Annotated in this window: 55 protein-coding genes and 1 tRNA gene (2 of these 56 running past the window's edge); 27 read left to right on the top strand and 29 right to left on the bottom strand. The window is 61.9% G+C overall.

Features of this window, described 5'->3' with window-relative positions; genetic code table 11:
- On the bottom strand, positions 1 to 503 hold the 5' portion of the coding sequence (locus K3762_RS09110; RefSeq protein WP_132443445.1) for a M20 aminoacylase family protein. The gene continues 667 nt to the left of window position 1, outside the view; the window shows 503 of its 1170 coding nt (coding positions 1–503); the start codon lies at positions 501 to 503; the stop codon falls past the left edge of the window.
- 64 nt (positions 504 to 567) lie between these two features.
- Here K3762_RS09110 and mazG point away from each other — a divergent pair, with 64 nt between their 5' ends.
- The 4 genes from mazG (at position 568) to K3762_RS09090 (ending at position 4266) form a co-directional block, all read left to right on the top strand.
- Positions 568 to 1392 carry a nucleoside triphosphate pyrophosphohydrolase gene (gene mazG / locus K3762_RS09105; RefSeq protein WP_132443446.1) on the top strand — a complete coding sequence of 275 codons (825 nt, stop codon included), beginning with the start codon at positions 568 to 570 and terminating at the stop codon, positions 1390 to 1392.
- Positions 1393 to 1469: 77 nt separating this feature from the next.
- On the top strand, positions 1470 to 2411 hold the full coding sequence (locus K3762_RS09100; protein ID WP_132443447.1) for a nucleoside hydrolase: 942 nt from the start codon (positions 1470 to 1472) through the stop codon (positions 2409 to 2411).
- Positions 2408 to 2857, top strand: coding sequence for an N-acetyltransferase (locus tag K3762_RS09095; RefSeq protein WP_132443448.1), 450 nt, complete (start codon positions 2408 to 2410; stop codon positions 2855 to 2857). The genes K3762_RS09100 and K3762_RS09095 overlap by 4 nt, the downstream gene beginning before the upstream one ends.
- The gene (locus K3762_RS09090) at positions 2857 to 4266 is read left to right on the top strand and encodes a YdiU family protein (protein WP_132443449.1); all 1410 of its coding nucleotides are present in this window, start codon (positions 2857 to 2859) and stop codon (positions 4264 to 4266) included. The genes K3762_RS09095 and K3762_RS09090 overlap by 1 nt, the downstream gene beginning before the upstream one ends.
- A gap of 3 nt (positions 4267 to 4269) precedes the next feature.
- On the opposite strand, the gene K3762_RS09085 is transcribed toward K3762_RS09090, so the two are convergent.
- Together K3762_RS09085 and K3762_RS09080 are read right to left on the bottom strand one after the other, a co-directional pair.
- Positions 4270 to 4464, bottom strand: coding sequence for a hypothetical protein (locus K3762_RS09085; RefSeq protein ID WP_206054258.1), 195 nt, complete (start codon positions 4462 to 4464; stop codon positions 4270 to 4272).
- Positions 4465 to 4477: 13 nt separating this feature from the next.
- On the bottom strand, positions 4478 to 5788 hold the full coding sequence (locus tag K3762_RS09080; RefSeq protein WP_120351011.1) for a DEAD/DEAH box helicase: 1311 nt from the start codon (positions 5786 to 5788) through the stop codon (positions 4478 to 4480).
- A gap of 348 nt (positions 5789 to 6136) precedes the next feature.
- Between K3762_RS09080 and K3762_RS09075 the strand changes: the two genes are divergently transcribed.
- On the top strand, positions 6137 to 6556 hold the full coding sequence (locus K3762_RS09075; RefSeq protein WP_067629018.1) for a Fur family transcriptional regulator: 420 nt from the start codon (positions 6137 to 6139) through the stop codon (positions 6554 to 6556).
- On the top strand, positions 6553 to 7251 hold the full coding sequence (locus K3762_RS09070; protein ID WP_260009013.1) for an NYN domain-containing protein: 699 nt from the start codon (positions 6553 to 6555) through the stop codon (positions 7249 to 7251). The genes K3762_RS09075 and K3762_RS09070 overlap by 4 nt, the downstream gene beginning before the upstream one ends.
- Before the next feature lie 19 nt (positions 7252 to 7270).
- Here K3762_RS09070 and K3762_RS09065 read toward each other — a convergent pair whose 3' ends face one another.
- The gene (locus K3762_RS09065) at positions 7271 to 8332 is read right to left on the bottom strand and encodes an AbrB family transcriptional regulator (RefSeq protein ID WP_120351009.1); all 1062 of its coding nucleotides are present in this window, start codon (positions 8330 to 8332) and stop codon (positions 7271 to 7273) included.
- Between the two features lie 129 nt (positions 8333 to 8461).
- On the opposite strand from K3762_RS09065, the gene K3762_RS09060 reads away from it, so the two are divergent.
- The 3 genes from K3762_RS09060 to K3762_RS09050 are packed head-to-tail and all read left to right on the top strand — an operon-like array spanning position 8462 to position 11211.
- Positions 8462 to 9364 carry a DMT family transporter gene (locus K3762_RS09060; protein ID WP_260009010.1) on the top strand — a complete coding sequence of 301 codons (903 nt, stop codon included), beginning with the start codon at positions 8462 to 8464 and terminating at the stop codon, positions 9362 to 9364.
- Between the two features lie 33 nt (positions 9365 to 9397).
- Entirely contained in the window at positions 9398 to 10675 is a 1278-nt protein-coding gene (gene eno, locus K3762_RS09055) for a phosphopyruvate hydratase (RefSeq protein WP_260009007.1), read from the top strand.
- Positions 10675 to 11211 carry a GNAT family N-acetyltransferase gene (locus K3762_RS09050; RefSeq protein WP_132443453.1) on the top strand — a complete coding sequence of 179 codons (537 nt, stop codon included), beginning with the start codon at positions 10675 to 10677 and terminating at the stop codon, positions 11209 to 11211. The genes eno and K3762_RS09050 overlap by 1 nt, the downstream gene beginning before the upstream one ends.
- A 69-nt stretch (positions 11212 to 11280) precedes the next feature.
- Here the strand turns inward: K3762_RS09050 and K3762_RS09045 are convergent, their stop codons facing one another.
- Together K3762_RS09045 and K3762_RS09040 are read right to left on the bottom strand one after the other, a co-directional pair.
- Positions 11281 to 11928 (bottom strand): hypothetical protein, encoded by a 648-nt coding sequence (locus tag K3762_RS09045; RefSeq protein WP_132443454.1) that lies wholly within the window; start codon positions 11926 to 11928, stop codon positions 11281 to 11283.
- A 283-nt stretch (positions 11929 to 12211) separates the two neighbouring features.
- Entirely contained in the window at positions 12212 to 13339 is a 1128-nt protein-coding gene (locus K3762_RS09040; RefSeq protein ID WP_132443455.1) for an anhydro-N-acetylmuramic acid kinase, read from the bottom strand.
- A 66-nt stretch (positions 13340 to 13405) separates the two neighbouring features.
- On the opposite strand from K3762_RS09040, the gene tyrS reads away from it, so the two are divergent.
- The 3 genes from tyrS (at position 13406) to K3762_RS09025 (ending at position 16156) form a co-directional block, all read left to right on the top strand.
- On the top strand, positions 13406 to 14656 hold the full coding sequence (gene tyrS, locus K3762_RS09035) for a tyrosine--tRNA ligase (protein WP_132443456.1): 1251 nt from the start codon (positions 13406 to 13408) through the stop codon (positions 14654 to 14656).
- 133 nt (positions 14657 to 14789) lie between these two features.
- On the top strand, positions 14790 to 15545 hold the full coding sequence (locus K3762_RS09030) for a 3-hydroxyacyl-CoA dehydrogenase (protein ID WP_132443457.1): 756 nt from the start codon (positions 14790 to 14792) through the stop codon (positions 15543 to 15545).
- Positions 15545 to 16156, top strand: coding sequence for a hypothetical protein (locus tag K3762_RS09025; protein WP_260009002.1), 612 nt, complete (start codon positions 15545 to 15547; stop codon positions 16154 to 16156). Before K3762_RS09030 ends, K3762_RS09025 begins: the two co-directional genes overlap by 1 nt.
- On the opposite strand, the gene K3762_RS09020 is transcribed toward K3762_RS09025, so the two are convergent.
- The 3 genes from K3762_RS09020 to K3762_RS09010 form a co-directional block, all read right to left on the bottom strand.
- Positions 16153 to 17964 carry an ABC-F family ATP-binding cassette domain-containing protein gene (locus K3762_RS09020; RefSeq protein WP_132443459.1) on the bottom strand — a complete coding sequence of 604 codons (1812 nt, stop codon included), beginning with the start codon at positions 17962 to 17964 and terminating at the stop codon, positions 16153 to 16155. The genes K3762_RS09025 and K3762_RS09020 overlap by 4 nt on opposite strands.
- Before the next feature lie 55 nt (positions 17965 to 18019).
- Entirely contained in the window at positions 18020 to 18742 is a 723-nt protein-coding gene (locus K3762_RS09015; RefSeq protein ID WP_132443460.1) for a GNAT family N-acetyltransferase, read from the bottom strand.
- Between the two features lie 65 nt (positions 18743 to 18807).
- On the bottom strand, positions 18808 to 19272 hold the full coding sequence (locus K3762_RS09010) for an outer membrane protein assembly factor BamE (protein WP_120351000.1): 465 nt from the start codon (positions 19270 to 19272) through the stop codon (positions 18808 to 18810).
- Positions 19273 to 19362: 90 nt separating this feature from the next.
- Between K3762_RS09010 and K3762_RS09005 the strand changes: the two genes are divergently transcribed.
- The 8 genes from K3762_RS09005 (at position 19363) to K3762_RS08970 (ending at position 25181) form a co-directional block, all read left to right on the top strand.
- Entirely contained in the window at positions 19363 to 19914 is a 552-nt protein-coding gene (locus K3762_RS09005; protein WP_132443723.1) for a DUF177 domain-containing protein, read from the top strand.
- Positions 19915 to 20115: 201 nt separating this feature from the next.
- Positions 20116 to 20322: a 50S ribosomal protein L32 gene (gene rpmF / locus K3762_RS09000; protein ID WP_067629003.1), complete on the top strand. Its 207-nt coding sequence runs from the start codon at positions 20116 to 20118 to the stop codon at positions 20320 to 20322.
- A gap of 50 nt (positions 20323 to 20372) precedes the next feature.
- On the top strand, positions 20373 to 21449 hold the full coding sequence (gene plsX / locus K3762_RS08995; protein WP_260008996.1) for a phosphate acyltransferase PlsX: 1077 nt from the start codon (positions 20373 to 20375) through the stop codon (positions 21447 to 21449).
- A complete protein-coding gene (locus tag K3762_RS08990; protein WP_067628999.1) occupies positions 21446 to 22417 on the top strand; it encodes a beta-ketoacyl-ACP synthase III in 972 nt (323 codons plus the stop codon). Before plsX ends, K3762_RS08990 begins: the two co-directional genes overlap by 4 nt.
- Positions 22418 to 22526: 109 nt before the next feature.
- Positions 22527 to 22829: an integration host factor subunit alpha gene (gene ihfA, locus K3762_RS08985; RefSeq protein ID WP_067265868.1), complete on the top strand. Its 303-nt coding sequence runs from the start codon at positions 22527 to 22529 to the stop codon at positions 22827 to 22829.
- A 3-nt stretch (positions 22830 to 22832) separates the two neighbouring features.
- Positions 22833 to 23882 carry a MerR family transcriptional regulator gene (locus tag K3762_RS08980; protein WP_132443462.1) on the top strand — a complete coding sequence of 350 codons (1050 nt, stop codon included), beginning with the start codon at positions 22833 to 22835 and terminating at the stop codon, positions 23880 to 23882.
- Between the two features lie 67 nt (positions 23883 to 23949).
- A tRNA-Pro gene (locus K3762_RS08975) sits at positions 23950 to 24026 on the top strand.
- A 78-nt stretch (positions 24027 to 24104) separates the two neighbouring features.
- Positions 24105 to 25181 (top strand): 2'-deoxycytidine 5'-triphosphate deaminase, encoded by a 1077-nt coding sequence (locus tag K3762_RS08970; RefSeq protein WP_120352198.1) that lies wholly within the window; start codon positions 24105 to 24107, stop codon positions 25179 to 25181.
- Between the two features lie 237 nt (positions 25182 to 25418).
- Here the strand turns inward: K3762_RS08970 and scpB are convergent, their stop codons facing one another.
- From scpB to K3762_RS08935, 7 genes are all read right to left on the bottom strand, one after another.
- Positions 25419 to 26075 (bottom strand): SMC-Scp complex subunit ScpB, encoded by a 657-nt coding sequence (gene scpB / locus K3762_RS08965; protein ID WP_132443463.1) that lies wholly within the window; start codon positions 26073 to 26075, stop codon positions 25419 to 25421.
- A 3-nt stretch (positions 26076 to 26078) separates the two neighbouring features.
- A complete protein-coding gene (locus K3762_RS08960; protein ID WP_132443464.1) occupies positions 26079 to 26873 on the bottom strand; it encodes a ScpA family protein in 795 nt (264 codons plus the stop codon).
- On the bottom strand, positions 26866 to 27873 hold the full coding sequence (nagZ, locus tag K3762_RS08955) for a beta-N-acetylhexosaminidase (RefSeq protein ID WP_120350995.1): 1008 nt from the start codon (positions 27871 to 27873) through the stop codon (positions 26866 to 26868). Before nagZ ends, K3762_RS08960 begins: the two co-directional genes overlap by 8 nt.
- The gene (locus tag K3762_RS08950; protein WP_240791524.1) at positions 27873 to 28880 is read right to left on the bottom strand and encodes an SPOR domain-containing protein; all 1008 of its coding nucleotides are present in this window, start codon (positions 28878 to 28880) and stop codon (positions 27873 to 27875) included. The genes nagZ and K3762_RS08950 overlap by 1 nt, the downstream gene beginning before the upstream one ends.
- Before the next feature lie 79 nt (positions 28881 to 28959).
- Positions 28960 to 30705 carry an arginine--tRNA ligase gene (gene argS, locus K3762_RS08945; protein ID WP_132443466.1) on the bottom strand — a complete coding sequence of 582 codons (1746 nt, stop codon included), beginning with the start codon at positions 30703 to 30705 and terminating at the stop codon, positions 28960 to 28962.
- Positions 30706 to 30811: 106 nt separating this feature from the next.
- A complete protein-coding gene (locus tag K3762_RS08940) occupies positions 30812 to 31432 on the bottom strand; it encodes a hypothetical protein (protein WP_260008987.1) in 621 nt (206 codons plus the stop codon).
- Positions 31433 to 31480: 48 nt separating this feature from the next.
- Positions 31481 to 32638: a deoxyguanosinetriphosphate triphosphohydrolase gene (locus tag K3762_RS08935; RefSeq protein WP_260008985.1), complete on the bottom strand. Its 1158-nt coding sequence runs from the start codon at positions 32636 to 32638 to the stop codon at positions 31481 to 31483.
- A 96-nt stretch (positions 32639 to 32734) separates the two neighbouring features.
- On the opposite strand from K3762_RS08935, the gene K3762_RS08930 reads away from it, so the two are divergent.
- Positions 32735 to 33058, top strand: a complete 324-nt coding sequence (locus tag K3762_RS08930; RefSeq protein WP_067627534.1) for an iron-sulfur cluster assembly accessory protein — start codon at positions 32735 to 32737, stop codon at positions 33056 to 33058.
- A gap of 16 nt (positions 33059 to 33074) precedes the next feature.
- Here the strand turns inward: K3762_RS08930 and K3762_RS08925 are convergent, their stop codons facing one another.
- Positions 33075 to 34136, bottom strand: coding sequence for a DUF6902 family protein (locus K3762_RS08925; RefSeq protein WP_240791525.1), 1062 nt, complete (start codon positions 34134 to 34136; stop codon positions 33075 to 33077).
- A gap of 53 nt (positions 34137 to 34189) precedes the next feature.
- Positions 34190 to 34453 carry a DUF6749 family protein gene (locus tag K3762_RS08920; RefSeq protein WP_132443468.1) on the bottom strand — a complete coding sequence of 88 codons (264 nt, stop codon included), beginning with the start codon at positions 34451 to 34453 and terminating at the stop codon, positions 34190 to 34192.
- A gap of 348 nt (positions 34454 to 34801) precedes the next feature.
- Here K3762_RS08920 and xth point away from each other — a divergent pair, with 348 nt between their 5' ends.
- A complete protein-coding gene (gene xth, locus K3762_RS08915; protein WP_120350991.1) occupies positions 34802 to 35584 on the top strand; it encodes an exodeoxyribonuclease III in 783 nt (260 codons plus the stop codon).
- A gap of 3 nt (positions 35585 to 35587) precedes the next feature.
- Here xth and K3762_RS08910 read toward each other — a convergent pair whose 3' ends face one another.
- Positions 35588 to 36172 (bottom strand): HNH endonuclease, encoded by a 585-nt coding sequence (locus K3762_RS08910; RefSeq protein ID WP_067621954.1) that lies wholly within the window; start codon positions 36170 to 36172, stop codon positions 35588 to 35590.
- A 145-nt stretch (positions 36173 to 36317) separates the two neighbouring features.
- On the opposite strand from K3762_RS08910, the gene K3762_RS08905 reads away from it, so the two are divergent.
- Positions 36318 to 36761 carry a VOC family protein gene (locus K3762_RS08905; protein WP_132443469.1) on the top strand — a complete coding sequence of 148 codons (444 nt, stop codon included), beginning with the start codon at positions 36318 to 36320 and terminating at the stop codon, positions 36759 to 36761.
- Here K3762_RS08905 and K3762_RS08900 read toward each other — a convergent pair.
- The 3 genes from K3762_RS08900 to K3762_RS08890 are packed head-to-tail and all read right to left on the bottom strand — an operon-like array spanning position 36758 to position 38795.
- Positions 36758 to 37423, bottom strand: coding sequence for an alpha/beta hydrolase (locus K3762_RS08900; RefSeq protein ID WP_067939390.1), 666 nt, complete (start codon positions 37421 to 37423; stop codon positions 36758 to 36760). The genes K3762_RS08905 and K3762_RS08900 overlap by 4 nt on opposite strands.
- Positions 37420 to 38052 carry a DNA-3-methyladenine glycosylase gene (locus tag K3762_RS08895; protein WP_120350988.1) on the bottom strand — a complete coding sequence of 211 codons (633 nt, stop codon included), beginning with the start codon at positions 38050 to 38052 and terminating at the stop codon, positions 37420 to 37422. The genes K3762_RS08900 and K3762_RS08895 overlap by 4 nt, the downstream gene beginning before the upstream one ends.
- Positions 38049 to 38795, bottom strand: coding sequence for a precorrin-6A/cobalt-precorrin-6A reductase (locus K3762_RS08890; RefSeq protein ID WP_260008979.1), 747 nt, complete (start codon positions 38793 to 38795; stop codon positions 38049 to 38051). Before K3762_RS08890 ends, K3762_RS08895 begins: the two co-directional genes overlap by 4 nt.
- A gap of 123 nt (positions 38796 to 38918) precedes the next feature.
- Between K3762_RS08890 and K3762_RS08885 the strand changes: the two genes are divergently transcribed.
- Positions 38919 to 40130, top strand: a complete 1212-nt coding sequence (locus K3762_RS08885; protein ID WP_260008976.1) for an MFS transporter — start codon at positions 38919 to 38921, stop codon at positions 40128 to 40130.
- A 4-nt stretch (positions 40131 to 40134) separates the two neighbouring features.
- On the opposite strand, the gene K3762_RS08880 is transcribed toward K3762_RS08885, so the two are convergent.
- The 5 genes from K3762_RS08880 to K3762_RS08860 form a co-directional block, all read right to left on the bottom strand.
- The gene (locus K3762_RS08880; protein ID WP_260008972.1) at positions 40135 to 40899 is read right to left on the bottom strand and encodes a squalene/phytoene synthase family protein; all 765 of its coding nucleotides are present in this window, start codon (positions 40897 to 40899) and stop codon (positions 40135 to 40137) included.
- Positions 40896 to 41615, bottom strand: coding sequence for a trans-aconitate 2-methyltransferase (locus tag K3762_RS08875; RefSeq protein ID WP_260008969.1), 720 nt, complete (start codon positions 41613 to 41615; stop codon positions 40896 to 40898). Before K3762_RS08875 ends, K3762_RS08880 begins: the two co-directional genes overlap by 4 nt.
- Complete coding sequence (gene cimA / locus K3762_RS08870) at positions 41612 to 43228, bottom strand: citramalate synthase (RefSeq protein ID WP_260008967.1); 1617 nt, start codon at positions 43226 to 43228, stop codon at positions 41612 to 41614. Before cimA ends, K3762_RS08875 begins: the two co-directional genes overlap by 4 nt.
- Positions 43225 to 44595 (bottom strand): cysteine--tRNA ligase, encoded by a 1371-nt coding sequence (cysS, locus tag K3762_RS08865; protein WP_260008965.1) that lies wholly within the window; start codon positions 44593 to 44595, stop codon positions 43225 to 43227. Before cysS ends, cimA begins: the two co-directional genes overlap by 4 nt.
- Positions 44596 to 44949: 354 nt before the next feature.
- Positions 44950 to 45549 carry an outer membrane protein gene (locus K3762_RS08860; RefSeq protein WP_067621921.1) on the bottom strand — a complete coding sequence of 200 codons (600 nt, stop codon included), beginning with the start codon at positions 45547 to 45549 and terminating at the stop codon, positions 44950 to 44952.
- 457 nt (positions 45550 to 46006) lie between these two features.
- Here K3762_RS08860 and K3762_RS08855 point away from each other — a divergent pair, with 457 nt between their 5' ends.
- Both K3762_RS08855 and K3762_RS08850 read left to right on the top strand, forming a co-directional pair.
- Positions 46007 to 47377: a phosphatidylserine/phosphatidylglycerophosphate/cardiolipin synthase family protein gene (locus tag K3762_RS08855; protein ID WP_132443475.1), complete on the top strand. Its 1371-nt coding sequence runs from the start codon at positions 46007 to 46009 to the stop codon at positions 47375 to 47377.
- Complete coding sequence (locus K3762_RS08850) at positions 47374 to 48084, top strand: endonuclease/exonuclease/phosphatase family protein (protein ID WP_132443476.1); 711 nt, start codon at positions 47374 to 47376, stop codon at positions 48082 to 48084. The genes K3762_RS08855 and K3762_RS08850 overlap by 4 nt, the downstream gene beginning before the upstream one ends.
- Before the next feature lie 6 nt (positions 48085 to 48090).
- On the opposite strand, the gene K3762_RS08845 is transcribed toward K3762_RS08850, so the two are convergent.
- Positions 48091 to 48429, bottom strand: a complete 339-nt coding sequence (locus tag K3762_RS08845; RefSeq protein WP_067622059.1) for a hypothetical protein — start codon at positions 48427 to 48429, stop codon at positions 48091 to 48093.
- 359 nt (positions 48430 to 48788) lie between these two features.
- On the opposite strand from K3762_RS08845, the gene K3762_RS08840 reads away from it, so the two are divergent.
- Positions 48789 to 54641, top strand: a complete 5853-nt coding sequence (locus K3762_RS08840; protein ID WP_260008962.1) for a DUF11 domain-containing protein — start codon at positions 48789 to 48791, stop codon at positions 54639 to 54641.
- 13 nt (positions 54642 to 54654) lie between these two features.
- On the opposite strand, the gene K3762_RS08835 is transcribed toward K3762_RS08840, so the two are convergent.
- Positions 54655 to 55830: the 3' portion of a sensor histidine kinase gene (locus tag K3762_RS08835; RefSeq protein WP_132443478.1), read on the bottom strand. 189 nt of this gene lie beyond the right edge of the window; the window shows 1176 of its 1365 coding nt (coding positions 190–1365); its start codon lies beyond the right edge, outside the window — the gene reads right to left on this strand; it ends in the stop codon at positions 54655 to 54657.

Raw genomic sequence — 55830 nt, 5'->3', positions numbered from 1 at the left:
AACCCGGGCATGTTGTGGATGCCGTAGACCTGCGCGATGTCGAACCGCTCCATGATGCCTTCTTCGACCATAATACCAGCGCCGCCGCTGGCCTCTTCAGCAGGTTGAAAGATTAGCGCCACCCGGCCCGAAAAATTGCGTGTTTCGGCCAAATAACGCGCGGCGCCCAGCAACATCGTGGTATGCCCATCATGCCCGCAGGCGTGCATTTTGCCCATGCGGGTGCTGGCGTAGTCCTTGCCCGTCGCTTCATGTATGGGCAGGGCATCCATATCGGCGCGCAGGCCGATCGTCGGCCCTGCGCCCTGCCCGTTGATGATCGCAACCAGACCGGTTGTCGCGATGCCTTCGTGCAGTTCATCGACGCCAAATTCCCGCAGCCGTTCGGCGACAAAGGCCGCCGTCTCATGACATTCCAGATCCAACTCAGGGATGCTATGCAAATGGCGCCGCCACGCTGTCATATCCTCCGCAAAGGCATTGATCCGGTTTACCACGGGCATGGGCTGGACTCCTTGGGGTTGGTTTGGTCAGGGTGCATCTGACACCAGACATACGGGGCCTGCAATGCCGGACAACACAAAAGCCGATCTCATTCACGATTCCGATGCGGGCATTGAACGGCTGCTTGAAATCATGCGCCGCCTGCGTGATCCCGACACCGGCTGCCCCTGGGATATCGAACAGGATTTCGATAGCATCGCCCCCTATACCATTGAAGAGGCTTATGAAGTTGCCGATGCCATTGCCCGCCGCGATTGGGCGGAACTTGAGGGCGAACTGGGCGATCTGCTGCTGCAATCGGTCTATCACACGGCCATGGGCGAAGAAGCGGGGCATTTCACCTTTCAATCTGTGGTGCGCAACATCAGCGATAAGATGGTGGCGCGCCACCCGCATGTCTTTGGCGACGAATCCCGCGACAAGAGCGCCGAACAGCAAACCGCCGATTGGGAAAAGATCAAAGCCGCAGAGCGCGCTGGCAAAGCACAGGGCGGCACGCTGGACGGGGTGGCGATCGGCCTGCCCGCTTTGTTGCGCGCGATGAAATTGCAAAAACGCGCAGCGCGGGTCGGCTTTGATTGGCCCGAGACGACACAGGTGCTGGACAAAATCACCGAAGAGGCCGCCGAATTGGTCGAGGCGAAAGATACGCTTTCGCAGGCCGAGGTTGAGGAGGAATACGGCGATCTGCTGTTTGTGATGGCCAATCTGGGCCGCCACCTTGGGCTCGACCCCGAAGCCGCCCTGCGCGCTGCAAATGCCAAATTCACCCGCCGGTTTGAAGGGATTGAAGCGCGGCTCGCGGCCATGGGCAAAACCCCGCAAGACAGTGATCTGTCTGAGATGGATGCGCTTTGGGATGCCGTGAAACTGGCGGAACGCGGCTAATCGCCGGGCCTGCGGCTGGACAAAGACATGAGCCTCCGGCAAGGCTCTGCCCCAAGCAATTTGACGAAAGTAAGCCCATGACCCCGCGCAAAATCATCATCGACACCGACCCCGGACAGGACGACGCCGTCGCGATCCTCCTTGCGCTGGCCAGCCCCGAAGAGATCGACGTGCTGGGCATCACCTGTGTCGCGGGCAACGTGCCGCTGGAGCTGACCTCGAAAAATGCGCGCATCGTCTGCGAATTGGCGGGGCACCGGGATGTAAAGGTCCTTGCCGGTTGCGACCGCCCGCTGGGCCGTGACTTGGTGACGGCAGAACATGTGCACGGCAAGACCGGCCTTGATGGCCCCGACCTGCCCGACCCCACCATGCCGCTGGCCGAGGGGCATGGCGTCGATTTCATCATCGAACAGATCCGCGCCCATCCCGCAGGCAGCGTGACCCTCTGCCCCTTGGGCCCGCTCACCAATATTGCGACCGCCCTGCAAAAGGCGCCCGATATCGCCGAAAAGGTGCAAGAGATCGTGCTGATGGGCGGTGGCTATTTCGAAGGGGGCAATATTACCCCCACGGCGGAGTTCAACATCTACGTCGACCCCCATGCCGCTGATATCGTGTTTAAATCAGGTATTCCCATCGTCGTGATGCCGCTGGACGTGACCCATAAGGCGCTGGTCACCAAACCGCGCAACGATGCCTTCCGCGCGATTGGCACGCCGGTGGGTGTCGCCGTGGCCGAAATGACCGATTTCTTCGAGCGGTTCGACAAAGAGAAATACGGCTCCGAAGGCGCGCCGTTGCATGACCCTTGCGTCACCGCCTATCTAATCAACCCCGATCTGTTCAAAGGTCGCCATATCAACGTCGAGATCGAGACTGTGTCTGAACTGACCATGGGCATGACCGTAGCCGATTGGTGGGGCGTGACAGACCGCGCGCCCAACGCGCTTTTCGTGGGCGACCTTGATGCCGATGGGTTCTTTGCGCTGCTCACCGAAAGGCTGGCCCGTCTATGAGCGCACATCTCACCCTCGGCGCGCCTGAGCATCTTGATAAACTGGTAGGGCTGGTCGCGGCCTTTCATGCCGAAGCGGGCATTGAGATGACCGATGAGCAGCGCCGCAACGGATTGGCGCCGCTGCTGGAGGGGATCCCCCATGGGGCCGCCTATCTGATCGGCCCGCCCCGCGCGCCGATTGGCTATGTGGTGATCTGTTTCGGCTGGTCGGTTGAATTCGGCGGGCTGGACGCCATCATTGATGAAATCTACGTCCGTCCCGGCGTGCGGGGGCGCGGCATTGCCTCGGAAGCGCTGATCGCTCTGCCACGGGCGCTTGCCGCAGGCGGGTTGCGCGCCATCCATCTTGAGGTGGACCGCACCAATAAAGCGGCGCTCAAAGTCTATACCCGTGCGGGCTTCCGCCCCCGCGAGGATTACATGCTTATGTCTCGGAAACTGTGATGCGTATTCCCTTTGATAACAGCTATGCCACCCTGCCCGACGGGTTCTTTACCCGGCTCGACCCGACGCCGGTAAAAGAACCCAAGCTCTTGGCATGGAACGACGATCTGGCGGCGTCGCTCGGAATCGAAGGCGGCGATGCAAAGACCCGCGCGCAGGTTTTCGGCGGCAATGCGGTGCCCGCAGGGGCGGCCCCCTTGGCGCAGCTTTACGCCGGGCATCAGTTCGGCAATTTCAACCCGCAGCTTGGCGATGGCCGTGCGATCCTGCTGGGCGAGGTCGTCGACAGCGTCGGCAAGCGCCGTGACATTCAGCTCAAAGGCTCCGGCCCGACGCCCTATTCGCGTATGGGCGATGGCCGCGCCTGGGTTGGGCCGGTGCTGCGCGAATATCTAATCAGCGAGGCGATGCATGCGCTCGGCGTGCCGACCACCCGGGCCCTCGCCGTCGTTGCCACCGGGGAGCCGATCCTGCGCGAAAGCGGCCCTCTGCCCGGCGCCATCGTCACCCGCGTCGCCGCAAGCCATCTGCGCGTCGGCACCTTTCAAGTCTTTGCCCATCGCGGAGAGACGGAGGCGCTCAAAACCCTCACCGACTATGCCATTGCGCGGCATTATCCCGATGCCGAGGGTCCGCTTGACCTTCTGCGCGCGGTCTGTGCCGCGCAGGCAGAGCTGGTGGCGCAGTGGATGTCCTTCGGCTTTATCCACGGGGTGATGAACACCGATAATTGCAGCATCTCAGGCGAGACGATCGACTATGGCCCCTGCGCCTTTATGGATGCCTTTCATCAGGGCCGTGTGTTCAGTTCCATCGACCGGCAGGGCCGTTATGCCTATGGCAATCAACCGCAGATCGTTGTGTGGAACATGGCGCAGCTTGCGACCTCGCTTTTACAGCAGATGGACGACAAAGAGACCGCCGTCGAAGACGCCACCGAAATCGTGCATGACATGCCCGAGTTGGTCGAAGCCGCATGGCTGCGGCGTTTTGCGGCCAAACTCGGGATTTCCAATCCTCGACCCGAGGATGTGGATCTGATCAACGAACTGCTGAGCCTGATGCAAACGGACGGCTCGGATTTCACCAACACGTTCCGCGCCCTTGGGACCGATCAAGCGCGTGATCACTTTACCAACCGCGATGCCTTTGACGCATGGGCCGAAAACTGGCGCAGCCGGATCAAGGATGAGCCGGACCCGCAGGCGGTCATGCAGGCGGCGAACCCCGCCGTGATCCCGCGCAACCACCGGATTGAGCAGATGATCGAAGCCGCCGTTGCGGGCGACATGGCCCCGTTCGAGCGGTTGATGACAGCGCTGGCGACGCCCTTTGAAGAGACCGATCCCGAGCTTCAGCGCCCGCCGACCGAAGATGAGATCGTCCCGGCGACCTTCTGCGGGACCTGAAGCCTAGCGCACTCGGGGTTTGCGGTTGATCAGGTGGATCCCTGTCGCCACCAGCAGCAGGGCGAACCAAACGGTGAGCCCGATGTCTTGCGACAGGATCAGCCAGCCGAAAAGCACCGCTAAGACCGCAGCCACGCGGGTCGGATAAGTCAATGGCGCGCTGTGGTTGTCACAGCACGCCATTGGGTCGTTCAACATTCTAAATGTCGGCTTAGGCTGCCTGCTGGCCGCCCGGCTTCCCGCCGCCGCCACCGCGCCGACGGCGACGACCACCGCTTGGCTTGCCAGCGCCTTCGCCCCCGCCTCCGCCACCGGGACGACCACCGCCGCCACCCGGACGGCCACCGCGCCCACGGCCACGGCCTTTGGGTTTGGACGGCTCATCAATCACTTCCCAAGGACGGCCCGAAGCCACAGGGATCGAGATGCCCATGGTCTTTTGGATCGCTTTCAACTCGCCCATTTCATCCGGTGCGCAGAAGGCCACGGCAGCGCCGTCCTTGCCCGCCCGCGCGGTCCGACCGATCCGGTGCACATAGTTGTCAGGCACGTTCGGCAGCTCGAAGTTATAGACGTGCTTCACATCCGGGATATCCAGACCACGGGCCGCCACATCGGTGGCCACCAGCACAGTGATGTCGCCATTTTTGAAACCCGCAATCGCGCGGTCACGCTGGCCTTGGCTTTTGTTGCCGTGGATCGAAGCGGCGTCGAAACCGGCTTTCACCAGCGTCTTCATCAGCTTTTCCGAGCCATGCTTTGTACGGCCAAAGACCAATGCGCGCTCGCCTTTATGCTTGGCCAAAAGCTCTTTCAGCAGTTCGGTCTTTTCGGCCTTGGCGATGAAGTGCACCTCTTGCGTCACCTTATCCGCCGCCTTGCCCGGAGGCGAGACTTCGATGCGGATCGGGCTGCTAAGATAGCTGTTGGCGATCTCGTTCATCAGCTTGGGCATGGTCGCCGAGAACAGCATCGTCTGACGCTCTTTCGGGATCAGGTTCGAGATTTTTCGCAGGTCATGGATGAACCCCATGTCGAGCATCTGGTCGGCCTCATCCAGCACGAGGAAGGTCGTGGTGTCGAGCTTGACCGCGCGGCGGTCCAGCAGGTCCAGCAGACGGCCCGGCGTGGCGATCAACAGATCGACACCGCGCTCCAGACGCTTGATCTGCGTGTTGATCGACTGACCGCCGACAACCATCGCCACTTTGATCGGCGTGCCTTCGGCATAGCCGCGCAGGTTCACGGCGATCTGTTGGGCCAGCTCGCGTGTCGGGGCCAAGACAAGCCCGCGCACGGAGCGCGGCGCGGGGCGGCCTTCAAGCTCCATCATCTGCGCGATAAGCGGCACACCAAAGGCCGCCGTCTTGCCGGTGCCGGTCTGGGCAAGGCCCATCACGTCGCGGCCATTCATGGCTTGGGGGATTGCTTGTCGTTGGATCGGGGTCGGATCTTTCAGACCCATTTCATTCAACCGGGCCACCAAGTTCTTTGGCAGGCCCATCATGTCAAAATCGCTCATTCGTTCACTTTCCGGCACGCAAGAGCGCGCACCATCCTTAGTCGCCGCGCCCAATTCAGGCGCCACGGGGTCGCGCAAGCCAGATCGCGGGCGCAGGCCACATGCCTCACACCCGTCTGTCGCGCTTGGCCCCACGCGTGATTTTGGGAACATCGGCGGGCCTTGTCGTCAGCGTCCCAGAGGCCCCTTATGGGACTTGGCGCTGATACTGCTCACGCGGCAGAAGGCTTCGCTTGACCCCCACATGGGCGGTGCGCGGGCAAAAGTCAACCGGCGGGGTTCAATTGCGGTGGCGTCTGACCGCGCTAGAATGTTAGGAACGTGGTCCGACGGACGAAGGGCGAAACGATGCGCAACCCGATCATCAAACGGTGCGAGGCCATGGGCCTGCGCATGACAGGTCAACGCCGGGTCATCGCGCAGGTGATTCACGACAGTGACGACCACCCCGATGCCGAGGAATTGCTGGCCCGCGCCACTGAGATCGACAGCGGCATCTCTATCGCCACGGTTTACCGCACGGTGAAACTGTTCGAAGAGGCAGGCATCCTCGACAAGTTAGAATTCGGCGATGGCCGGGCGCGCTATGAAGATGCGCAGCGCGAACATCACGACCACCTGATCGACGTGAATTCCGGCGAGGTGATTGAGTTCGTCGACGCAGAAATCGAAGAGCTTCAGGAACGTATCGCGCGTAAATTGGGTTACAAACTGCAGGGGCACCGGATGGAACTTTACGGTGTGCCAATCAAGAAGGATGACCCATGACCGACCGTGACCGCCCGCTTCTGGCCGTGTTGATCGACGCCGACAATGTCCCGGCCAAACATGCCGCGGCCATCATGCGGGAGGTCACAACCATCGGAGAGCCCGCCCTGCGCCGCGTCTATGGCGATTGGTCGAATGACCACCTCAAGGGATGGAAGACGCCGATCCGCGAGTTGGGCTTGGTGGCCCATCAGGAAACCGCGAACACCAAGGGCAAAAACGCCAGCGACATCGGTCTGGTCATTCAGGCGATGGACATTCTGCACAGCCGCCGCTTCGATATTATTGTGATCGTCTCGTCTGACAGTGACTTCACCGCGCTGGTGAACCGTCTGCGCGAAGATGGGGTGACGGTGATCGGCATCGGCGAAAAGAAGACCCACGATTCGCTGCGCAACGTCTATAACCGCTTCATTCTAATTGAAAACCTCGACGGCGCGGAGCCGGATACAACGTCCCGCGCCAGCGCCAAAGTGGCCGACGCCCTGCCCCTGTTCAAAGCCGCGATGGATAAGATCGACACTGAGGACGATTGGTACAATCTCGGCCAGATCGGCCAGACGATACAGGCTGCGCATCCGGATTTTGACAGCCGGACATACGGCCATGGCAAACTGAGCGCCTTGGCGGCTGATCTGAAGGCATTGGAAACCCGAAAGACAGGCAATCGGCTGATGGTGCGGCTGAAACCTTAACGCCTGCGTATCCTGCGTATCACTCGGCGGGACGCTTTTCTCGGCGGGAGACGCGCGACAGCATGGCGGGCAACAGCACGCTGAGCACCACCAGCCGCATGATGTGGCAGGCGGCGACGAATCCCGGCACCACGGCCAGCACCGCGCCAAGCGCGATCATCGTCTCAAGCCCACCGGGCGCAAAGGCTACCAACACATGGCCCAGCGGCATGCCAAGCGCCCAAGCCACAGGCACAGCACCCAGCCCCGCCAGCCCGACGGCCACGCCGGTAATCGCCAGTCCCGCACCAAGGCCGCTGACAAACCGTGCGGGCGTAATGCCAGAAAATCGCGTGCCGATCAGGCAGCCCAGCACCAGATAGGCGATAAGGGTCAGCCAACCCGGCAGCACCCCGGTCTCCAACTTGGTCAGATGCGCGATGGCAGAGACCACCATCGCCCCCATCAAAAGCGGTGCGGGCACCGAAAGCCGGGCAAAGATCAGCCCTACAACCACGGCCGCAAAGATCATCACGAAGATTGAGAGCACCTCCATCCCCGCGCCCGCCGGGGCGATATTGCCGGTCATATCGACGCCCATCAGCAAAGCGGCAAAAGGCACGACAATGGTCAATGCCAAAAGCCGGACCGACTGGGTGATCGAAATCCGCGGCACGTCAGAGCCTCCGTCGCTGGCAATCGCCATGACGAAACTCAGATGCCCCGGAGCCGAGGCCAGAAGCGCGGAACGCGCGTCGAAACCGAAATACCGCGCCAGCATCCAGCGGCAGACAGCCATAATCCCCCAGATCACCCCCGTCATAAATACAAAGGCCAGCGGCCAGCGCACCATGGCGTTGACAGCATCTTGGTTAAATCCCGCGCCGACAGCGATGCCCAGCACCACGAAACAGGCATCCCGCAGCCGCGGGTCGACTGCCGTGCGCAGACCGGCCAGCCCCAGACCACTCACCGCGATCACCGGCCCCAGCAGCATATAGACAGGCGCGTTGAGCCACCAAAACAGCAGCGCGCCAAGACCCCCTGTGGCAAGGGTCAGCAGGGTGTCACGCGGGGCAAGGGAAAGGCTGGGCCATCTCATGCATGATGGCTAGCACCCTGCCGCAGCGGGCGCCAGAGCCACACGCATGACGCGCATTTTGGGCTCTTGCCCTTTCATCGCAAAAGGTTCATGGGCGATTGGCAATATCCGGTGTGAAAGGGCGATAACATGGACAATCTGCGCGGCGCGATGCTGATGGTGCTGGCCATGGCCGGTTTCGCCATTGAGGATATGTTCGTCAAACTGACGAGCGATGCCCTCCCCGTGGGGCAGATCATCGCGCTGTTGGGCGCGGGCGGCGGGGCGATCTTTGCCGTGATCCTGCGCATTCAGGGGCGGCGGTTGTTCTCTGCGGATATGCTCACCGGGCCGATCCTGCTGCGCGCCGTGGGTGAGGTGCTGGGCACCCTGTGTTTCGTGACTGCCATCGTGCTGACGCCGCTTTCCTCGGCCTCTGCTATTTTGCAGGCGACCCCGCTGGCCGTGACCCTTGGTGCGGCGCTGTTTCTGGGGGAACCCGTCGGCTGGCGGCGTTGGAGCGCGATTGTCGTGGGTTTCCTCGGCGTGCTGCTGATCGTCCGCCCGGGGTTAGAGGGGTTCAACGCGCTGTCGCTCTTTGCCGTGGCAGGTGTCATCGGCCTTGCGCTGCGCGATCTGGCGACCCGTAAAGTCCCCAAAAGCATCAGTTCCATGCAGCTTAGCTTTCTTGCCTTTATCGTGCTGGTTCCGGCAGGGCTGATCCTGATGCTGGCTGCTGGCACCCCCGCCGCCATGCCCGGCGGGGCCGAGGTGGTCTATCTTGCCGCCGCGATGGTGATCGGTGTGATGGCCTATTACGCCATCGTGGCCGCCATGCGCGTGGGCGAAGTCAGCTTCGTCACGCCCTTTCGTTACATGCGGATGCTATTCGCGTTGGTCGCGGGGATCGTGGTCTTTGACGAATCCCCCGACACGCTGTCGCTGGTGGGGGCCGCAATCATCATCGCCTCGGGGGTCTATACCCTGCTGCGCGAACGCAAAATCACCCCCCGGCCCCGCCGCGGTCTTTCCAAGCCGGGCCTGCCGGGGTAAACCGCTGCAAACCCGAACATGAGGACAAAGCCCATGAGCACGATCATCGACATCCACGCCCGCGAAATCCTCGACAGCCGGGGCAACCCGACGGTCGAAGTCGACGTTATCCTCGAAGACGGCACAATGGGCCGCGCCGCTGTCCCCTCCGGTGCCTCCACCGGCGCCTATGAGGCGAACGAGCGTCGCGACGGCGACATATCCCGCTACCTCGGCAAAGGCGTTTTGGAAGCCTGCGCCGCCGTCAACGGCGAGATCGCAGAGGCGTTGGTCGGGATCGACGCGACCGAGCAGGTCGAGATCGACGAGATGATGATCGAACTCGACGGGACCGAGAACAAATCCCGCTTGGGCGCGAATGCGATTCTGGGCGTGTCGATGGCCGCCGCCAAGGCCGCCGCCGACTACTGCGCGCAGCCGCTTTACCGCTATATCGGCGGCACCACTGCCCGCGTTCTGCCCGTGCCGATGATGAACATCATCAACGGTGGCGAACATGCCGACAACCCGATCGACATTCAGGAATTCATGATCATGCCGGTCGCCGCGGGAAACATCCGCGAAGCCGTGCGCATGGGCGCCGAAGTCTTTCACACGCTGAAAAAAGAACTTTCCGCCGCGGGTCTGTCGACCGGGATTGGCGACGAAGGTGGTTTTGCCCCGAACATCAGCTCGTCGCGCGATGCGCTTGATTTCATTTTGAAGTCGATCGAAAAAGCAGGCTACAAACCCGGCGAAGACATGTACCTCGCCCTCGATTGCGCGGCGACGGAATACTACAAAGACGGCAAGTATGTCCTCTCCGGTGAGGGCAAGACCCTGTCGAGCGAAGAGAACGCCGACTATCTGGCAGCCCTCGTGAACGACTATCCGATCATCTCCATCGAAGACGGCATGGCCGAAGACGATTGGGAGGGCTGGAAGGCACTGACAGATGTCTTGGGCGGCAAGGTGCAATTGGTGGGCGACGATCTCTTCGTGACCAATCCCGCGCGTCTGTCCGACGGCATCAAACGCGGCTGCGCCAACTCCATGCTGGTGAAGGTCAACCAGATCGGCACCCTGACCGAGACGCTCAAGGCTGTCGATATCGCGCATCGCGCAGGGTACACCAACGTCATGTCGCACCGCTCGGGCGAGACTGAGGATGCCACCATCGCAGACCTTGCCGTGGCGACAAACTGCGGTCAGATCAAAACCGGCTCGCTCGCGCGTTCCGACAGACTGGCCAAGTACAACCAGTTGATCCGTATCGAGGAAATGCTGGGCGAGACCGCGCAATACGCGGGCCGCTCGATCCTGCGCGGCTGATGTCTAAAGTTGATATTCGTCCTGTCACCACCGCTGCGGATCTCGCGGCGGTGGTTGAACTTTGCTGGGCCTACCGTGACTTTCTGTACAACTTCGCCCCGACCGAGCGGCTGATTGTCGAGACCTTCTATCCGCAAGACAAATACAGCGCTCTGATGGCCCGTCTGGCCGATGAACACGCCCGCCCGCGCGGCATCATTCTGTTGGCCGAGCGGGATGGCATCCCTTTGGGCTGCGGCATGTCCCATGCGCTGAGCGATACCGAGAGCGAGATCAAGCGCGTCTTCGTGACGGATGCCGCCCGTGGTACAGGTGCGGGTCGGGCGATCTGCCAAAGGTTGATAGATCAGGCGCGGGAGGATGGGTTTGAGAAGGTCTATCTCGACACGTCCATCGCCTTTGCCCCTGCCCGCGCGCTCTATGCCTCGCTTGGGTTTATTGAGCGGGGGCCCTATCAGCCAATGCCTGATTTCGCCCGTAAGGCGATCTGCTTTTATGAGCTGCCGCTGACGACTGCCGCCGCTCTGCCCCGGTAGCGCATAATGAGGGGCGGAAGTTCCCCCCGCCCCTCATTCTTCATTCCGCGGCCTTCATCCCACTGCCGATCAGCTGGCGAATAACTGCAGGAACTTCTGTTTCGAATACCCCAGCCGCAATACGCCGCGGTCGGACAAACGCGGCGCAATCCGCATCCGGATGATATCTTTGTCAGTTTTCAGCGCCGCGCTGAGGCGTAGAACGGCATCGACCTTACCGTTGGGTCCGGGGGCGACTTCTTCGATCATACCGACCAAGATGCGGTCTTTGCTCCAGACCGGTGCGCCGATGAGCGTCGCAATGTTGATCGTTTTGGCAGAGATTGCACTGCTGTCGGCCACGCCCGTCGCCCGGCCTGCGGTGGTCCCTGGGACAGGGTCCTGCCCGCCCGTGCCCGCACCGCCGCTGCCTGAGCCGCCATTGCTACCGACCGAGACGCCCGCCCCGGCCCCGACACCATGACTGCCGCCGACTGAGGCGCCGACGTCTGCGTTCACGCCATCACCGCCGCCGACCGACGCGCCGACGCCCGCGTTCACGCCGCTATCCCCGCCGACTGAAGCGCCGACTCCGGCTCCGACGCCATCGCTTCGGCCAACTGAGGCCCCCATGCCGACATCCGCGCCGCCGTGGCCGCCGGCGCTCACGCCGACCCCCAGACCAATTTCCGCCTGGGCCGCGGGCGTGAGCAAAATCGCCGCCGCCGTGATCGCCATGGAGTTTTTAAGTTTCTGGTTTGAAAGATAGTCATTTCGAATCTCCTTCTTTAGATCGGGGCCGGTAAGCTTCAGCTCCTCCGCCAGCCATTGGGCCCCATGCTATATTCACGCTTACAGAAGGATTTTTGTTTCAGATAATTGCGAAAAATATATATTTTTTGAAATTTTGTTAAAGGGATGCCGAAGTTGCCGCCTTGGCCGCGTAAGAGCTGCACCCTGCTGCCCGATTGGGCGCCCTCCGGCAAATTCCCGTCATGATTGAATTTTTAACGCTCGGACTTCAGATTCGACTGACGGTGCCGCCACCCACTGCGGCGCGCACGCCAGTGGTGCCGGGGCATGAGGTCGGCAGGCCACGCGCCACGCGCACGGCGAGATAGGCAAAAGCCTGTGCCTCCAGCATATCGCCATCCAACCCGATCTCTTCCACCGGAGCGACAGGGCAATCAAGGCTGACGTCCAGCATCCGCATCAGCACCGGATTATGGCGCCCGCCCCCCGTGACATAGACCCGCTCGGGCGGGGCTGGGCAGTGCTGCATCGCCTCGGCCACGCCAGCGGCGCACATGGCGGTCAGGGTGGCACAGGCATCGGCGTCTGACAGTTCACCGACCAAGGCGACCATTTCCGCGAAATCATTCCGGTCGAGCGATTTGGGCGGCATGCGTGCAAAGTATGGCTCGGCAAGGAATAGCTCCAACGCGCCATGTTCCACCCTGCCCCGGGCAGCCAGTTTGCCGCCTTCGTCAAAGTCTTGGCCGAGGCGGGCCTGCATCAAATCGTTGATCGGCGCATTTGCCGGGCCGGTATCGAAAGCCAGCAGCGCGCCTTCTTCCTCTGGGCGTGCAACGCGCGGATCGACCCAAGTCAGGTTGCCCACGCCGCCAAGGTTCAAGAAAGCCACCGGGCCCTCCCGCCCAGCAAAACGGGCGCAGGCATGGTGAAAGAACGGGGCCAAAGGTGCGCCCTCTCCGCCCAGTTCCACATCGGCACTGCGGAAATCCCAGACAACGGGCAAGTTGATGGTGCGCGCCAATAGCGCCCCGTCGCCCACTTGCAGCGTGCCCTGCATCCGGGGCGCATGGGCAAGGGTCTGGCCGTGGAAACCGACAAGCTCAACGCCGGGCTCATCTTTCAACAGATCATCCAACAGCGCCAGATGCGCGGCCTCAACCGCTTGCGCTGCCGCCTCAACCTCGGCCCCGTGCCATTTTCCGAATCCGGCGGCGATCACCCGACGCTCTTCGGCCGAATAGCTGCGATAGGCGCTGCGGCCAAAGCTGGTGATGTCCTGCCCATCGGTGCGCAAAATAGCCGCGTCCACCCCATCTAACGAGGTGCCCGACATCATTCCCAATGCCGTTACCACACCGGTTCCGACATGTTGCCTGTGCATGGCCCTATTCATGGCCTTTTCCTTTGCCGCTCGTGCGCATATAGATTGCCCCGCAATACAGTTTTGAGGCAAGTCACCATGACATACCATCCCAAATCGGAGTTCATCCACACGATGATGCAGCGCGGCTTTCTGGCCGATTGCACCGATTATCAAGGGTTGGACGAAGCCCTCATGAAAGGCGCGGCGCCGGCTTATGTAGGGTATGACGCCACGGCCAAGTCACTGCACGTGGGGCATCTGGTCAATATCATGATGCTGCGGTGGTTGCAGAAGTGCGGCGGCAAGCCGATCACCCTAATGGGCGGCGGCACAACCAAGGTGGGCGATCCGTCCTTCCGGTCGGATGAACGCCCCCTGCTGACGCCAGAAGCGATTGACGACAATATCGAAGGCATCCGTCAGGTCTTTGCCCGCTACCTTGATTATGGGGATGGGCCGAGCGACGCGCTGATGCTTAACAACGCTGAATGGCTCGATGAGTTGAACTATCTCGATTTCCTGCGAGACATCGGGCGGCATTTCTCGATCAATCGGATGCTTAGCTTTGAAAGCGTGAAATCGCGGTTGGACCGCGAGCAATCACTGTCGTTCCTCGAATTCAACTACATGATTTTGCAAGCCTATGACTTTATGGAATTGCACCGCCGTTATGGGTGTATCCTGCAGATGGGCGGCTCGGACCAATGGGGCAACATCGTCAACGGCATCGACCTGACGCGCCGCGTGATCGACGGCGAAGTTTACGGCCTCACATCGCCGCTTTTGACCACCAGCGACGGCAAGAAGATGGGCAAATCGGCAGGGGGCGCGGTCTGGCTGAACGGCGACATGCTTTCGCCTTACGAGTTCTGGCAGTTCTGGCGCAATTGCACCGATGCCGACGTGGGCCGGTTCCTCAAGCTCTATACCGAGCTGCCGGTCGACGAATGCGACCGTCTGGGCGGGCTTGCCGGGTCTGAGATCAATGAGGCGAAGGTGCGACTGGCCAATGAGGTCACCGGCCTGCTGCACGGCGAAGAAGCGGCGCGGAACGCCGAAGCCACGGCGCGCGAGGTCTTTGAAAAAGGCGGCGTGGGCGACGATCTGCCTACATTAACTCTTACGGCGGCGGATGTGGGCGATGGGGTCTCGATCGTTCAACTGCTGGTGAAATCCGGCCTTGCGGGCTCCGGTAAAGAGGCCAAGCGCCTGATTGCCGAGAATGGTGCGCGGATTGATGATCAGCCGCTGACAGATGCGGGCTTGATGCTCGATGCGGGCGCGCTCTCGTCTCCTATCAAGCTGAGCGCAGGTAAGAAACGCCACGCGCTGGTGCAGATCGGCTAAAGTCTTAACTTAACGGGGGCTGCCTTACGGCCCCCAGTCTCCTCCTGCTCATCACCTGTTCCAGCAAGCATGGCTTGCATGGGGCCAAACTTCGTGTTGAACTGAACAAGCGTTCATATCGGGGGGAGCCATCATGAAACTAGACAGTACAGCCGCCATCATCACCGGGGGCGCATCGGGGCTTGGCGAAGCCACGGCGCGCTATTTTGCGTCGCAAGGCGCGCAGGTCACCCTGCTGGATCGTGACGCCGCCCGGGGCGAATCTGTGGCCAAGGAAATCGGCGGGCATTTCGTCATGACCGATGTGACGGATGAGACTTCGGTGCAAAAAGCGGTGGACCAAGCTCAGGAAAAGATGGGCTGGATCACGGCGGCGGTGAACTGTGCAGGCATTGCACTTGGGATCAAGACCACAGGCCGCGACGGGCCGCACCCCTTGGACGCCTTTCAACGCACGGTCGACATCAACCTTGTCGGCAGTTTCAACGTGGCACGGCTTGCGGCGGTGGCCATGGCCAAGAACACTCCCGAAGACGATGGGGCGCGGGGGGTGATCATCAACACCGCCTCAATCGCCGCTTTCGACGGTCAAAAGGGCCAAGCCGCCTATGCCGCGTCCAAGGGCGGGATCGTAGGCATGACCCTGCCGATGGCGCGGGATCTGGCCAAAGACGGCATCCGCGTGATGACCATCGCGCCCGGTATCTTCAAAACGCCGATGCTGGCGGGCCTGCCGGAAGAAGTGCAAGCGGATCTGGCCAAGGATGTTCCCAACCCGCCGCGCCTTGGCGATCCTTCGGAATACGGGCGGTTGGCCGGGTTCATCGTTGAAATGGGCTATCTCAACGGCGAGGTTATCCGCCTTGATGGGGCGCTGCGGATGCGCTGATGCCGCTGCAGAACCGCGTCCAGCCTGATGGAGAGATCATCGCCCACCCCGCGCGGGGTGGGTTCATGGGCAATCGCGGTATCCTGCACGATGAAAACGGTCTGCACCCCAAACGCCGTTGGGCGCATCAGAATTGGGTGTGCTGTGTGCTCAGCTTTAAGGGCCGTCGGCGGCAGCTGATGGCCCCGCGTCACTATACCGAGCTTTTCTTTCTGGATGAGGCTGTGGCCTTTGCCGCCGGTCACCGGCCCTGCGCGGAATGCCGCGCCGCGGATTACCGGCGGTTCCGGGCGTGCTGCGATGTGTCGGGGCCTGCTGCGGCCCTTGACCGTCAGTTGCACAGCGAACGCGCCGTGCCGCGCGTCTTTCAACAGCGCCGTCAAACGGGCGTGGAGGTGCACGATCTACCGGACGGGGCCTTCATCTTGGATCACCCAGGCCTAAGGGGGGTGCTGTTCGGCGACGCTTTCCACCCCTATCAGCCTTCAGGCTACGGTCCGGCGCAACCACGCCCTCGGGGCCGTGTCACCCTGCTCACTCCGCCCAGCAGCGTCGCCGCCTTCCGCAATGGATACCGGCCGCAGATCGCCCTGAAAGACGCGGGGGGTTAACCCTGCGCCTTTTCCTCCAGCGTCATCCACTCTTCCTCGGCGTCGGACAGTTTTTCGTGCCGCTGAACAAGCGCATCGGTGGCCTTTTGGAACTTCACCGGCTCACGGGTGAACAACTCCGCGTCGCTGAGCAGTTCTTCGAGTTTGCCGATCTCCGCCTCAAGGCGCTCGATCTCACCCGGCAGCGCTTCGAGCCGGTGCTTTTCGGTAAAGCTGAGACCTGAGACGGATTGTTTCTTCTCTGCTTTCGGCTCGGCCTTGCCGGGCTTGGACTTTACCACGCTGTCGGAAAAATCATCCTGGTCGCGCTGCGCCAGATAGTCGCTCCAGCCGCCGGCATAGACCGTGGCACGCCCGTCGCCTTCCATGGCGATGGTGGTGGCGGCCACGCGGTCAAGGAAGTCACGGTCGTGGCTGACCAGCAGCACGGTGCCGTCGTAGTTGCCCAAGAGTTCTTGCATCAGGTCAAGCGTCTCGACATCCAGATCGTTTGTCGGCTCGTCGAGCACCAAAAGGTTCGAGGACCGTGCCATGATCTTGGCCAGCAGCAGCCGCGCCTTTTCCCCGCCTGAGAGCGAGCGCACAGGCGCGCGGGCCTGCCCCTCGTCAAAGAGGAATTCTTTTAGGTAGCCGACCACATGTTTGGGCTGTCCGCGCACCAGCACCTGATCGGCCTTGCCTGACACGCGCATGTCAGGATCCCCGGTCAGGCTGTCCCAAAGGGTCATGTCCCCGTCAAGCTGCGCACGGGCCTGATCGAAAAGCGCCAGTTCCAGATTGGTGCCGAGCTTGATCTCGCCTGAATCGGGCTGTTCTTTCCCGATCAGCATGTTCAGCAGCGTGGTCTTGCCCACGCCGTTCGGCCCCACCAGCGCGATCCGGTCGCCGCGTTGCACAGTGATCGAGAAATCCCGCAGGATCTGTTTGTCACCGAATTTCTTGGCGATCCCCGCAGCTTCGATCACCTTGCGGCCAGACTTCGGCCCGGCCTCCAAGGCCATGGCCGCCGTGCCTTGCCGTTTGATCTGGGCCGACCGTTCGGCGCGGAGATCCTGAAGCGCCCGCACCCGGCCCTGATTGCGTTTGCGCCGCGCAGAGATGCCTTCGACCGCCCAACGGGCCTCGGCCTTGATCTTGCGGTTCAGCTTGTGACGCTGCATGTCCTCTTCTTCCCAGACCTGATCGCGCCAAGCCTCAAAGCCTTCAAAACCGATGTCCTGTCGGCGCACGGCCCCGCGGTCCACCCAAAGGGTCGCGCGGGTCAATTCGCGCAGAAAAGCGCGGTCGTGGCTGATGATGACAAAGGCCGTGCGGGTGCCCTTCAGCTCGGATTCGAGCCAAGCGATGGCTTCGATGTCGAGGTGGTTGGTCGGTTCGTCCAGCAGCATCAGCTCGGGCTCTTCGGCCATCAGCCGCGCCAGTGCCGCACGGCGGCGTTCGCCGCCCGAAGCCGTGGCGACGGGGCGTGCGGGGTCGAACTTCAGCCCCTCGCCCGCGCGTTCGACCTTGTACATCTCGCCCGGATCAAGACCGTGTGCGGCGAAATCGCCAAGCGTCTCGAACCCCGTAAGATCGGGTTCCTGCTCCATATAGCCGACCGACACGCCGGGCCCGGCAATCACCGCACCGCTGTCAGGCTCGACCAGCCCGGCCATGACCTTCATCAGGGTCGATTTGCCCGAGCCGTTGCGGCCGACCAAAGCCAGCCTGTCGCCGGTCTGAATCACCAGTGAGAGGTCTTCGAAAACAGGATCGCCGCCAAAGGTCAGCGAAATGTCGGTGAGTTGTAAAAGGGGTGCGCGTGCCATGCCCGCCAGCTATCTCTCGGCGCGGGCAAGGTCAATGTCCAAAGGCGCGCCCGGGTCAGGCCAATGCGCGCAAGAGCCGCGCGCGGTTGGGTGGGATCGCGGCGATCTCAAGCCCGGTAAAGACGTGCAGCGTGTTCATCTGCCGGTCGATCACGGCGTGATCGCTGACCCATCCCCCCATCGCCAGATAGCTACGCAGCAGCGGCGGGATCTGCTGGCGCGCGCGCCGGGGATCTGCGGTATGGCTGTCGCGGGCGTAAGCGTGGATATCCGCGGCTTTGGCGGCAGGCCGCCAGTGTGCCGGGGCAAGGTGCTGCTGTTTCAACAGGGCAAAGGCATCACGGTAGGCGGCAGGATCGGTGCCCGCAAAGGAGGAACAGCCGAACAGAAGCGCCGCACCGCTGCGGTCAACCTCTCGCGCCAACTGCCCCCAAGCGAGGCGCTGAATATCGGGGTCGTGCCAATCTGGATGGATGCAAAAGCGCCCAAGTTCCAGCATGGCGCCCTCCATACCGTGTAGGCGGCTCAGGTCATAGAATTGCGCGGCATAGCTTTGGCCAAGGCTCGTGCCCTGAAACCGCCTCAGGCGAAAGCAGCAGATCAGCGTACCGCTGGCGCGGTCCTCGACCAGAAAATGCCGTGCAGCCGCGTCGAAGGGGTCTCTGTCTGGGGTGGTTCCGGTCTGAAAACATTGCGCCCGAAGCGTCTGCGCACGGGTAATGTCAGCAGGCGTGATGGCTTCGCGCGTCAGATATCGGCCCGGGGGCGCATGGGTCATCTGCGAGGTCGCCTTCGCTTGTCCGCTGTCCCGCCGACCGTCCGGCGGGACATGCCGGGGGAAACTTAGCTGCCGAATGCCGAGGGGCTAAAGCGGCCGATGTTGCCCAGAAGCTGACGCAGGAAGGTGTTATCGGCTACGGGAGATGTCGTCACGCGGCGCGATAGCGGCACAACTTGCCCGCGTTCCAGCCCAAAGCGCTCGACATTCGACACCACACCCGCCTCATTGAAGCTGACGGTCACCACTTCACGCTCGATCTCTTTGGCGGCCAGAAAGCCCAGAGCCCGTTTGCGCATTTTAACGTAATAGTAACTATCATCGCTCAAAACACCTGAAACGGTGGGCACACCGATCTTCTGGGCGACGCTTTCTTTGGTATCGCTGCCAACGACGACCTGCTCAAGCTGGTCCTGCGGCGGCACATAGCCGTGGTTTTCATACTGCGGGCTGCAGGCTGTGAGAAGCAGTGCAAGGCCCATACCTGCGAGCCGGAGACTCGTCTTGCCGGTCTGTTTCGATTTGCGCATTTGCTCTGCCCTCTTGCCCTGACGGATTATGGCTTTTATTTCGCATACACCAAGGCACCCCAAGTGTACAAGAAACGAAAGTCGGATCTCATGTCGCGCAAATCACCTACGCCCACCGCTCTACGGGTCGCTGACCTGTCCCAGACGGAGCCAAACGGCTTTGCGCTGCGCCCTGAGGCAGAGGCGCTGGCGCAGATCGCCGAGGAGTTGACCCTCTCCGCGCTGCGCAAACTCAGCTTTTCAGGGAGCATCAAACCCCTCGGCAAGCAGGACTGGCAGCTTGACGGGAAATTGGGCGCGACCGTGGTGCAGCCCTGCGTGGTCACGCTGGAACCCGTTACCACGCGCATCGACGCGCATATCACCCGCCGCTTCGTCCATGATTTCGAACTCCCCGATGAGGAGGAGGTCGAAATGCCCGAGGACGACACCACCGAACCGCTGGGTCAATGGATCGACCCTGCGCAGGTGATGATTGAGGCGCTGGCGCTGGAAGTGCCGGAATACCCCCGCAAGGGCGATGTCGAACTGGGCCAGATGGTCCATGCCGAACCCGGGCAAAAGCCGATGACCGACGAAGACGCGCGGCCCTTCGCGGGCTTGGGTGCCCTGCGCGATGCGCTAAAGAAAGACGAAACCTAAAGAAACAGGCGGAAAACCGCGGGTATTCGCGCTTGCATCGCGGCGAATTCGCGTTATTTTGCCGCCCTCACCCGAATTAAGGTTGGACATTGCGCGGCTGCGGCCCTAAAGCGTCGTCACGCCCGAAACGGGGTCCGAATTGAAACACGGTTGCGGCCTGCCACATGCACGTCAGCAACCCCGAAGGCAAAGGCACCAGACATGGCTGTCCAACAGAATAAAGTATCTAAATCCCGCCGCAACAACCGCCGCGCCCACGATTCGCTGTCCGCAGCGAACCCGAACGAATGTTCGAACTGCGGTGAGCTGAAGCGCCCCCACCACATCTGCGCTGCTTGCGGTCACTATGACGACACCGAAGTTGTCGCCCTGACCGAAGAAGTAGACCTGGAAGACGACGCAGCATAAGCTACGGTTGTTTCCAAGGTTTTCTCTAAGGCAGTGAGGCATTCGCACTGATGACGGCCCAGCCCGATCACCCCAACGCGAAAGCCGGACACACCCTGATCTCGGTCGACGCGATGGGTGGTGACGAAGGCCCGGCAGCAATTGTTGCCGGGTGTGCGCTTTCTGCGACAGCAAATCCCGACATTGGTTTTATCCTGCATGGTCCCCGCGATCAGTTGGAGCCTTTGATCGCCAAACGTGGCGAGTTGTCGGGCCGTTGCGAAATACGTCACGCCACGGATGTCGTCACGATGGACGACAAGCCGAGCCAAGTTGTGCGTACCGGCAAAGACAGCTCCATGTGGTCGGCCATCGAATCCGTGCGCAGCGGAGAGGCGGCCGTGGCTGTCTCTTGCGGCAATACCGGCGCGCTGATGGCGATGTCGATGATACGGCTGCGTAAATTGCCGGGCGTGAACCGCCCTGCGATTGCCGTGCTCTACCCGTCTTCCAACCCCCAGGGGTTCAACGTGATGCTCGACGTGGGCGCCGATGTGCGCGCCGACGCCGATGATCTGTTGCGTTTCGCGCTGATGGGCACCTCCTATGCCCGCAACGGCATGGAACTGGAGCGCCCCCGCGTCGGTCTGCTGAACGTCGGCACCGAAGAGCATAAGGGCCGTACTGAACTCAAGGAAGCCTACGATCTGATTCGGGCCCAAGGCGATGCCACCGGGTTTGAATTCGTCGGTTTCGTCGAGGGCGGCGATATCTCGGGCAACCGCGCCGATGTTATCGTGACCGACGGTTTCACCGGCAATGTCGCGATCAAGACCGGCGAAGGCACCGCCAGCATGATCGGCAACCGCCTGCGCGAGGCGTTCAAATACTCGCCCCTGTCGCGGCTGGCCTCGCTGCTGGCCTATACATCCCTGCGCCGCCTCAGCAAAAAGATCGACCCACGCCGTGTGAACGGTGGCGTCTTTCTGGGTCTGAACGGCACGGTGGTGAAATCGCACGGCTCTGCCGATGCGACCGGCATCTCTGCTGCGATCAAACTCGCCGCGCAGTTGTCGCAGAATAAATTCAATGACAAGCTGGCCGCTCGCGTTGCCGGGACGCTGCCAGCCGAGGAGTCCGTCAAATGAGCCTGCGCGCCGTTGTCACTGGTTGTGGCCACTACCTGCCCGCCCGTGTCGTGGAAAATGCCGAATTTGAAGCGACCCTCGACACAAATGACGAATGGATCCGCTCGCGCTCGGGCATCGAACGCCGCCACTTTGCCGCCGAAGGAGAAACCACCTCCACCATGGCCAGCGCCGCAGCGCGCAAGGCGCTCGAAGACGCCGGGCGCGATGTCTCTGACGTGGATGCGATCGTCGTGGCCACCTCTACACCTGATCTTACCTTCCCCTCCGCCGCGACCATGGTGCAGGCCGAATTGGGCATGACCAGTGGTTTTGCCTTCGACGTGCAGGCGGTCTGCGCGGGCTTCGTCTATGCGCTGGCAAACGCCAATGCGTTGATCGTATCCGGTCAGGCGCGCAATGTGCTGGTGATCGGAGCCGAGACTTTTAGCCGGATCATGGATTGGACCGACCGCTCGACCTGTGTGCTGTTTGGCGACGGCGCGGGCGCGTTGCTGCTTGAGGCGCAAGACGGCAGCGACAGCCCGTCCGACCGGGGCATCCTCGCGACGGATTTGAATTCTGACGGACGCTACCGTGACCTGCTCTACGTCGATGGCGGCGTGTCGACCGGCACCACTGGCTATCTGCGGATGCAGGGCAATCAGGTGTTTCGCCACGCGGTCGAGAAACTTGCCGCCACCGCCAATACCGCGATGGACCGCGCCGGCGTCAGCGCCGAAGATGTCGATTGGATCGTGCCGCATCAGGCCAACATCCGCATCATACAAGGCACCGCAAAGAAATTGAACCTGCCGATGGAGCGCGTGGTCGTCACCGTACAGGACCATGGCAACACCTCGGCGGCCTCGATCCCGCTGGCGCTGTCTGTGGGCCGTGAGCGTGGCCAGATCAAACAGGGCGATCTGATCGTCACCGAAGCCATTGGCGGCGGTCTGGCGTGGGGCTCTGTTGTTCTGCGCTGGTAAGTCCCTGAGCTAACGTGGAAAATCTCTGCCGAATCGTGCTTGATCCGGGCATTGATGTTGACTCTAAAATTCTGAGCAGCATATGCTATTGGAAAGCATGGGGGATATAATGCCGAACAAGACATTGACGCGCATGGATTTAAGCGAAGCTGTATTTCGTGAAGTCGGTCTGTCTCGTAATGAGAGTGCTCAACTGGTCGAAGCAGTGCTTGAGCATATGTCCGACGCTCTGGTCGACGGGGAACAGGTCAAGATTTCCTCTTTCGGCACCTTCTCGGTACGCGACAAGACCGCGCGTGTGGGCCGAAATCCGAAAACCGGCGAAGAAGTTCCAATCAACCCGCGCCGGGTGCTGACCTTCCGCCCCTCGCATTTGATGAAAGACCGCGTTGCCGAAGGCAACAAGTCCTGACCCATGGTCAAATCGCCGGACGCTTTTCGCACCATCTCCGAAGTCGCTGACTGGCTCGGTATTCAGGCCCATGTTCTGCGGTTCTGGGAGAGTAAGTTCACCCAAGTGAAACCCATCAAACGGGCTGGAGGGCGGCGCTATTACCGTCCGGCCGATATGCTGTTGCTGGGTGGGATCAAGAAACTGCTGCACGATGACGGGCTGACCATCAAAGGCGTCCAAAAGATCCTCCGCGAGGAAGGGATGACCCATGTGTCCTCCCTCTCTGCCCCGCTTGATGAGCTGGATTTTGCGGAGCCTCGGCCCGCCCCCAAACCTGACATCATCCGCCCGGAAACCGGGGTGGTTCTGAACTTTGGCGGCGCAAAGTCTGACGCCGTGCCCGAGGCCGATGTCTCGGACGAGGACGCCGAAGAGGCAGAGCCTGCCGCCGATCTGGGTGAGAACGCCCTGCCCGTCGAAGAACCCGCAAGCGCAGCGGAGGCGGCGCCTGTCGAAGAGGCACCGAAAGCACCGGAGGCCGCGCCTGTGGCGGTGCCGCGCCGCTCGCCCGTGCCGCCCGCCGATGACCACCCACGGGCCACACCTGATCCGCTGGCCCCGTCTGACAGCGCGACGCCGGATGCGCCGCAATTGGATGAACCTGCCGCTGATGCTGCGGTTGAGCCCGCCCCGGCTATGTCCGTCCCATCTAAGCCAGAACCGTCCGAGCCTGAACCGGCATCAAACGCCAGCCTCCCCGATTTTCTCAAACGCCCACTGGCTCCCGAGCCTGAACAGGCAACCGAAGCGGCGCCCGACCCCGCGCCTGAGCCCGCAGAAGCCGCACCCCAAGAAGACGAGGTCGACCACACGCCCAAACCCGCGATCATCGATCTGCCTGATTTCACCCCCGAAGCCGATTTCCCCGCCAGCCCGGGGCTGCTGAGCGTTGGCGCCCGTGTCCACCGTCTGCCGCGTGACGTGCAACCTCGGGTTGCCGGTCTGCTGCTGGATCTGGCCGAATTGCGCGCGCGTATGGCCGCGGAACCCGGCACCGAAACAAATTACTAATCGCGATGAAAAGTTTGGCAATTCCCTCTTGCGCCCCCTGCGAGATCGGGTATGAAGCCCACGTAGTCGGGCTATGGCGCAGCCTGGTAGCGCGTCCGTCTGGGGGACGGAAGGTCGCAGGTTCGAGTCCTGCTAGCCCGACCAACCGACTACAACAAAACGCCCGCGCCGGTAACGCGCGGGCGTTTGTCATTTGAAAGGCCCCGTTTGATGCCCAATGCGATGAACGGGGTGCTCCCCAACCAGCAGATTGCAGCGATGATCGACAGCGGTGCCATTGCCGCCGATCCGGCGGTGACCTCCGCGCAAATCCAGCCCGCCAGCCTTGACCTGCGGCTCGGCAATGTCGCCTATCGCGTGCGCGCGTCTTTCCTTGCGGGGCACGGGGCCAAGGTCGCGGATCGTTTGGAAGAATTCGAGATGCACCGCGTCGACCTCAGCGATGGGGCCGTGCTTGAAAAAGGCTGCGTCTATGTGGTCCCCCTGATGGAGCGGCTGGCCCTGCCCGAAGGTGTCTCTGCCGTGGCGAATGCCAAAAGCTCCACCGGGCGGCTTGATCTTCTGACCCGCACCATCACCGACGGCGGCACCGAATTTGACCGGATCGCGCCGGGCTATACCGGCCCGCTCTATGCCGAGATCTGCCCCCGTTCCTTCTCGGTGCTCGTGCGCCCCGGTATGCGGTTGAATCAAATCCGCTTTGGCAGCGGGGATGCGACGCTCGATGATGACGCCCTGCGCGCGCTGCATGACACCACGCCACTGGTGGACGGCACTGCCGTGATTGACGAAGGGTTGGGCTTTTCCGTCGATCTGCGGCTGCCCGGCACCAGCCTTGTCGGCTACCGCGCGAAGCCGCATACCGGGGTGATCGACCTCGACAAGATCGGCCACTACGACCCCGCCGCCTATTGGGAAGAGGTGCACAGCACCAATGGCCAGATCATCCTTGATCCCGGCGCGTTTTATATCCTTGTCAGCCGCGAAGCGGTGACGATCCCGCCCGCCTATGCCGCTGAAATGGCACCCTATTTGGCAATGGTCGGAGAGTTCCGCGTGCATTACGCGGGTTTCTTCGATCCGGGCTTTGGCCATGCCGAAGCAGGTGGTGCAGGCTCACGCGGGGTGCTTGAGGTGCGCTGTCACGAGGCGCCCTTTGTGCTGGAGCATGGGCAGGTCGTGGGGCGCTTGGTCTATGAGCATATGGCGCAGATCCCCAGCCAGCTTTACGGCGCTGACATCGCGTCGAATTACCAAGGTCAGGGTCTGAAACTGTCGAAGCATTTCCGCTCCGTCTGACCGCCTACCGCGAGCGAAGAAACCGGCGCAGCAAGCGGACCCCTCGCTGCGCATTGCGCGCATTGAAAGCGGTGCCCCCGCGCGAGCGGCCCTTTTTACCCACGCCAGCGCCTCGTGACATTAAGCGGCGCATGACATGGCGCAGAACCATATTGACGATCGGTTTCATCAGCCCTCTCCCTTGGATCAGCAAAACTGATGTAGTGGCGGCGGGGCGTAAGTCAGCCCCGACCCCGATTAATCTTCGAACAGCTCGCTCTGGCCTTCGGTGGTTTCTGGCTCGTCCTCGCCATCGCCTACGGTGGGCAGCAGACCGGCGGGCGGGCGGTTTTCCAACAACCCGGCAGAGCGCAGTTCTTTGAGCCCCGGCAGGTCCCGCGCGCTCTCTAGACCGAAGTGATCCAGAAACTCCTGCGTGACCACAAAGGTCACCGGACGGCCCGGCGTCATCTTACGGCGGCCAAAGCGGATCCACTCCATCTCAAGCAGTTGATCGACCGTGCCGCGTGACACGGCCACGCCGCGTATCTCTTCGATTTCGGCGCGGGTGACGGGTTGGTGATAGGCGATGATCGCAAGCGTTTCGATCGCAGCGCGGCTGAGTTTGCGGGTCTCGACCGTTTCCCGATGCATCAAAAAGCCAAGGTCCGGCGCGGTGCGAAAAGCATAGGCGTCGCCGACTTTCATGACCTGCACGCCGCGCCCCTGATAGCGGTGGCGCAGAAAGGCCATCGCCTCGCCCACGTCAGAGCCGCCCGGCAGCCGCTGTTCCAATTCTCGCAGCGTGATTGGTTCGGAACTGGCGAAAAGCACGGCTTCGATCATACGCTCCTGTTCGGCCAGCGAGGGCGCGTCGAACAGTTTCTTTTCTTTCGTTTCAATCTCTTCCGACACGCATCAATCCTTCTTGCGCAGTTGGATGGGGGCGAAAATCTCTTTTTGCCGGATCTCCATATGCCCCTCTTTGACCAATTGCAGGGAGGCCGCAAAGGTCGCAGCGGTCGCTGAGCGGCGGCGCTCAGGATCGCTTTCCCAGCCCTCGGGCAGGTAGCTGTTCAGATCACCCCAATCGCCCGCATAGCCGATCAGCCCGCGCATCCGTTCCAGCGCCTCTTCCATGGTAAAGACCTTATCGCGGTCCATCACAAAGGGGCGGAAATCCTCCCGCGTGCGGGTGCGCGCATAGCCCTGCATCAGGTCCAGCAGCGTCGCGGTATAGGTGACCTTTTTGACAGTGGTGATCTCTTGAGTCTGGCCGCGGGCAAAGAAATCCCGACCCAGTTGATCCCGCGCCATCAGGCGTGCGGAAGCGTCCCGCATCGCCTGCAGGCGTTCCAGTTGGAAAGCCAGATGGGCGGCCATTTCTTCGCCCGAGGGGCCTTCTTCGGTGGGGTCCGGCGGCAGCAAAAGGCGTGATTTCAGGAAAGCCAGCCATGCGGCCATGACGAGGTAATCCGCCGCCAGTTCCAACCGCAGTTCTTTGGCACGCTCGACAAAGGCCAGATACTGCCGCGCCAGTTGCAGAACCGAAACCTTGCGCAGATCGACCTTTTGCGTCCGGCTCAGCGACAGCAGCAGATCAAGCGGCCCTTCATAGCCTTCGACATCAATGATGAACGCCTCGGCGGCCAGCCGGTCGGCCACGGAGCCACCGGCCCCGCCCCTGTCTTCCTCGAATGTCGTGTCAGCCATGCAATGCCCCGCCCAGAAGCGTCTCAAGCTGGGCGCTGAGGGCGTCGATGTCAACGTCGTCGGGGGTTTGCCGCGCATCCAACGCACGCAGCGCGCGGGTCTGGGTAGCTGTAGTCATCTCGCCTGCGGCCTCGGCCACGGCGCGGCGTTCTTCCAGCGGTCCATTGCAAAAAAGCGCGACATCACAGCCCGCGGCAATGGCCGCACGGGTGCTTCCCGCCGGGGTCATCTGCAGGGCTTTCATCGAAATATCGTCGGTCATCACAAGGTTATCAAAGCCGATATCATCGCGGATGATCCGCATCACCTCTGACGACAGAGTCGCGGGCGTGTCGTCCAATGCGTCATAGACCAGATGTGCCGTCATGCCCATGGGCAGGTCGCGCAGGCTGCGGAACGGCGCGAAATCCACGGCCTCCAGATCAATGCGGCGGGCATCCACGCGGGGCAGATTGTGATGGCTGTCGAGCGTCGCACGGCCATGGCCCGGCATATGTTTCATCACCGGCAGCACGCCCCCGGCCAGCAGCGCATCGGCAACGGCGCGGCCAATCTCGGCCACCTGCCCCGGCGTTTCGCCATAGCACCGGTTGCGCAAAAACGGATGGGTCTTGGGCCCCGCTACATCGATCAGTGGCGCACAGTTGCTGTCGATCCCGACGCTGTGCAACTCATGGGCGATGATCCGGTACATCAAGTAAAAGGCCTTCGTCGCCCGTTCCCCGGCGCGCGCGGCCAGTTCCATCGGCGGCATCCAATCGCGCCACTGCGGGGCGCGCATCCGCTGCACGCGGCCTCCCTCTTGGTCGATGGTGATTACTGCCTCATGGCCTGCCGCCTCGCGCATCTCATCACATAGCGCGCGGACCTGATCCGGGCTGTCGATGTTGCGGGCGAAAAGGATGAAGCCGAAGGGCCGCACGTCACGAAAGAACGCTTTTTCCTCGACGCTGAGCTGGAGGCCCGTCGCGTCGAGGATCGTGGCCCCGAAGGGACGCATCAGCGCATCACCACCGGGATGCAATCCGCATTTTCGGCCACAAGTGCCGAACAGAAGCGCCGCGCATCGGCGATGTCGTCAAAGCCCATGGCACGCAGGCGATAGAACACCCGCCCGCCGCTGGTGGCCTTTTGCACAACGCGATTCTTACCTTCGAGATAGGCACCGAAACGGCCCTGCAAACGGTCCCATTGTTCGCGGGCAACCTCGGGGCTGTCAAATGCACCAAGCTGGGCCATCCGGGTGCCAGCGGGAAGGGCCGCGGGATCAACCTCTTGGGCGACAGTCGCGACCGGATTGCTCTGGACTGCGGCGGGTGTCACCACGGCACCGCCTGCCGGGCGGCGGCGCGGACGCAGGGAGTTGCGCACGCCGGGCGCGTTCAATACGGCCTTGACGACTTTTGGCTGCACGGAGGTATCGGCCAGCGCCATCGCCACGGCGGCATCGACCGGATCACCAGAGGCGCCCGCCCCGGAGAGCGGTGCGACACCATTGGTCAGCTGCGCCACGAGGTCTTGAACATTGCCAGAGCGGATCGCGGCGGAGGCATCGATCAGGTCGCCGTCATTCTCGTGGGCGACGGCGGGGGTCGCATTGCCCTGTGTCTTTGCGGCAACCATCGCCACTTGAACGGGCTGGTCTTCGTCTTGCAATTCCATTTGACGCGGCGCGAGGCGCAGTTGATCTGCGGGGCGACCGGCGCTGCCTTCGGCGGCAACGACATTGACCGATAAGCCCTGATGGCGGGCCAATTCGCCGCCCGGCTCATCGGGACGCACGCGGATCTCGCCTTCGATGGCGCGGACCACCGGAATGCCGGTCACATCACGCACCAGCAGCTTGTAGCCCCAAACACCAATCCCCGCGACTAGCGCCAAGGAAACCACAGCACCTGCGATATTGGTGAGCGTTGTCAGGGTCTTGGGCCCGCTGCCCACTGCGTAGCCATGCGCGGAATCGGGCGCATAGCCCGCCGTCGTCGGGGAAGACGTGAAATCTGCCATCTCTGCCTCTTTGCCCGGCGTGATACATCGCCACGCGGGTCTGGTCATGGGGTTGCCTGTTTTCGGCGCGCTGGTGCGGTTATCGCATCTCCTGCGCCGGTGTGACCCCAAGAATACCAAGACCCGCCGCAATTACAATCGCAACGGCACGCGACAGGGCAATTTTTGCCTGCGATGTGGCAGCGTCCCCTTCTTGCAACGCACGCAGCCCGTCTTCGGAACGGCCCAAGTGGTAGAGGCTGTGGAAATCGGACGCGAGTTCATAGAGGTAGAAGGCCACCCGGTGCGGCTCGTTGCTGCGCGCGGCGGTTTCGACCAGACGCGGCCATTCGGCCAGTTTGCGCAGCAGGCCCAGCTCGGCATCATGGTCAAGCTTGGTCAGATCCGCATCCATCAGCGTGGCATCGGCAACCTCGACCCCGGCCTCTTGGGCTTTGCGCAGGATCGAAGCCACCCGCGCATGGGCGTATTGCACATAGAACACCGGGTTTTCGCGGCTTTGTTCCAGCACCTTGTCGAAATCAAAGTCGAGCATCGCGTCGTTCTTGCGCGTCAGCATGACAAAGCGCGTCACATCGGGGCCCACCTGATCAACCACATCGCGCAGGGTCACAAAGGTCCCTGCCCGTTTGGACATCTTGAACGGCTCGCCGTTTTTAAAGAGTTTCACCAATTGCGTCAGCTTGATGTCGAGCGGCACATGACCATCGCTCAATGCCGACACGGCCGCCTTCATCCGCTTAACGTAGCCGCCATGATCCGCGCCAAAAATGTCGATCAGCATGTCGAAATCGCGGCTGACCTTGTCGTAGTGATAGGCGATGTCGGGGGCGAAATAGGTCCAGGACCCGTCGGATTTCTTGACCGGGCGGTCCACGTCATCGCCGTGTTCGGTGGATTTGAACAGCGTCTGTTCGCGCGGTTCCCAATCTTCGGGCTTCTTGCCTTTTGGCGGCTCCAGCACGCCTTCGTAGATCAGCCCTTTGGCTTCGAGAGAAGCAATCGCCGCTTCGATCTGGCCGGTGCCGTAGAGGGATTTCTCGCTGTAGAAGACATCCATCTCAACGCCGAGGGCTGCCAGATCCTCACGGATCAGGTTCATCATCGCATCGGTCGCAAAGTCGCGGATATGATCAAGCCATTCGCTCTCAGGTTGATCGACCAGCTTGTCGCCATACATCTTGGCCAGCGCCTCGCCCAGCGGGATCAGGTAGTCCCCGGGGTATGTGCCATCGGGGAAGGCCACCTCTTTGCCATTGGCTTCGAGGTAGCGCAGGTAGACCGAGCGTGCCAGCACATCGACCTGCGCGCCGCCGTCGTTGATGTAATATTCGCGCGTCACGTCGTAGCCTGCGAAATCCAGCAAGCTCGCCAGCGCATCGCCAAAGACCGCGCCACGGGTGTGGCCCACATGCAGCGGCCCGGTGGGGTTGGCCGAGACATATTCGACGTTCACCCGCTGACCCGCGCCAAGGATCGCGCGGCCAAAGTCGGTGCCTTGGTTCAAGACTTGCCGTGCCACGTTCTGCCAGACCGAAGGCGCAAGGCGCAGGTTGATAAAGCCCGGGCCGGCCACTTCGGCAGAGGTGATGCGCGGATCGTTTTGCAATTGGGCGGCCAATGCTTCGGCGATATCGCGTGGCTTCATGCCCGCGGGCTTGGCCAGCACCATCGCAGCATTGGTCGCCATGTCACCATGCGCAGGGTCGCGTGGCGGCTCGGCGGTGATCGGGTCAAAGTTCAGGGTCGCAGGCAGGGCGTCCTGCGCGACCATCTGTTCCAGCGTCGCAATGATAAGATGGCGAATTTCGGCAAATAGGTTCATGTCGGGTATCCTTGTTCCCCGCCCGTTTATCATGTGCGGGGGTGCAGTCAATCAAGCGGCAGGCCGCGAGGGCCCAAGTCAGGGAATGGCGTTTGAAGCGGCGGTATCAGCCGAGGTCCAAACGCCCACTTCGGAGCCGTCGGCCAGCCTCGGACCCCAGGAACAGCGCGCTGTCTGCCGCGAGCTCGGCTTGCCCCTCGGGTACCGTAATCAGGTGAAAATGCAGCCCGCGTGCGCCAAACACCTTATCGAGCGCGGCATTGGCGGCCTCAAATGCGCCGATCATGCCATGTCCGGCGAGCGCCAGTGGCTGGCTGGGGCGCGGCAGGACGGTCACGACAGACCCCTGCCCGGCCACCAAGCCCCGGCCCAAAGCCCGCACCATGGCAGATAGCCCTCGGATCTGCGCGTCCATGCCCTTGGCGCAATCGTCGGGGTCCAGCGGCATCAGGTTCAACACCAAATGCAGCGGCGTGCCGCCCCAGTTGCGGTAAAGCGGCTCGAACCGGCTGACCAGATCCCCGGCAAGCGCCAGCCCTTCAACCCTTGCGGTCGACTGGCTCATCAGCCGTGCCAGCACGGCGGGATCACGGTCCATCGCCACGACTTCCGCCCCTAACTTCGCCGCGCGCTTGGCGACCGTTGGGCCCGGCGCTTGACCCGCCGAAAGGATCGCAAAGGTCGCGTCACCGGCAAGGCTTTCCGGCAGAACGGGGGTTTGTATCATGTCACGTCACCTATGGATCACAAAAGGTAGGCTACCATGCCGCAAAGATTAGCGGAAGCTGCGCAAATCACTGCCAAAGAGACGGGCGTGTTCTTGCAACGCAAATCGGTCAGTCATGCCCGCAATGTAATCCGAGACCATCCGCGCCAGCGTGGTTTCATTCTCTGCCGCCTCGATCGCCGCCGCCCAGTGGCGCGGCAACAGATTGGGTTGGGATAAAAACAGCGGAAAGAGGTCTTCGACCACCTTCGTTACCTTCTCGCGATTTTCCATCACCGAGGGGGCGCGGTACATGCGGGTAAAGAGGAACTTTCGGATCTCGCGCAGGTCCTGCCAGACAGGATCCGAAAAACGGATCACCGGACGGCCCAGATGGCGGATGTCATCGGGCGATGTCGCCCCCGTCTCTTTCAGCAGTTTGGACGATGTTTCGATCACATCGCCTACCATCACGCCAAAGACCCGGCGCAGCGCCTCATGACGGCGGCGGTAGCTGTCGGTGTCGGAGTAAAGCCGGTCCACTTCCGCATAGGCCGCGCCGACCATGGGCAGCTCGGCAATCTCGGCTTCGGTGAACAGCCCTGCCCGCAGTCCGTCGTGCAGGTCGTGGTTGTTGTAGGCAATGTCATCGGAAAGTGCTGCCACCTGTGCCTCGGCGCTGGCGTGGGTGTGCAGTTCCAGATCATGGCGCGCGTTATAGTCAGCCAGCGCATGGGGCACGCCGCCCGTGACCGGCCCATTGTGCTTGGCAATCCCTTCGAGCGTGTCCCACGTCAGGTTCAGCCCGTCGAATTCGGCATAGTGCCGCTCCAGCGTTGTGACGATCTTGATCGCCTGCGCGTTGTGGTCAAACCCACCGTAGGGTGCCATCAGCTTGTGCAGCGCATCCTCGCCGGTGTGGCCAAAGGGCGTGTGGCCCAGATCATGCGCCAGCGCCACGGCCTCGGTCAGCTCGCCATTCAGGCGCAACGCCCCTGCGATGGTGCGCGCCACCTGCGCCACTTCGATGGAATGGGTCAAACGGGTCCGGAAATAGTCGCCCTCATGCTCCACAAAGACCTGCGTCTTATGTTTGAGCCGCCGAAAGGCGGAGGCGTGAATGATCCGGTCCCGGTCCCGCTGATAGCAGGAGCGAAACGTGCTTTCCTCCTCCGGCACCAACCGTCCCTTGGCGGTGTCCGGATCCGAGGCGAATTCTGCGCGCATTGCGGCTGGTCCTCTCTCGCGGTCCTTGTGACCTGTCCTTGTGGTTTCTATATGTTAGGGGAACACGAAAGAAAACCGATGCATCGGAGCCCGCAGATGAACCTGCCCCCCAAAGTCACCCCCCGCGCCTTTGAACGCCTTGCCGAGATCGGCGCCGCCGACGAAGGCAAAGCCCTGCGCGTCGCTGTCGAAGGCGGCGGCTGCTCAGGGTTTCAATATGACATTGCGCTGGACGAACCTGCCGAGGATGACCTCGTTCTGGAAGGCAGCGGTCAGAAGGTGGTGGTCGATAGCGTGTCCCTGCCGTTTCTGGCCGATGCGGTGATCGACTTCACCGAAGAACTGATCGGCGCGCGGTTCACGATTGAGAACCCCAATGCCACGGCGGCCTGCGGCTGCGGCACGTCCTTTTCGATGTGAGCACATCCGGGCGCGTTCAGGCGCGCACCCGTGCGAACCCCTCGAAAAACTGTTCGAAATGCGGGCCAGAGCGTTCGGCTGCGAGCAAGATCGCATGGCTGTCAGGTCCGAGATAAGACAGAACATGCGGGCGCATATACCCCCAATCCGCGCGCCGCTGCGCCCCCATATCATTCAGGCAAGCTGCCAGCGGGCGCAGCGCACCTTGCCCGCTGCGGGAGGCGTGAAAGCGCAGCGCGCCTTGCGGCATGGTTTGGGCCAGTGACGAACGGTCTGCGATTTTCATGGCCCAGCCGGTGACAAGAAATTCGTGATAATCGTCATGCATGGGCGCATCGGGCTCGGCTTGAACGCGCAGGGCGCGGTGGTAGGCCGCGATGGCATCTTCCCACAGTGGGCTTGGGTAATTGCCGCTGAAACGCAGCGCGGCGCAGACCTCGGCCAGCAGATCCATGTCTTGATCCAGAAAGGCCAGCAGCCCGGTGAAATGCAGGCTCTTTAGTGTCCCGTCTGGCAGTTCGGGAATCTGGCGGCCATAATCCGACAAGTAGAAAATGATATGTGTCAGCTCATAAGCCGCCTTTCGATTGGGCATGGCAAAGGTGACACTGCGCGAGACGAAGTCGCGCAGCCGCTGGCCAAGCGCCCCGTCACCGACCTGCGGCCCGACACCCCGACGGCGCAGCAGACGGCGGGCCTCGGCGCGTTGCAGGTCTGACAGTTCTGCGCCTTCCAGATCCGCCCGCGCAACCCTGCCGCAGAGCGCCGCGCCGTGTTGCTTTGGCAGGCCGATTGCTTCGAGGTCGAGGCAGATCGACAGGATAAAACGGTAGTATTGTGGGAAATTGCGCAGCAGATCGCGGCACCCTGCGTGGAATGCGGCGAGCGGCTCTAGCGCCTCGGCGTCCAGCGCGGCGCCCGTGCTTGCCAGCACCCCCAGCAGTTCGGCGTTTTCCTTGAGCCAAAAAACATCCCCCTGAGCGCGACGCTCCTTCGCAAAGCTGCGGATCAAGCGGGCAGATTGGACTTCCGGGTCGCGGCACTCGGCAGGTCTCAGCAGAACAACATTGGTCATCATAGCGCCTCCAGATGGGAAACAGCGGGCGACGGGGCCGCCCGCTTGAACCAGTTTCAGGCATCAAAGCGCAGCACCTGCGCCTCGGTCGGCGCGAGGCCGGTTGTGAAAAGACCGACCCCCGCCCCCTGCGCGATGCTGCCGCTGTCGTGGTGCAGACCGGTGGTGAACATCTCGGTCCCCTCGCCCATCAGCATGTCACCGCCTCCGCGGTTAAGACCGGTGGTGAAAAGGCCAACCCCCGCGCCGAGCATCATCGGCTTGTCCTGTGTTTCAGGCGCTGTTACGGGGGCGAAGTTACGTGCGGAAATAGCGGTCATCGTGGTGTCCTTTCAAAGGGCTTTGCAATTTAAAGATGTAGTCCAATTACTGATGCACGTTAAAATTGTTTCGCCAAGGATTTTTCGCCTAAGTTATTGTACTGGTTAAGTTATCCACATTAGTGTCGCGCCACAGTTTCGACCAATTGTTCGACTTTCCATCCTTTGCATGGTGCCAACTAAAAACCTTCCACAGGGCTGTTGCAGAACAATGCAGCGCGGGAGAATTCCGCGGCTCTAGTTATACTAGAACTTGCCGCCCAAGAATCACCCTAAGCGCGCAGCCCTCCCCCTTGCTCCGCCACCGCATTTGCGCGATAGCAGACCCACGTCGAAAGAGGGCCGGATATGAAAATCGCGAGTTTTAACATCAACGGTATCAAAGCCCGCGCCGCGGCCTTGCCCGAGTGGCTCGACGAGGCGCAGCCGGACGTGGTTGTGCTGCAAGAGATCAAGTCGGTCGACGAGGCCTTCCCCCGCGAGATGCTCGAAGAGCGCGGTTATAACGTCGAGACCCACGGGCAGAAATCTTTCAACGGTGTGGCGATCCTGTCGAAACTCCCGCTGGAGGATGTGACCCGCGGCCTGCCCGGCGATGACGAAGACGATCAGGCTCGCTGGATCGAGGCCACGGTCGTGGGTGACGATATGGCGCTACGGGTTTGCGGGCTTTACCTGCCCAATGGCAACCCGGTGCCGGGGCCAAAGTATGACTATAAACTCGCTTGGATGGCCCGGCTACAAGCCCGTGCCGAGACGCTACTGGCCGAAGAAACGCCCTTCCTCATGGCGGGCGATTACAACATTATCCCGCAGGCCGAAGATGCGGCCAAACCCGACAGTTGGCGCGAAGACGCCCTATTTCGCCCCGAATCCCGCGCGGCGTGGCGGCAGCTGGTGAACCTTGGGCTTACGGATGCTTTTCGGGCGCGCACCCAAGGGCCGGGGCATTATTCGTTCTGGGATTATCAGGCCGGTGCCTGGAACCGCAACAACGGCATCCGCATTGACCATTTTCTCTTGTCGCCGACCGTGGCGGACCGGCTGCGCGATTGCCAGATTGACCGCGATGTGCGCGGGCGTGACAAACCGTCGGACCATGTGCCGATCTGGGTCGAACTGGATATCTAAGCGTCAGGCCTGAAGCTCGGCATCCCAATAGAGAAAATCCATCCAGCTTTCATGCAGATGGCCGGGCGGGAATTTGCGCCCCATGTTGCGCAACTCTTCGGCGGCGGGTTGGCGCGGCGGTTTGCGCAAAGCCAGCCCCGTGCGGTGCAAGGGCCGCGAGCCTTTGCGCAGATTGCAGGGGCTACAGGCCGCCACCACGTTTTGCCAGCTTGTCACCCCACCCGCAGCGCGGGGCACCACATGGTCAAAGGTCAGATCCCCCTTCGCGCCGCAGTATTGGCAGCGGAATTCATCCCTCAGAAATAAATTAAAGCGCGTGAAGGCCACGCGCTTTTGAGGTTTGACATAGTCTTTGAGAACGACAACGGAAGGGATCCTGATCACCGTAGAGGGGCTGCGCACCACCTCGTCATATTCGGCGACGATCTCGACCCGGTCGAGCCATTTGGCCTTTACCGCTTCTTGCCACGGCCACAGCGACAGCGGATAATAAGACAATGGCCGATAATCCGCGTTGAGCACCAGCGCGGGGTGGTGTTTGAGCGCCGCCGGGTGGCGGGTAAATTCGGTCCTGAAATCGCCGTCCATCTGGTCGCGTCCTCTGCCCGTTTTAGTCACTATATCTCGCGGTTTCTCTCTGGCAAGACAAAGGTGAACCACTAGATGTCGCCGGTTTTGCCCAAAGATTACGACAGAGGCGTGACAGATGGGCAGGGTTTGTTAACCTTGTGGCATGATGAAAAGCCCCCTGCCCGATGCGCCCGCCCCGCAGTCCTTGCTCGAAGCCGCCGTTTACGTCGATGATCTGGATGCGGCGCGGGAGTTTTACCGCGACATTCTGGGTCTAAAACTGTTTCAAGAGGTGCCGGGGCGGCATATGTTCTTTGCGCTTGGCCCCTCGGTCTTGCTGGTCTTCAACCCCACGGCAACAAGCCAGCCGCCCGGTAATCCGAAGATGCCGGTGCCGCCCCATGGGGCGCGGGGGCCGGGGCATGTCTGCTTTGCGATGAAACGCGATGAGATCGCCGCGATGGAGACGCGGCTGCAGGCCGCCGGGGTCGAGATCGATACCAGCTTTGACTGGCCCAACGGGGCGCGCTCACTTTATGTGCGCGACCCGGCAGGCAATTCGGTCGAATTCGCAGAGCCGTGGCTCTGGGATGAGATGAAGGGTTAAAGCCCCAGTTTGTCGCGCATAAAGGCCAGCGCCACGCTCAGCCCATCCGGCGCGATGCCATGGCCGGTGCCCTTCATCACATGGGCGTAGACGTCCTGCCACCCGGCCTCTTGCAGGGCTTCGGCGGCCTGCGGCAGGGATTGCGGTGCCACCACATCGTCGGCATCTCCGTGCACCAGCAGCACCGGCGGCTTGACGCGCGCCTCTTCGGCCAGCGCTTCGGGGTTCAGCAGGCGGCCCGAAAAGGCCACGATGCCCGCCACCGCATCCTCGCGGCGCGGGGCCACATGCAGCGACATCATCGTACCTTGGGAAAAGCCGAACAGCACGACCTGTTCCGGCAGCACGTCTTCGTCGACCATCAGCGCGTCGAGGAAGGCGTCGAGGTCTTCGACCGCGCTCATCATGCCGCGCATGGATTCCTCTTCGGACGACCCGTCGATCCACGGAATCGGGAACCATTGGAAGCCCATCGGTGCACCCGCGCAGGCTTCGGGCGCATCGGGAGCGATGAACAGCGTGTCGGGCAAATGCTCGCTGAGAGGATCGGCGAGGCCCAGCAGGTCAGCGCCATTGGCCCCATAGCCATGCAGGAACACCACAACCGACCGTGTGGTGCCAGAGACCGGCTCGCGGCGCTCGGCGTTCAAAACCCGTGTCATGACAATCCTTCCTTTTGTTTCAACACCCGGTAGTAGGCAAAGAGCAAGCGCGCCGCAACCGACCGCCAAGGTGACCAAGCGGCGGCCATGGCGGTAAGGTCTTTCGGCGTCGGGCGCGCGGGCAGATCAAACAGCCCCCGCGCGGCTTCTTGCAACGCAAGATCGCCACTTGGAAAGATGTCGCGACGGCCCATGCAGAACATCACATAGACCTGCGCGGTCCACGGCCCGATACCCGGCATGGCGACCAACGCGGCAATGGCTGCGTCATCGGATAGGCAGTGCAGCGCGTCAAAGTCAAACTTCCGCTCTGCCAAGGCCAGCACATAGCGTGCTTTGGGACGGCTCAGACCCGCGGCGCGCAGACCGTCGTCGCCCGCGTGCAGGACGTTTTCCGGGCGGTCCAACCCCGCCTCCACCAGCCGCGCATAGATCGCCCGGGCAGAGGCCACGCTCACCTGCTGCCCCACGATGATGTCGAGAAGGCCCGCGAAACCCGGCGGGCGCAGGCGCAGGGGCAGCGGACCGGTGCGTGCAAGCGCCATGGCAAAACGCGGCTCGGCTTCAGACAGCCAAGCGGCTCCCTCGGCCACATCGGCGTTGCAGGTGATCGGGAGCGCAAGGCTCACAGCTGCGCCGCCCAGTCCATCATCGCGTCAAGGTCGGTCAGGCAGCGCACCCCCTTTGGCAGGCGCGGCTTTTCGATGAGGATCACCGGCAAGCCAAGGGCGAGTGCGGCGTCGACCTTGGGGCGGCTGGCCGCGCCGCCAAGGTTGCGGCAGATCAGCAGGTCGACGCCAAACTCGCGAAACAGCGCGGTTTCGGTCGCCACCGTGAAAGGCGGATCGCCAAAGATGAGATCCACAAAGTCATAGGGCGCGGGCCGGTCATGGCGGCTGGTCTGGCGCAGCATGAGGCGCGCACCCTCAAACGGCAGAAACTGTGGCAGGCTGGCCCATCCGGTGGCGGCAAAGACGCAGGCCCCGGGCGGCACCGCACGGGCGGCGGCGGGTACATCGCTGGCCGATTGCAGCAGCGGATCATCCAAGGTCCAGCCGGGGCGCGCAAAACTGACAAAGGGCTTATCCAAGGCGGCGGCAGTGGCAAAGCCTGCGTGGCTCAGCCCCGCGTCGAACCCATGGCTGAGGTCCAAAACCGCGTCAAAACCCGCCATGTCGCGCAGCAAGGCGGTGGTATCTTCTGGGTCGCGCATCTCAAACGCCATCGGCATCGGATTGCTGCCGCGCGGCGGTTCCGTCAGCCATGCGGTGACCCTGTGACCGGCCTCAGCCAAAGCGACGCCAAGCTGCCGCGCCTCGGCAGTGCCAGCGAGCAGAAGAAGGTTCAGCGAAGGGTGGTTTGAGGCGGTCATCGGCGCAATCATCGGCGAGCTTGGCGTCGGGTGCAAGCGGGATCGGGGGCGCAAAAACCGGGGCCGGGCTTGCCCTTACGCATCGGCAGGGCTACGCCTTGGCGGGAAGTGAGGAATTCAGACATGATCGACGACAGACGCGCCCGGCGCAACGTAGCGGTGCTGGTGGCAGCGCAGGCCTTTCTTGGTGCGCAGATGCCGATGATTTTCCTCGTGGGTGGTCTTGCCGGTCAGTCGCTGGCGACCAATGTCTGTCTTGCCACGCTGCCGATCTCGATGATCGTGCTGGGCTCCATGCTCTCGGCCACGCCGGTTTCGGCCATCATGCAAAGGTTTGGCCGACGGGCGGGGTTTTTTCTGGGGGCTGCGGGCGGAGCATTGGGCGGCGCGGTCGCGGCCTATGGGCTTTATCTCGCGTCTTTCCCGGTCTTTTTGCTCGGCTCCCTGCTGACGGGCGTCTATATGTCTGCCCAAGGGTTCTACCGTTTCGCCGCCGCCGATACTGCCTCGGATGACTTCCGGCCCAAGGCGATCTCTTATGTGATGGCGGGCGGTCTGGTCTCGGCCATCATCGGGCCGCAGCTTGCCACGGCGACCTCTGGCAGCCTCGTGGTGCCCTTCCTTGGCACCTATTTGGCCGTGGTGGCGGTGAACGTTGTGGGCGCGCTGCTGTTTCTTTTCATCGACATTCCAAAACCGCCGATCCCGGCGCATGACGCGCCCAAGGGCCGCAGCCGCTGGGAGCTTCTGACCACGCCGCGCATCGCCGTGGCGGTGATCTGCGCCATGGTGGCCTATGCGCTGATGAACCTCGTGATGACCTCGACCCCGCTGGCCGTCGTCGGCTGCGGTTATAGCCAAGATAACGCGGGCTACGTGGTCACTGGCCACGTGCTGGCGATGTTCGCGCCGTCCTTCTTTACCGGCCACCTGATCAATCGGTTCGGGGTCGAGCGGATCATGGGCCTTGGCATCGTGATCCTTGCCGCCGCAGGACTGGTGGCGCTGCAGGGGGTGGAACTGGGCAACTTCTTTGTCGCGCTGATCCTCTTGGGGCTGGGCTGGAACTTTGGTTTTATCGGGGCCACGACCATGCTCGCCGGGGCGCATGAGCCGCATGAGCGCGGGCGGATGCAGGGCCTGAACGATCTGCTGGTGTTCGGCGGCGTGACCGTCGCCTCGCTCGCCTCGGGCGGTTTGATGAACTGTTCGGGCGGCACGGCGCAAGAAGGCTGGGCAGCGGTGAACTTTGCCATGGTGCCGTTCTTGGTGCTGGCCGGTGGCTCGCTGATCTGGCTGGTGCTGCGCAGCCGCAAAGAAACGCAGCTGAGCTAAGCGCCTACCAGCGAGACGCCATGGCCCGCAGCGCGAAATGGCGGCGCGGGTCAGGCAAGCCTGCTTGGGAGACCTTTTGCGGGTCTGCCACAGCCGCGTGCAAAACAGGTCCGGCATGGGCGGCAGGCAACAATGCGGCCCGCGCCGCCTTTGGGATCTGCGCCCGTTTGGCCCGCGCTGATTTCAGGCGGTCCAACGCCCCATTGGCAAGGGCCGAAACCCCTTCCGCCGTGCCATCGAGCAGCGGCACACGGCCCGCCTCTTCCAAATTCGGAATGGCACAGAGCCATGCGGCGATGCCGGTGGCATAGGCTGCATCGCGCACAACCGCTTCCTCCGTCGCGCCAAGGCGACGTGCGGCGACCCACATCAGATGGCCTGCAGTCTGGTCGATGTAGCGCGCGAAATGGGCAGCATCCTCAAAGGGGTCTTTGTAGATATCCCACCGCCGCGCAGCGACGAGTTCATCGAGTAATTCCGCATCCTCGGGCGCGATGGCGCGGGCCAGCGGCGTGGTGACTTCGTGGCGCCTGACGGGGCCGCCCTTGGCAATCTCCTCCAGCGCGTCGCGCCACCATTGTAGGCGCATCTCGGCGATCATCGCCTCTTGGGTGACCCATGGCGCGCGGGCGACTTCGACGTTGAAGGCATAGAGCGGGAAGAGCAGCTTGCGCGTCTCAAGGGGCGCCGCCATGGCCGCGCGAAAGCGCCATGGGTCGGCGCGCTCTACCATGGCGGCGCAGGCGTTTAGGTCGGCGTCGAAGGTCATGCGGGGCGTGCCACCGTCAACAGATAGCCAAATTCATCCCCGTGCGCGCGCCAACAGGCGATTTCCGCCTCTGTTGCATCAAGCACCTGTGCCAATGCGTCATCCGCACCGGGGCGCAGCTTTTCGATGCGGGCCTCCAGCGGGGTGTAGTAATTCTCCCAAGCCTCCTCCGACAGAACGCGGGTCGCCACGACCTCATATCCCGCCGCGCGCACCCGTTCAGCAATGCCGTCTGGGTCGCTCATCGCGGGATAGTCGGCCCATTGCGCGCGGGCGTCCTCCGAAGGGGTATCGGTCAGCCAGCAAGGCTCGGAGAATGCCACAACCCCGCCCGCGCGCAGCGATTTGTGCCAGCGGGTCAGCGCCTCGGTCACGCCAAGGAAATAGACCGCACCGGCGCACCAAATGAGATCATATTCATTAGCGATCGCGGCCATATCCGCGCGCAGCAGGGTGACATTGCCATCGGCCACGAAACGGCCCCGCGCGGTGTCAACGAAATGCGCGGTTTGATCGAGGGCGGTCACATGGCCCTGCGGAATCGCCGCGCGGAGTGCGCCGATGTCGCTGCCGGGGCCGCAGGCCACATCTGCGATCTCGGCGCGCGCGGGCAGGTCGACCTGTTCCACGGCCCAGTTCACGTCCGAAGGCTCCCCCGGCCCCTCGCGCGGCAGGTCCCGGTGCAGGGTGAAAAAAGCGGTCATATCGTCTGTCATTGGGCGCGGTCCCGGATCAATTTCCAACGTATCGCATCTAGCAATGCCTCGAATGAGGCGTCGAGTATGTTGGCGCTGACGCCCACGGTGGACCAGCGCCGCCCCTGCCCGTCTTCGCTGTCGATGATGACGCGGGTGGTGGCTTCGGTGCCGCCTTGGGTGATGCGGACTTTGAAGTCAACCAGACGCATGTCATCCAGCAGACTGCTGTACTTGCCCAAATCCTTGACCAGCGCTTTGGAGAGGGCGTTGACCGGGCCACGGTCTGCGCCATCTTCGTCCAGCGATTCCGAGACCGAGAGCCGCTTTTCTCCGTCGACATCGACCACCACGACCGCCTCGGAAAGGCTGACCATCCGGCCTTCGGCATTGCGGCGACGTTCGACCGTGACGCGGTAACGCTCCACCTCGAAAAGATGCGGCAACTGGTCCATCACGTCGCGGGCGAGCAGCTCGAAACTCGCCTGTGCGGTGTCATAGGCATAGCCCTGCGCCTCGCGGCCCTTGACCACTTCCAAGATCCGGCCAAGCGCCGGGTCGCCCTTGGCCACGGCCAGACCGGCATCGCTCAGCCGTTTGCGCAGATTGGATTGCCCGGCTTGGTTCGACATCGGAATGACGCGGGTATTGCCGACCAGTGCGGGGTCGATATGTTCATAGGTGCTGGGGTCTTTGGCGATGGCGCTGGCATGCAGCCCCGCCTTATGCGCAAAGGCCGAAGAACCCACGAACCCTGCCTGTTTCATCGGCACCCGGTTGAGGATTTCGTCCAGCATCCGACTGGTCCGCGTCAGCCCTTTTAGCGCGGCGCGGGTGACGCCAATCTCGAACTGGCTGGCATAGGGTTCTTTCAGCAACAGGATCGGGATCAGCGTGGTCAGATTGGCGTTGCCGCACCGCTCGCCCAGCCCGTTCAGCGTGCCTTGGATTTGGCGCGCGCCCGCGTCGACGGCGGCCAGTGTGCAGGCCACGGCGTTCTCGGTGTCGTCATGGGTGTGGATGCCCAGCCGGTCGCCGGGGATGCCCGCGGCGATCACATCGCGGGTGATGCGGCCAATCTCTGCCGGGAGCGTGCCGCCATTGGTGTCGCACAGCACGATCCAGCGCGCGCCTGCGTCATAGGCCGCTCGGATCGCCTCAAGCGCGTAGTCGGGGTTGGCCTTATAACCGTCGAAGAAATGTTCGGCATCAAACAGCGCCTCGCGGCCTTGGGCGACCAGATGGGCGACGGATTTGGCGATGTTGTCGGTGTTTTCCTCCAGCGTGATGCCTAGCGCGGTTTTCACATGGAAGTCATGGGTCTTGCCGACGATACAGACCGACTGCGTCCCGGCGTTCAAGACGGCGGCCAAAACATCGTCATTTTCCGCTGACATGCCCGCGCGTTTGGTCATGCCAAAAGCGGTGAGCCGTGCCGAGGTGGGCGGTGCCGCGTCGAAGAACGCGCTGTCGGTTGGGTTCGCACCGGGCCAACCGCCTTCGATATAGTCCACGCCAAGCGCATCCAGCGCCTCGGCAATCTGGCGTTTCTCGTCGGTAGAGAATTGAACGCCTTGGGTCTGCTGCCCATCGCGCAGCGTGGTGTCATAAAGCCAGAGACGTTCGCGCGTCACAACAGCCCCTCCAACTGCGCCCGATCAAAACCGGGCGGTGGGGTCAGTTTCACGCCGTCCTTGCTCATCTGGACTTCGATCCCGACAGAGGTGAGCGCGGTTTTAATCCGGTCGACCTGCGCGAAATCTTTGGTCTCCATCGCGGTGGCACGGGCATCACTCAAAAAGGCTTCGATATCTGTCAGATCCAGCGCCTGCACTGCGGCCCAATCGGGGATCAACTCATCCAGCAGCCCCAAAAGCTTCAACGCCCCGCGCAGACCCACCGTATCGCCCGCATTCGACAGACGGTGGCATTCGGTCAGCGCACCGTGGGTATTAAGGTCATCCGCCAAGAGCGTGACGAGGTCCGGTGAAGGCGTCGCGGCCTCAGCCTCCGCCGCCTGAAGATACCATTTGCGAAGGGTCTTCTCGGCCTCCTCGCGCTTCTTCTCGGTCCAGTCCATCGGCTTGCGGTAATGGGTTGAGAGCATGACGAAGCGGATCACCTCGCCCTGCACGCCCTGATCCAGCAGATCGCGCACGGTAAAGAAATTGCCCAAGCTCTTGGACATTTTCTTGCCCTCGACTTGCAACATCTCATTGTGCAGCCAGTAGTTGGCAAAGCCGTGGCCCGCGCATTTGGATTGGGCGATTTCGTTCTCATGGTGCGGGAACTGCAGGTCAATGCCACCGCCGTGGATGTCGAACCGCTCCCCCAGCAGGTCATGCGCCATGGCGGAGCATTCGATATGCCAGCCCGGACGGCCCTGCCCCCAAGGCGACTCCCACCCCGGAGTGCCCTCGTTCGAAGGTTTCCAGAGTACGAAATCCATCGGGTCTTCTTTGTAAGGCGCGACTTCTACCCGCGCGCCCGCGATCATATCATCGACCGAGCGGCCCGAAAGCGCGCCATATTCGGCATATTTGCGCACCCGGAACAGCACATGGCCCTCGGCCTCATAGGCGTAGCCCTCATCGATCAGCCCGCGGATCATTGCGACCATCTGGGGGATATACTGTGTCGCGCGAGGCATGTGGTCGGGCTCCAAGGCGCCCACGGCGGCCATGTCGTCCAGATACCACTGGGTCGTCTCGGCTGTGATCTCGCCGATGCTGCGCCCGCTGTCGGCGGCGCGGGCGTTGATCTTGTCATCGACATCGGTGAAGTTGCGCACGTAAGTAACGTGTTCGGGGCCATAGACATGCCGTAGCAGACGGTAGAGCACATCAAACACGATCACGGGCCGCGCGTTGCCCAGATGCGCGCGGTCATAGACCGTGGGACCGCAGACATACATCCGCACATTCTGCGCATCAATCGGCGTGAAATCCTCTTTCTTCCGGGTGGCGGTGTTGTGCAGCTTGATCGTCAGGTCACGGGTCATGGGCAGGCGTCCTTGCGCGGGTGTGACGCGGGCTTGGCATAGTTTTGTCAGAATGGGAATGACGTGAACAGCGGCCCGCGAGGATGTCTCAGCGGGTAATGCAGCAAATAATGAGCGTTGCGGTGTTCATGACAAGCTTGTAGCAAGCCCGCCGCCCTGCGCCAAGCCCCTTGTCCGGTTAAGTTTTATGCGCGTAGCGCGCGGCCATGACGGACGGAGACAGCCTGCTTGGGGGCAGCATTGCCCATCTTTGCCAGATGACATGCCCGCCACGCGGCCTGTCCGCACAAAAAAGGCCGGCCTCCTTTCGGAAGCCGGCCCCCCTATCCAAGCGAGTTACCCCGCCAAGATAGATTAGAAGCGCATGGAACCACGCAGGGAGATGGTTGTCGCGTCCAGATCGTCGCCTGTGCCGCCTACGTCATCGAATTTGTGCTGCAGCACTTCGCCACCGACGGTGTAACGGTCTGTGACTTTATATGTGACGCCCAGACCAGCGAAGGGGCCTGTTTCATCACCAACGTCGGTGTCGGCGCGGGCTGCACCAGCTGTTGCATAGACCAGCGTGTTGCCGAAGTCGTAACCGGCTTTCAGCTTGGCGCGTGCAACGGAATCCGCGGCGACGCCTGTGTTGCCCAGATCGATGTCGGTTTTGTCATAGTCGAGTTCACCACCCAGTACGAACTTGCCGAAGTCATAGTCGTAACCGGCGTGGAAACCGTAGGACGTGTCGTCACCGTCAAGGGTGCCGCTGTCGCTGTCGATGTCGGTTTGACCAACCTGAAGACCGGTGTAGAAGCCTGTCCAGTCGCCATCAACGGCCACGGGTGTCGGCGCAGGTGTGAAAACCGGTGCTTCAACTGTGGTGTCTTCCAGCGAACCGGCTGCTGCTGCACCCGCGAAGGCGCTGGATGCGATCAGGGCGATGCTGGCGATTGTTGTCGTGCGTTTCATGTTCTGCTCCTTAAATACAGGTGACCTGCGATCCTCGCCGCAGGGTCACTTACGCAACGCCTCATCTAGTATTGGGTTTCAGGTTTTTCACTTCACAGATTTGCGATGCGCTGATTGTCGCACATTTGCAACATACCCTCGGCCAAGCGCCGCTTAAGTTATGTATCAAGTGTGTTTCCGCCTTGGGGCTTAGCGATAATTATCAAGATGCATCAGATACTTGCCGCCGCAATACGGATAATTCAGCCCCAGTCACTGTCACCCAAGTGCAAAAAAGCCTGCGCGGATCGGCACTGCACCGACGGTAGCATTGCAAGCAGGATCCGTCTTTCAAAGCCACCACCTCAAAAACCACACTAAAATCATTCCTCGACGCCTGACACCGACCAAGGCTTGCTGTCAAAGGTGAACGGGTTATTTGCCTCTATTGCCAGCAAGAAGGAGCAGACCCCACCCCATGTCTTGGATCACCACCCATCTAGAGATCGTCATCATCGTGATCCTGACGCTGCTGGCGGCGATCGTGATTTTGCAACAGCGCCGCACGCCGCAATCGACGGCGGCTTGGCTGCTGTTCATCATCGCGCTGCCATGGGTGGCGGTGCCGTTGTTTCTCGGGCTGGGCTTTCGCAAACAATCTTCGCGCTACTCCCCGGTGCATTTCCTCAAAGGGGAAACCGGAGGGCCGCCGCCCCGTCCGGTGCATACGCTGGACGCGACGATGCAGTATTTCGGCCTGCCCGCCGCCGCCCATGGGCAAGACCTGCGGCTCTTGGGTGATCCGACAGCGGCGCATGAAGCCGTGATGGCGCTGATCCAAGGGTCCGAGAAACGGATCGACGCGCTTTTCTACATCGTTGCCAATGACGACACCGGCCGTATCTTTGTCGATGCGCTGACCGAACGCGCCAAGGCCGGTGTCAAAGTTCGGCTGCTGATGGACCGTTTGGGCACCCTGCGCGGCCCGGCCGCGGCACTGCGCCGCCTGCGTGCGGCAGGGGGTGACGTGCGCTTTTATTCACCGCTGTTGCAAGTGCCGGGCTCAGGCCACCTGAACCTGCGCAACCACCGCAAAATGATTATCGCGGATGATGCGCGGGTCTTTTCAGGCGGCATGAACATCGGCGCGCACTACCTCGGCCCCACGGCGCTTGAGGACGGCTGGACCGATCTGGCCTTCTTGCTCGAGGGGCGCGCAGTGCAGAGTTTCGGCGATGTTTTCCGCTCGGATTGGGGCGTGGCCAGCGGGGAGGCTTTGGAGCCTGCCCCCTCGGTCGCGGCGCATACGGGCGGGACCGCCACGGTGCAATTGGTTCCTTCCGGCCCCGATATCACCGAGGACCCGCTGCACGACGGTCTGATCCGCGCGCTGCATTTGGCTGAGGCGCGGATTTGGCTCGTGACCCCCTATTTCGTGCCGACCGAAGCACTTGGTGCGGCTTTGACGACCGCAGCCCGCCGCGGTGTGGATGTGCGGGTGCTGGTGCCCGAACGCTCCAACCAACGGCTGGCGGATTTTGCCCGCGGTGCCTACCTGCGCGACCTGCACGAAGCTGGCGGCCATGTGCTGTATTACCAGCCCGGGATGATCCACGCCAAAGCCGGGATCATCGACGATATGGGGCTTGTGGGCACCGCCAATTTCGACGTGCGCAGCATGTTGCTGAACTTTGAGGTGACGCTTTTTGTCTATGACGCGGGGTCGGTCGCAAAGCTGCATGATTGGTTTGAACATCTCTCCGAACACTGCGCCATGGAGAAGCCTCCGACGGGGATGATCCGCAAGGTGGCCGAGGGGCTGTTTCGTTTGGGAGCGCCTGTTCTATGATCCCCGCCGTCGCCCCCCAATCGCTGCGCATCGTCAGCTATAACATCCGCAAGGCCCTGGGCACCGATAGACGCCGCGATCCGGAGCGGATCATGCGGATCATCCGCAGCCTGCATGCAGATGTGGTGGTGCTGCAAGAAGCCGACCGCCGCCGCGCCCCGCGCCCCTCTGCCCTGCCGCTGGATCGGGTCGAAGAGGTCACGGGCATGCGCCCTGTGCCAACGCCAAGCGATGTCAGCATAGGCTGGCACGGCAACGCCGTTTTGGTGCGCCCCTCCGCCAAGATCGATCAGGTGGCGCATCTGACCCTGCCGGGGGTCGAGCCGCGCGGTGCCATGGTGGCCGACCTGCACATCGGCGCGCGGCAATTGCGGGTCATCGCCTCGCATCTTGGCCTGCTGCGCCCCTCCCGCAAGGAACAGTTAAGCGCCATGATCGCTCACCTTGATGCCTGCGCCGCCTGCCCCACGCTGATCGCGGGCGATCTGAACGAATGGTCGCAAAAGGCCGGGCTGGGGCGCTTGGCGAAACGCTTTACGATCCATGCACCGGGCAAAAGCTATCACGCCCGGATGCCCGTGGCTTTTCTTGATCGCATGGCGTTGGATCAGCATCTGACAGTGCGCCAAGGCGGCGTGGTCGAGACGTCGCAGACCCGCCGCGCGTCGGACCATCTGCCGATCTGGCTCGACGTGGCGCATCGCTAGAGGGGGTCATCCCGTAGCCCAAGCCAGTTCGCCCACCATCATGTTGCAAGCCTGCTGCGGATTGGAGAAGGCGACCTGCATATCAAAGGCCATGCGCACATCCGTTCGCGCCTTGGCAATTGTCGCATCCGTCGCCCCAAGCCGCCGTGCCGTGGCGATATTCTGGTTCGCGTCGTGCCGCAATTTGCGCACGCTCTCATAGCCGCCCGCAAAGCCTGCACATTGTTTGGCGGTCAATTCCGCCGCCGCCGCCCGTCGCGCCGCGGCTTCCATGGGTGAGGCCGGAGGTTCGACACAGGCCGCCAGCGATCCGGTGAGAAATCCCAATATAACAAGACGTTTCATCAAATTCTCCCTTTCACATCCTTGATAGGGAGGGACTGGTTTAATTTTGGTTAACGACTGTTTTGCCTCACGGCCAAGACCTGACGACGGGGCCCATAGGGCCGCGCTCAACCCCGGATGTCGTCTTGGCGCGCCGACGCAGGCGACAGCGCCAAGCGCGCGCGACACGTGCCCGGCCTCCAGCAGCCGCAATCATCAGACCCTGTCGCCCTTCAATACATAGTTAACCCTGCGCGGTTAAGAAATCTCACCAAAGCCTAGCAGACCTAACCCAAAGCATATGCCCAAGACCCACCTGCTCAGATTGACGCAAAAGTTACCCGATGAAAGCCTAGTGCAGGACAAATTGAGAGTAAGTCATGATATTCTTTAGATTATTCTGCGCGAGCGCCAAAGCCGTTCTGGGGGCATTCTTTTGGCTCTGTTTTTCAACCATGGTGCTTTCGCACGGGGCGTGGCTGGGCGGCGGTGGGGTTTCGCTGACCGATGCAAGCCGTCAGCAGATCGCGGACCGGGTCGCGGCGGGGCTGCCGCCGATTTCAGCCGGTGATAACATTGCCATCATTGCCGACTTTCCCGTCATAGCCGAAGGCACGCTTGATGGTCCGGGCGGCTATGCCACGTTGTATGTGCCCGCCGGGACCGAAGTCGCATCCGCCTATATAACTGATGCTACAGGCGCGGCCCGCGGCGCCCGCCCGGCGCGCGCCTCGACGGGGTCTGGCGTGTCTAAGGGTTGGGGTCCGAAGGGCCAGCAAGCGTTTGATATCTCTCCCAACGGCTGGGCTCCCTCTGACACGGCGCAGTGCCAAGCAGCGGGGTTTTCCATCGCCAATTGCAACGCCGGGCTGGCCTATATCTATGGCGATACTGGTATTTTCTACTCAACCCGTCCGGATACTGCATTGTTCGCAAATGGATCGGATATCGCCACTTTAGAAAACGGGTACCTCGTTAATCCCACGAATGGCAGCCCTTGGAGCAGCGTTGGCGGCACCGGCACCGCCCGCGTTCACAACAAATGGGACGCGGTTCAGATCAACGCATTCGGTTCTGGGGGGACAATCGACCCAAACGGTTTCTCAACACAAGAAGAGACCACGATCACGGGCGGCCGAGGGGCGACCCCCTTTCGCGCGGGCAGCCCCGTGGCAGGCCCGGATTCCGGATCCGATTGGGACCGTTACGGCACCACCGGCCCTTGGAACCGGATCAGCTATCCCGGTTCCTGCGAAGCGGATGATCCGCTGCTCGCGGGGCCAGACGGGCCTGCCACTGGCGCCGGATCCGTCTTTCCCGAATCGCTGGACCCGGGCGTTAACTCTTACGAAGCCTGCACCGAGACGACCGCGGGTTTTAACCTCAATAGCAGCGCCGCGTCGGTTTTGCCGAGCGGCACAAACGCAGTGCGCTACGCCTTCGGCGGGATCGCGCAGGGAGAGACTTATTACGCCGTCATGGAAGTGAAAGTCAGCGACCCGGCCAACATTGGATATTTCAATGCCGAAGGTCACGGCGGAGACTCCGCCGAAGGCGCCTCTGCCGGGAACGACAACCCGTGGCGCTACTGGGTCGCCGGAACCTCAGCCGTCTCACCTGCGGGGCCTGAGGACCTTTTCGTATCAATCTCCATCACGGCGGTGAACGGCACCCCCTATTCGGGGGGCGACGTCCCGCAGGGCGCCACGCTGACCTACCGCGTGAGCTATGTTAATACATCGCTCAGCCCCATGACCAATGTGCTAACCTCGGTGACCCTGCCGCCAGAAATTTCGGGTACGACGAACTTTCAGGTCATCTCGGGCGAAGACATCCGCCCTGCGACCACCCCGACAAACGGCACTTTCCCGCTCCTTCCGATGACCAGCTTGAACGGCCTTGGAAGCGGCGCCATCGAGTTTGACGCCTATGTCTCTACCGCGGCGGGAGGCAGCATCACCGCCGATGCCGCGAATTCCAGCGATGAAGGCGGTGCCGATACCGACAGCGTCAGCGTTAACGTAACTGCCATGCCAGCCGATACGCTTCCAACCTGTTCTGGAACGCGGTTTTCGATCGTCGATTGGACATCAGACAGCCCTGCAGCCCTCGGCGCGACATCTACTTTCACCCGCTATGGAGTCGGCGGTTCACTCACTGCAACTGCAAACGCTGATGCCAGAATTGGCCGCGCAGCCGCGATCGGAAACGCAAATGAACTCTATTCCGCCGGGTATGGCGGCAACCCCGTTTTTACACAGCAATATGCCACCTTAAATATCGATTTTGACACGCCCATGGACTCCGTCCTTTTCTACGTCACGAGCTTGGAATTTGACGAATCCGTAGCGGTCTACGGCGAACGCAACGGCGTGCGCGTGCAACCTGCCATCGCCGACGGCCCGCTTTCGGCCTCCATGTTTCGCCGGGCCAACGCCGATGGTTCCGTCTTGGCAGAGCGCGACAGCGCATTCTCGACAACAGCCTTACCCGAAAATTTTGCCGTAGAAGTCGGATTTGGCGCCCCGGTTGATCGGGTCGTGATCGATCATGGCACCCGCAAAAACAACAGCGCAAACTTCGCCGGATCTCTGCAACTGACCGACATCCAAGCCTGCGCCGACTTCACCGACGCGCCATCGATATATGGGGATGCACTCCATACGATGGGGTCAGAGCCCAAGGTCTATCTGGGCGATGCTTTGACAAGCGATGCAGGGCCAGGGAACGCCGATGATGCGGGGTCGGACGATGACGATGGCATAACGATTCCCCCGCTCATCCAAGGTTTTATCGCAACACTAGAAGCACGTGTCCAAGGCAACGGTGGCTTTTTGACCGCTTGGATCGACTACGACGGCAACGATGTCATGGCCCTTGCAACCGCCGAAGAAATCGCGCGCGATTTGCAAGACGATGGCACCGGTGGGGATCAGGTCGCGGGCGATGGCCTGATCCAATTTGACGTGATTGTCCCGGGTGACGCGGTACTAGACCAGACCTTTGCCCGCTTTCGGTGGTCTACAACTCCGGTCGTCGGCGTGGCAGATGTCTCCTTGGATGGGGAGGTCGAAGATTACCCGATCAATATCGCTGCGGCCCCTCTGGTAGATCGCGGTGATGCTCCGGCAAGCTATGGCGACCCATTGCACATCATCGCTGAAACCGGCATCGCGGGGACCTACTTAGGGGCCCTCCCTCCTGACCCCGAGGCTGCCTCCCAAGCAAGTGCAGATGCTTTGGGCGACGATCTTGACGGAAATGATGACGAAGACGGACTCACGCTCCCCCAGCTCTTTGCTGGCGGCACGACTGAAATAACCGTGTTCGTAAACGAGGTGACCGGCGGGGTCGGCAGTTTGACAGGCGGCGTGGCCTATCTTCAGGCGTGGATCGACTTTAACGGCAACGGGCTCTTCGACGCTACTGAGCAGATCGCCTCTGATCTGCAGGACGGCAGCGCTTCGGATAAAGATGGCACGCTGAATGGCGAGATCCGATTTGATGTGAACGTGCCGGGAAGTTCCGTGCTCACGCCGACATTCGCGCGGTTCAGGTGGTCAACCACCGAGGGCGTCGTCCCCGTCGCACTTGACGGAGAGGTTGAGGACTACAGGCTGACAGTTTCCGGCGATGTTCCTCCGGTTTCCTGCGACAGTGGCCTATACTTGCTGTCTGACGATCCAACACAGTTGCGCAAACTGCGCTTTACCGACACCGGGTCGGGCTACTCCATGTCATCGCAACCCCTCGGGACAGCGCCGCGCCGGCTGGCAGCCGGCTGGGGATACAACGAAATCGATGGCTATATCTATGGCGTCCGCCCCGGCAAAGATGAGCTGTGGCGCGTGGACGGTACCGGAAACTTCACCAAAATGCCTTCATTCCCAAACAGCGCCGAAAGGGCCGAAGATGCGGGCGATATCTTGCCCAACGGTATAATGGTCTACGAAGCAGACAACGTCACATGGCAGTTGTTGGATTTGACCGACCCCAACAATCCGATCGATGCCGGGCAATTGACCCTCTCCCAAGCCGTCACGGTGTCTGATTTCGCTGTTAATCCATTGGACGGCTTCATCTACGGCATCAACGAAAACACCGGCAGCCTGTTTCGCGTGTTCGCGAACAATGGTCTCGCCGGTTTCACCACGGTGGTGGAATTTGGGCCCAGTGTCTACACGGGCATCTGGTCTGCGGTTTTCTTTGACGAGAACGGTCAGATGTATGCCTATGAGGAGGTATCGAACTCAATCTACCTAATCGATACGTCGACCGGCAATCGGTTAAGGCTGGCAACGGGCACGGATGAGGGCGGTTTCGGCGATGGCACCTCGTGCCGCGGCGGGACACCTTTCGTACTGTCCGGTCTGGGGGGCAATATCTATGTCGATCAAGACGGTTCCGATATCAAAGACGGCGCGGAAGAGAACTTGGCGGGCGGTATCCGAGTGGATTTATACTCCGATAACGCAACGCCGAATGATCTGGACGATGATAGCTTCATCCGGACCGTCGATACCGAGCCTGACGGAACATACGCCTTTGTCGGCTTGCCTGCGGGCACCACCTACCGGGTAGAGGTCGATGTGAATGACGCAGACCTCCCCCCCGGCGCGCAGATCGGAACCTCAAACCCCCTCGTTGGTGTAAAGGCCGATTCCGGTGCCTTTACAGTGGCCTACGACTTTGGTTTCGATCCGCAGTTTTCTGACCTCTCAATCACCAAAGAGGCCTATCAAGCGGGCACCACCTCTCCCGTCACAACCGCTGTCGAAGGCGACATCATCGACTGGGTGATCAGCGTGACAAACGACGGCCCCGGCTCGCCTTCGGGGGTCAAGGTGATTGAAAACATCCCCGCAGGTTTCGCCTATATCAGCGACACGGCTCCTCCGACCGGCGATTATTTCGACCCAAGTACGGGACTTTGGTTCGTCGATGAAATTCTGCCGGGTGCGACCGAAACCCTTACCATACGTGTCCGTGTCACGGCGGGTGGCAACTATACAAACGTCGTCGAGATCGTGAGCAGTTCCCTACCCGACCTCGACAGCGATCCAGCCGTTGGTCTGGCCCAAGATGACTTGCAGGACGGGATTGCCGACGATGACGAAGCCAGCGTCACGATCGCTCTCGCAACCTCGGGCGGTGAAATTTCAGGCCAGCTGATCCGGGATGATGGTCGCGGCGGGGTCGCGCACGATGGCTCTGCCACGGGCGACGAGGTAGGCACGAATGCAGGAACCATTTTGCTGCTGGACGATGCCGGTGCGCTATTGGCAAGCCCGCAGGTCGGCGCCGATGGACGATGGTCCTATCGGCTCGCGCCGAACTACACTGGCAGTCTGACCGTCTCCACGGTGCCCGCCGAAGGGTGGAGAGCGATTTCCGAGCGACCGGGCTCACTGCCGGGCTTGGTGAACAGCGATCCACATGATGGCTCGTTCAGCTTCACCCCTTCGCCTGAGACCGATTACAGCGGACTTACCTTAGGCATTATTCCACTTCCCACTTTGAGTGAGGACCGTGACGCGCACATCGGCGCGGGCCAAATCGCCCTTTTGCCGCATCTCTATCGAGCCAGTTCATCTGGCATCACCACCTTTACCGTAGAGAACATTTCCGAGCCTGCGGTCGGTGCATTTTCAGTTGCGCTCTTTATCGACAACGATTGCGATGGCGCGCCCGACACCCCGCTGAACGTGCCAATTTCCGTTCAAGCGGGGGACGAACTCTGCCTGATCTCGAGGGTCTCGGCGGGTGGCGGCCTGCCTCCGGGCAGCGCTTTGACCTACGAGGTGCAAGCCGCCACGGACTTTTCCGGAACCACTGCTTCGCACATTACAACCGATACGGATCGCGTGACGGTCGAAGTCGGTGGCAGTCAGCTCGTTCTGGTGAAAACTGTACAGAACGAAACGCAAGGCACGGGTGAGGGCTATTCAAATCAAGCCTCGCCCGGGGATGTACTGGTCTACCGCATCACAGTGGTGAACCCGAGCCAGCGCATTGCATCCGCCATCGTCATTTACGACCGAACGCCGCCCTATACTCAATTGGCGGAGGCTGTAGCCACGCCGCAAACCGTGAGCCCCTCGCTGATCTGCGATCTCGCAACCCCAAGCGACAACCTACCGGGATATGAAGGCCCCCTGCGGTGGGATTGCAGCGGGACGCATGCCGCAGGCGCCGAAGGGAGTGTTTTTTTCAAGGTCCGCGTGACACCTTGATCGGAACCGCCGTTCAGACAGTCGACGCAGAAAGTGGGATCTTGATCTTTACGATTAACCCCTTGTCTTGCGGCACCAGTTCGGCTTGCCCGCCGTGACGGCGCAGGACATCTTTAACAATTGCAAGACCAAGACCACTGCCTTGCCCTTCGCTTAGTTGGCCAAACCTCTCAAACGCGGCTTCGGCACTGTCTTCGGGAATGCCGGTGCCGTCATCTTCTACAGCCAAAACCGCAAATCGCCCCTCTACCATGGTGCTGACGCGGATCGCGGTGAGGCCGCCGCCGCCATGGGTCAGCGCGTTTTCAAGCAAATTGGTGATCGCTTCGGCGAGCAGCACAGTGTCGCCCGCAACGTGGAGCGGCGTGGTGCTTGGTTCAAAGCCAAAGCCAATGTCCCGCGACAGGACGGTGGGGGCAAAGTCACTGCACACTTCGGCAGCGACAGCGTTGAGCTCAAGCGTATCGAATGCAGGGGCCTCGTCGTAGCGCAACCGTTCAAGAGACAGCAACTGGTTGGCCAGCCGCGCTGATTTGCGGGCCGCAGCAATCAATTCGCGTTCTCTCAACCGACGCTCTTGCGGGTCGCTGACATCTGGCAAAACCTCGGCCAATGACAACAGTGCGGAGGCGGGGTTGCGCAGTTGATGCGCGGCGTTGGAAATAAAGACCTGATGGTCCTCGATGCTCTGGCGCACCTGCCCGAAAAGCCGGTTCAATGTGGCGACGATACCAAAGGCCTCAGCCGGGACCGGGCGGCGGATATCACGCAAGTCATCGGGGGATCGGTGTTGGATCGCATCTTGCAAATCGTTCAAGGGGCGCAGGCCGATCTTCACCCCGAACCAGACCACCAAAGCAAGGGCCGCCATCAGACTGGCGATCAAAGCCGCCGCGCGGCGCGCCAAGGCGGCGGCGAAGGCATTGCGATCACTGTCCCTTTGCCAGACTGTGACAATCGTATCGCCCGTCAGGTTGCCGATGGTCGTACTCTCCCGCATCCGCAAAACGCGCACAGGCTCGCCCCGATATTCAGCCATCGTGTAGTTCAGCCGATCCTCGCCCGCCCGACCGCCAGAGACGGGGGGATAGGCATAGCCGGTAATGTAGATGCCACCGGGACCGGTGACGTGGTAAAAAAGCTCACCACCCCCGGCATCCGAGACGAAATCCCGCGTGCTGGGCGAAAG

Source organism: Sulfitobacter sp. W074 (genome assembly GCF_025142275.1).
In the GTDB taxonomy this organism is placed as follows: domain Bacteria; phylum Pseudomonadota; class Alphaproteobacteria; order Rhodobacterales; family Rhodobacteraceae; genus Sulfitobacter; species Sulfitobacter profundi.
This window is presented reverse-complemented; position numbering and strand designations above follow the sequence as displayed.

Excerpts from the sequence above, each read along its gene's own strand:
- K3762_RS08980 (WP_132443462.1), top strand. The coding sequence starts at position 22,833 with ATGGTCAAATCGCCGGACGCTTTTCGCACCATCTCCGAAGTCGCTGAC.
- K3762_RS08840 (WP_260008962.1), top strand. The coding sequence starts at position 48,789 with ATGATATTCTTTAGATTATTCTGCGCGAGCGCCAAAGCCGTTCTGGGG.
- K3762_RS08860 (WP_067621921.1), bottom strand. The coding sequence starts at position 45,549 with ATGAAACGCACGACAACAATCGCCAGCATCGCCCTGATCGCATCCAGC.
- K3762_RS08905 (WP_132443469.1), top strand. The coding sequence starts at position 36,318 with ATGATGAAAAGCCCCCTGCCCGATGCGCCCGCCCCGCAGTCCTTGCTC.
- K3762_RS09020 (WP_132443459.1), bottom strand. The coding sequence starts at position 17,964 with ATGGCACGCGCACCCCTTTTACAACTCACCGACATTTCGCTGACCTTT.
- K3762_RS08930 (WP_067627534.1), top strand. The coding sequence starts at position 32,735 with ATGAACCTGCCCCCCAAAGTCACCCCCCGCGCCTTTGAACGCCTTGCC.
- K3762_RS09025 (WP_260009002.1), top strand. The coding sequence starts at position 15,545 with ATGCCGCTGCAGAACCGCGTCCAGCCTGATGGAGAGATCATCGCCCAC.
- K3762_RS08885 (WP_260008976.1), top strand. The coding sequence starts at position 38,919 with ATGATCGACGACAGACGCGCCCGGCGCAACGTAGCGGTGCTGGTGGCA.
- rpmF (WP_067629003.1), top strand. The coding sequence starts at position 20,116 with ATGGCTGTCCAACAGAATAAAGTATCTAAATCCCGCCGCAACAACCGC.
- K3762_RS08940 (WP_260008987.1), bottom strand. The coding sequence starts at position 31,432 with ATGATACAAACCCCCGTTCTGCCGGAAAGCCTTGCCGGTGACGCGACC.
- tyrS (WP_132443456.1), top strand. The coding sequence starts at position 13,406 with ATGACATACCATCCCAAATCGGAGTTCATCCACACGATGATGCAGCGC.
- K3762_RS08910 (WP_067621954.1), bottom strand. The coding sequence starts at position 36,172 with ATGGACGGCGATTTCAGGACCGAATTTACCCGCCACCCGGCGGCGCTC.
- mazG (WP_132443446.1), top strand. The coding sequence starts at position 568 with ATGCCGGACAACACAAAAGCCGATCTCATTCACGATTCCGATGCGGGC.
- K3762_RS09045 (WP_132443454.1), bottom strand. The coding sequence starts at position 11,928 with ATGGCGATCACGGCGGCGGCGATTTTGCTCACGCCCGCGGCCCAGGCG.
- K3762_RS08970 (WP_120352198.1), top strand. The coding sequence starts at position 24,105 with ATGAACGGGGTGCTCCCCAACCAGCAGATTGCAGCGATGATCGACAGC.
- K3762_RS09075 (WP_067629018.1), top strand. The coding sequence starts at position 6,137 with ATGCGCAACCCGATCATCAAACGGTGCGAGGCCATGGGCCTGCGCATG.
- K3762_RS08935 (WP_260008985.1), bottom strand. The coding sequence starts at position 32,638 with ATGCGCGCAGAATTCGCCTCGGATCCGGACACCGCCAAGGGACGGTTG.
- K3762_RS09050 (WP_132443453.1), top strand. The coding sequence starts at position 10,675 with ATGTCTAAAGTTGATATTCGTCCTGTCACCACCGCTGCGGATCTCGCG.
- K3762_RS08960 (WP_132443464.1), bottom strand. The coding sequence starts at position 26,873 with ATGGCTGACACGACATTCGAGGAAGACAGGGGCGGGGCCGGTGGCTCC.
- K3762_RS09065 (WP_120351009.1), bottom strand. The coding sequence starts at position 8,332 with ATGAGATGGCCCAGCCTTTCCCTTGCCCCGCGTGACACCCTGCTGACC.
- K3762_RS09010 (WP_120351000.1), bottom strand. The coding sequence starts at position 19,272 with ATGCGCAAATCGAAACAGACCGGCAAGACGAGTCTCCGGCTCGCAGGT.
- nagZ (WP_120350995.1), bottom strand. The coding sequence starts at position 27,873 with ATGCGTCCCTTCGGGGCCACGATCCTCGACGCGACGGGCCTCCAGCTC.
- K3762_RS09030 (WP_132443457.1), top strand. The coding sequence starts at position 14,790 with ATGAAACTAGACAGTACAGCCGCCATCATCACCGGGGGCGCATCGGGG.
- eno (WP_260009007.1), top strand. The coding sequence starts at position 9,398 with ATGAGCACGATCATCGACATCCACGCCCGCGAAATCCTCGACAGCCGG.
- K3762_RS08845 (WP_067622059.1), bottom strand. The coding sequence starts at position 48,429 with ATGAAACGTCTTGTTATATTGGGATTTCTCACCGGATCGCTGGCGGCC.
- K3762_RS09060 (WP_260009010.1), top strand. The coding sequence starts at position 8,462 with ATGGACAATCTGCGCGGCGCGATGCTGATGGTGCTGGCCATGGCCGGT.
- K3762_RS08855 (WP_132443475.1), top strand. The coding sequence starts at position 46,007 with ATGTCTTGGATCACCACCCATCTAGAGATCGTCATCATCGTGATCCTG.
- ihfA (WP_067265868.1), top strand. The coding sequence starts at position 22,527 with ATGCCGAACAAGACATTGACGCGCATGGATTTAAGCGAAGCTGTATTT.
- K3762_RS09085 (WP_206054258.1), bottom strand. The coding sequence starts at position 4,464 with ATGTTGAACGACCCAATGGCGTGCTGTGACAACCACAGCGCGCCATTG.
- plsX (WP_260008996.1), top strand. The coding sequence starts at position 20,373 with ATGACGGCCCAGCCCGATCACCCCAACGCGAAAGCCGGACACACCCTG.
- K3762_RS08880 (WP_260008972.1), bottom strand. The coding sequence starts at position 40,899 with ATGACCTTCGACGCCGACCTAAACGCCTGCGCCGCCATGGTAGAGCGC.
- K3762_RS09040 (WP_132443455.1), bottom strand. The coding sequence starts at position 13,339 with ATGAATAGGGCCATGCACAGGCAACATGTCGGAACCGGTGTGGTAACG.
- K3762_RS08875 (WP_260008969.1), bottom strand. The coding sequence starts at position 41,615 with ATGACAGACGATATGACCGCTTTTTTCACCCTGCACCGGGACCTGCCG.
- K3762_RS08950 (WP_240791524.1), bottom strand. The coding sequence starts at position 28,880 with ATGGCAGATTTCACGTCTTCCCCGACGACGGCGGGCTATGCGCCCGAT.
- xth (WP_120350991.1), top strand. The coding sequence starts at position 34,802 with ATGAAAATCGCGAGTTTTAACATCAACGGTATCAAAGCCCGCGCCGCG.
- K3762_RS08900 (WP_067939390.1), bottom strand. The coding sequence starts at position 37,423 with ATGACACGGGTTTTGAACGCCGAGCGCCGCGAGCCGGTCTCTGGCACC.
- cysS (WP_260008965.1), bottom strand. The coding sequence starts at position 44,595 with ATGACCCGTGACCTGACGATCAAGCTGCACAACACCGCCACCCGGAAG.
- K3762_RS09095 (WP_132443448.1), top strand. The coding sequence starts at position 2,408 with ATGAGCGCACATCTCACCCTCGGCGCGCCTGAGCATCTTGATAAACTG.
- K3762_RS09100 (WP_132443447.1), top strand. The coding sequence starts at position 1,470 with ATGACCCCGCGCAAAATCATCATCGACACCGACCCCGGACAGGACGAC.
- K3762_RS09090 (WP_132443449.1), top strand. The coding sequence starts at position 2,857 with ATGCGTATTCCCTTTGATAACAGCTATGCCACCCTGCCCGACGGGTTC.
- K3762_RS08925 (WP_240791525.1), bottom strand. The coding sequence starts at position 34,136 with ATGATGACCAATGTTGTTCTGCTGAGACCTGCCGAGTGCCGCGACCCG.
- K3762_RS08850 (WP_132443476.1), top strand. The coding sequence starts at position 47,374 with ATGATCCCCGCCGTCGCCCCCCAATCGCTGCGCATCGTCAGCTATAAC.
- K3762_RS09070 (WP_260009013.1), top strand. The coding sequence starts at position 6,553 with ATGACCGACCGTGACCGCCCGCTTCTGGCCGTGTTGATCGACGCCGAC.
- K3762_RS08920 (WP_132443468.1), bottom strand. The coding sequence starts at position 34,453 with ATGACCGCTATTTCCGCACGTAACTTCGCCCCCGTAACAGCGCCTGAA.
- K3762_RS09080 (WP_120351011.1), bottom strand. The coding sequence starts at position 5,788 with ATGAGCGATTTTGACATGATGGGCCTGCCAAAGAACTTGGTGGCCCGG.
- K3762_RS08990 (WP_067628999.1), top strand. The coding sequence starts at position 21,446 with ATGAGCCTGCGCGCCGTTGTCACTGGTTGTGGCCACTACCTGCCCGCC.
- K3762_RS08890 (WP_260008979.1), bottom strand. The coding sequence starts at position 38,795 with ATGACCGCCTCAAACCACCCTTCGCTGAACCTTCTTCTGCTCGCTGGC.
- argS (WP_132443466.1), bottom strand. The coding sequence starts at position 30,705 with ATGAACCTATTTGCCGAAATTCGCCATCTTATCATTGCGACGCTGGAA.
- K3762_RS09015 (WP_132443460.1), bottom strand. The coding sequence starts at position 18,742 with ATGACCCATGCGCCCCCGGGCCGATATCTGACGCGCGAAGCCATCACG.
- K3762_RS09005 (WP_132443723.1), top strand. The coding sequence starts at position 19,363 with ATGTCGCGCAAATCACCTACGCCCACCGCTCTACGGGTCGCTGACCTG.